General features: G+C 42.3%; 39 protein-coding genes (1 of these 39 running past the window's edge). 25 read left to right on the forward strand and 14 right to left on the reverse strand.

Going from position 1 to position 57671, the window contains the following annotated elements; translation table 11 throughout:
• Positions 1-365 precede the first annotated feature (365 nt).
• Complete coding sequence (locus tag ACHUGF_RS10180) at positions 366-1505, forward strand: DcaP family trimeric outer membrane transporter (protein WP_394130912.1); 1140 nt, start codon at positions 366-368, stop codon at positions 1503-1505.
• An 86-nt stretch (positions 1506-1591) separates the two neighbouring features.
• On the opposite strand, the gene ACHUGF_RS10185 is transcribed toward ACHUGF_RS10180, so the two are convergent.
• From ACHUGF_RS10185 to acs, 3 genes are all read right to left on the reverse strand, one after another.
• Positions 1592-1852, reverse strand: a complete 261-nt coding sequence (locus tag ACHUGF_RS10185) for a GrxA family glutaredoxin (RefSeq protein ID WP_394130914.1) — start codon at positions 1850-1852, stop codon at positions 1592-1594.
• Between the two features lie 114 nt (positions 1853-1966).
• Complete coding sequence (locus ACHUGF_RS10190) at positions 1967-3769, reverse strand: DEAD/DEAH box helicase family protein (RefSeq protein ID WP_394130915.1); 1803 nt, start codon at positions 3767-3769, stop codon at positions 1967-1969.
• 174 nt (positions 3770-3943) lie between these two features.
• Positions 3944-5896 (reverse strand): acetate--CoA ligase, encoded by a 1953-nt coding sequence (acs, locus tag ACHUGF_RS10195; protein ID WP_394130916.1) that lies wholly within the window; start codon positions 5894-5896, stop codon positions 3944-3946.
• A gap of 258 nt (positions 5897-6154) precedes the next feature.
• Between acs and ACHUGF_RS10200 the strand changes: the two genes are divergently transcribed.
• Together ACHUGF_RS10200 and ACHUGF_RS10205 are read left to right on the forward strand one after the other, a co-directional pair.
• Positions 6155-9577, forward strand: a complete 3423-nt coding sequence (locus ACHUGF_RS10200; RefSeq protein WP_394130917.1) for a hybrid sensor histidine kinase/response regulator — start codon at positions 6155-6157, stop codon at positions 9575-9577.
• Between the two features lie 73 nt (positions 9578-9650).
• Positions 9651-9797 (forward strand): hypothetical protein, encoded by a 147-nt coding sequence (locus ACHUGF_RS10205; protein WP_394130919.1) that lies wholly within the window; start codon positions 9651-9653, stop codon positions 9795-9797.
• Positions 9798-9819: 22 nt separating this feature from the next.
• On the opposite strand, the gene ACHUGF_RS10210 is transcribed toward ACHUGF_RS10205, so the two are convergent.
• The 3 genes from ACHUGF_RS10210 to bioA form a co-directional block, all read right to left on the reverse strand.
• Entirely contained in the window at positions 9820-10698 is an 879-nt protein-coding gene (locus ACHUGF_RS10210; RefSeq protein ID WP_394130920.1) for an NAD(P)-dependent oxidoreductase, read from the reverse strand.
• Between the two features lie 289 nt (positions 10699-10987).
• Positions 10988-13942 (reverse strand): TonB-dependent receptor, encoded by a 2955-nt coding sequence (locus ACHUGF_RS10215; RefSeq protein ID WP_394130922.1) that lies wholly within the window; start codon positions 13940-13942, stop codon positions 10988-10990.
• 709 nt (positions 13943-14651) lie between these two features.
• Complete coding sequence (gene bioA / locus ACHUGF_RS10220; RefSeq protein ID WP_394130923.1) at positions 14652-15986, reverse strand: adenosylmethionine--8-amino-7-oxononanoate transaminase; 1335 nt, start codon at positions 15984-15986, stop codon at positions 14652-14654.
• 98 nt (positions 15987-16084) lie between these two features.
• On the opposite strand from bioA, the gene bioB reads away from it, so the two are divergent.
• From bioB to ACHUGF_RS10245, 5 genes are read left to right on the forward strand one after another with little or no spacing between them, the layout of a single operon-like run.
• Positions 16085-17149, forward strand: coding sequence for a biotin synthase BioB (gene bioB / locus ACHUGF_RS10225; protein WP_394130924.1), 1065 nt, complete (start codon positions 16085-16087; stop codon positions 17147-17149).
• A gap of 20 nt (positions 17150-17169) precedes the next feature.
• A complete protein-coding gene (locus tag ACHUGF_RS10230) occupies positions 17170-18309 on the forward strand; it encodes an aminotransferase class I/II-fold pyridoxal phosphate-dependent enzyme (protein ID WP_394130926.1) in 1140 nt (379 codons plus the stop codon).
• A gap of 31 nt (positions 18310-18340) precedes the next feature.
• Entirely contained in the window at positions 18341-19150 is an 810-nt protein-coding gene (locus ACHUGF_RS10235; RefSeq protein WP_394130928.1) for a methyltransferase domain-containing protein, read from the forward strand.
• Between the two features lie 53 nt (positions 19151-19203).
• Positions 19204-19896 (forward strand): dethiobiotin synthase, encoded by a 693-nt coding sequence (gene bioD, locus ACHUGF_RS10240; protein WP_394130929.1) that lies wholly within the window; start codon positions 19204-19206, stop codon positions 19894-19896.
• The gene (locus ACHUGF_RS10245) at positions 19893-20477 is read left to right on the forward strand and encodes a uracil-DNA glycosylase family protein (RefSeq protein ID WP_394130931.1); all 585 of its coding nucleotides are present in this window, start codon (positions 19893-19895) and stop codon (positions 20475-20477) included. Before bioD ends, ACHUGF_RS10245 begins: the two co-directional genes overlap by 4 nt.
• A gap of 496 nt (positions 20478-20973) precedes the next feature.
• Here ACHUGF_RS10245 and ACHUGF_RS10250 read toward each other — a convergent pair whose 3' ends face one another.
• On the reverse strand, positions 20974-23664 hold the full coding sequence (locus ACHUGF_RS10250) for a TonB-dependent receptor (RefSeq protein ID WP_394130933.1): 2691 nt from the start codon (positions 23662-23664) through the stop codon (positions 20974-20976).
• 1137 nt (positions 23665-24801) lie between these two features.
• Entirely contained in the window at positions 24802-25767 is a 966-nt protein-coding gene (gene cysK / locus ACHUGF_RS10255; RefSeq protein ID WP_394130934.1) for a cysteine synthase A, read from the reverse strand.
• 303 nt (positions 25768-26070) lie between these two features.
• Between cysK and ACHUGF_RS10260 the strand changes: the two genes are divergently transcribed.
• Both ACHUGF_RS10260 and ACHUGF_RS10265 read left to right on the forward strand, forming a co-directional pair.
• On the forward strand, positions 26071-27192 hold the full coding sequence (locus ACHUGF_RS10260; RefSeq protein WP_394131116.1) for a beta-ketoacyl-ACP synthase III: 1122 nt from the start codon (positions 26071-26073) through the stop codon (positions 27190-27192).
• A gap of 123 nt (positions 27193-27315) precedes the next feature.
• Entirely contained in the window at positions 27316-28551 is a 1236-nt protein-coding gene (locus tag ACHUGF_RS10265) for a response regulator (protein ID WP_394130935.1), read from the forward strand.
• Between the two features lie 141 nt (positions 28552-28692).
• On the opposite strand, the gene ACHUGF_RS10270 is transcribed toward ACHUGF_RS10265, so the two are convergent.
• Positions 28693-31026 (reverse strand): carbohydrate binding family 9 domain-containing protein, encoded by a 2334-nt coding sequence (locus ACHUGF_RS10270; protein WP_394130936.1) that lies wholly within the window; start codon positions 31024-31026, stop codon positions 28693-28695.
• Between the two features lie 252 nt (positions 31027-31278).
• Positions 31279-32052 (reverse strand): sulfate transporter CysZ, encoded by a 774-nt coding sequence (gene cysZ, locus ACHUGF_RS10275; protein WP_394130937.1) that lies wholly within the window; start codon positions 32050-32052, stop codon positions 31279-31281.
• A gap of 169 nt (positions 32053-32221) precedes the next feature.
• Between cysZ and ACHUGF_RS10280 the strand changes: the two genes are divergently transcribed.
• From ACHUGF_RS10280 to ACHUGF_RS10340, 13 genes are all read left to right on the forward strand, one after another.
• Positions 32222-35641, forward strand: a complete 3420-nt coding sequence (locus ACHUGF_RS10280) for an AAA family ATPase (protein ID WP_394130939.1) — start codon at positions 32222-32224, stop codon at positions 35639-35641.
• 21 nt (positions 35642-35662) lie between these two features.
• Positions 35663-36715, forward strand: coding sequence for a cell division protein ZipA (gene zipA, locus ACHUGF_RS10285; protein WP_394130940.1), 1053 nt, complete (start codon positions 35663-35665; stop codon positions 36713-36715).
• A gap of 80 nt (positions 36716-36795) precedes the next feature.
• Complete coding sequence (gene ligA, locus ACHUGF_RS10290) at positions 36796-38802, forward strand: NAD-dependent DNA ligase LigA (protein ID WP_394131118.1); 2007 nt, start codon at positions 36796-36798, stop codon at positions 38800-38802.
• Between the two features lie 68 nt (positions 38803-38870).
• The gene (locus ACHUGF_RS10295; RefSeq protein ID WP_394130941.1) at positions 38871-39350 is read left to right on the forward strand and encodes a DUF2919 domain-containing protein; all 480 of its coding nucleotides are present in this window, start codon (positions 38871-38873) and stop codon (positions 39348-39350) included.
• 157 nt (positions 39351-39507) lie between these two features.
• A complete protein-coding gene (locus ACHUGF_RS10300; RefSeq protein ID WP_394130942.1) occupies positions 39508-40707 on the forward strand; it encodes an HD-GYP domain-containing protein in 1200 nt (399 codons plus the stop codon).
• A gap of 46 nt (positions 40708-40753) precedes the next feature.
• A complete protein-coding gene (locus ACHUGF_RS10305; RefSeq protein WP_394130943.1) occupies positions 40754-41569 on the forward strand; it encodes an SDR family oxidoreductase in 816 nt (271 codons plus the stop codon).
• 57 nt (positions 41570-41626) lie between these two features.
• Positions 41627-41848 carry an RNA-binding S4 domain-containing protein gene (locus ACHUGF_RS10310; protein WP_394130945.1) on the forward strand — a complete coding sequence of 74 codons (222 nt, stop codon included), beginning with the start codon at positions 41627-41629 and terminating at the stop codon, positions 41846-41848.
• A gap of 9 nt (positions 41849-41857) precedes the next feature.
• Positions 41858-42244, forward strand: coding sequence for a ribonuclease E inhibitor RraB (locus ACHUGF_RS10315; RefSeq protein ID WP_394130946.1), 387 nt, complete (start codon positions 41858-41860; stop codon positions 42242-42244).
• A gap of 151 nt (positions 42245-42395) precedes the next feature.
• On the forward strand, positions 42396-44381 hold the full coding sequence (locus ACHUGF_RS10320; protein WP_394130947.1) for an NERD domain-containing protein kinase family protein: 1986 nt from the start codon (positions 42396-42398) through the stop codon (positions 44379-44381).
• 667 nt (positions 44382-45048) lie between these two features.
• Complete coding sequence (locus ACHUGF_RS10325) at positions 45049-46377, forward strand: SLC13 family permease (protein WP_394131119.1); 1329 nt, start codon at positions 45049-45051, stop codon at positions 46375-46377.
• Positions 46378-46559: 182 nt separating this feature from the next.
• Positions 46560-47321 carry a TSUP family transporter gene (locus tag ACHUGF_RS10330; RefSeq protein WP_394130949.1) on the forward strand — a complete coding sequence of 254 codons (762 nt, stop codon included), beginning with the start codon at positions 46560-46562 and terminating at the stop codon, positions 47319-47321.
• A 50-nt stretch (positions 47322-47371) separates the two neighbouring features.
• Positions 47372-48715, forward strand: a complete 1344-nt coding sequence (sbcD, locus tag ACHUGF_RS10335) for an exonuclease subunit SbcD (RefSeq protein ID WP_394130950.1) — start codon at positions 47372-47374, stop codon at positions 48713-48715.
• Positions 48712-52431 carry an AAA family ATPase gene (locus ACHUGF_RS10340; RefSeq protein ID WP_394130951.1) on the forward strand — a complete coding sequence of 1240 codons (3720 nt, stop codon included), beginning with the start codon at positions 48712-48714 and terminating at the stop codon, positions 52429-52431. Before sbcD ends, ACHUGF_RS10340 begins: the two co-directional genes overlap by 4 nt.
• Before the next feature lie 169 nt (positions 52432-52600).
• On the opposite strand, the gene ACHUGF_RS10345 is transcribed toward ACHUGF_RS10340, so the two are convergent.
• The gene (locus tag ACHUGF_RS10345) at positions 52601-52795 is read right to left on the reverse strand and encodes a hypothetical protein (RefSeq protein WP_394131133.1); all 195 of its coding nucleotides are present in this window, start codon (positions 52793-52795) and stop codon (positions 52601-52603) included.
• Between ACHUGF_RS10345 and ACHUGF_RS10350 the strand changes: the two genes are divergently transcribed.
• On the forward strand, positions 52773-54002 hold the full coding sequence (locus ACHUGF_RS10350) for a peptidoglycan DD-metalloendopeptidase family protein (RefSeq protein ID WP_394131120.1): 1230 nt from the start codon (positions 52773-52775) through the stop codon (positions 54000-54002). The genes ACHUGF_RS10345 and ACHUGF_RS10350 overlap by 23 nt on opposite strands.
• 134 nt (positions 54003-54136) lie before the next feature.
• On the opposite strand, the gene ACHUGF_RS10355 is transcribed toward ACHUGF_RS10350, so the two are convergent.
• The 3 genes from ACHUGF_RS10355 to ACHUGF_RS10365 form a co-directional block, all read right to left on the reverse strand.
• Positions 54137-54754 (reverse strand): M48 metallopeptidase family protein, encoded by a 618-nt coding sequence (locus tag ACHUGF_RS10355; RefSeq protein ID WP_394131121.1) that lies wholly within the window; start codon positions 54752-54754, stop codon positions 54137-54139.
• Positions 54755-54867: 113 nt separating this feature from the next.
• On the reverse strand, positions 54868-55305 hold the full coding sequence (locus ACHUGF_RS10360) for a DUF3010 family protein (protein WP_394130953.1): 438 nt from the start codon (positions 55303-55305) through the stop codon (positions 54868-54870).
• A gap of 129 nt (positions 55306-55434) precedes the next feature.
• The gene (locus ACHUGF_RS10365) at positions 55435-56784 is read right to left on the reverse strand and encodes a DEAD/DEAH box helicase (protein ID WP_394130954.1); all 1350 of its coding nucleotides are present in this window, start codon (positions 56782-56784) and stop codon (positions 55435-55437) included.
• Positions 56785-57008: 224 nt separating this feature from the next.
• Between ACHUGF_RS10365 and rssA the strand changes: the two genes are divergently transcribed.
• Positions 57009-57671, forward strand: the 5' portion of a protein-coding gene (gene rssA / locus ACHUGF_RS10370) for a patatin-like phospholipase RssA (protein ID WP_394130956.1). The gene runs 315 nt beyond the window's last position; only the first 663 of its 978 coding nucleotides appear in the window; it begins with the start codon at positions 57009-57011; the stop codon falls past the right edge of the window.

Genomic DNA, 57671 nt, shown 5'->3' on the forward strand with positions numbered 1-57671 from the left:
GGTCGTTAGCTCAGTTGGTAGAGCAGTTGGCTTTTAACCAATTGGTCGAAGGTTCGAATCCTTCACGACCCACCACTCTTCTGCAAATATACCCTAAGCTTGTCCATTTTCTAGTTGACCAACTAAATCAATTCAGTGTTGACTAAATTTAGTGACGCTCAATCATTTTTGGTTAATTTACTTATTAGGCTAGCTTCAAATCTAGTGCCAATCAGAATCTACACATCATTGTTTTTCTATCAACCGAACTTTTAACAGTAGCTTAGTTTTAACTTTTGTCTAATAGACCTTTTGCTAATGTTACAAACTTGTTGTATGCCCCATATTGTATCAGTTTGATAAATAATAAATCTGGGGAGACAAGGATGAAATATTCAACGCTTAGTGCATTGGTAGCTGCTTCACTTTTTTCTGTGAGTGCAGTGAGCCATGCAGATACCGAAATGACTTTTGGTGGTTATGTAAAAGCTGATGTGATGTTTAGTAGTTATGGCAATGGTGCACCTGATTCCGGTCAATTATCAAGACAGTTTTATGTGCCTGGTACAATTTATGGCGTGTCTGGCAATGGCAAGGAAGTTGTAGACTTCCAGGCTCGCGAATCACGATTCAACTTTAAAACCGTGACAGATCTCGATGGTCATACGTTAACAGGTTTTATTGAGTTAGACTTTATGACGCACACAGATGGCAATGAGCGTGTTTCAAATAGTTATTCTCCAAGGATCCGTCATGCATTCGTCACTTATGATAACTGGACCTTGGGTCAAACTTGGAGTACGTTCCAAAATCCTGGAGCATTACCTGAGAACTTAGATTTTGTTGGTGCAGCGGACGGTGCAGTATTCGTTCGTCAAAGCATGGTGCGCTACACTAATGGTAACTGGCAATTTGCCATCGAGAACCCTGAAACTACAGTTACGCCAAATGGCGGTGGTGGGCGGATCACCAGTGGTAGTGGCATGATGCCAGATTTTGTTGCACGCTATAACCTTAAAACAGATGGTGGCACTAAAATCTCATTTTCAGCACTTGGTCGACAGTTGAATGTTGAGCAAGACAATATTGACTCAACTGAAATGGGTTATGGTATTAGTGCTGCAGGTGTTATCCCTCTAGGTGATGATGATATTAAATTCTCTGCAACTTACGGTAGCGGTTTAGGGCGCTATCTGGCATTGAATTATGCTAACGGTGGTGTGATTAATGCTTCTGGTGATATTGAGGCCATTGATTCATTTGGTGGGTATGTGGCTTATCGTCATTGGTGGAATGACAAGTGGCGCTCAAGCTTTACCTTTGCGGGATTCCAAGCTGACAATGATGTCGCATTAACAGGCGGTTCAGTAAACAAAACATCATATTCAGGTTATGTAAACTTACTGTACTCACCTGCTAAGCAATTAACATTTGGTGTTGAATATATGCATGCATTAAACGAACGCGAAGATGGCTCTGATGGTGATTTAAATCGTGTTATTTTCTCAGCTAAGTATGTGCTGTAATTATTCAAAGATGCCATTTGGCATGTTAAGCCTTTGAAAATAAAAAGCCCGCTAATAACGGGCTTTTTATTTAGCTTTTGTAAATATTAGCTAAGTAAGTTGTTTGAACGAACATATTGTTCAAATTCAGTGCAGCCACCAATAGGTTGCTCATCGATGAAAATTTGCGGCACAGTTTCTACTGGCTTACCAACACTTTTCGAAAGATCTGCTTTACTGATCCCTTCGGCATGAATGTCGACATATTTAAATTTAAAATCATCACGCTGTTCAGTCAACTTCTCTGAAAGTTCAACGGCACGAACGCAATATGGACAACCTGGGCGACCAAAAATAACAACAAACATAATGACTCCTACGTAATTAGTTGAGCTTTTATATCACATGTTTTCCTTAATAGGTAACCAATATGGAGATAAATAGGTTGCCTTTGCTGTTGATAAACATGTGAAAGTAATTGCTTAGTTAAAGTTCACCTTATGACGACCTTGGTAGTCAAAAAATGATTCCACGAGATCCCACCTTTGTTTATTTTTTTTTAATAGCAGTAGATCAGGTTTTCGAAAACGTGAAGCATCAGTAAGAACGTCATCAATCTTATTGTATTGAGGGTGTAACAGCCCAGGTGTTTTGGTGTGTTCAAGCACGAAAGTTGCGAAAAAAGCTTTTCTTTGAGCACCTGTTTCAAAGCGGTAATAGCGGTTAAATTCGTTTGACTCTATATCTAAATATTGAATGCAAAGCTTATCTTGTTGATTGAAAAAGTTCATCTGCTGACATTTAAATAGATGGTGATGCTGAGACTGCAGTACTTGCTTTAGGCGTTTATCTGGGTCTATCAATGTAGATTGGCAGCTTTGACAGACTCTTGCTGCAATGTCGTTTTCTGCGCCGCAATCAGGGCAAGCTTTGGAGCGGAACCTAAAGTCACATTGTATTACTTCATGTGTTTTACCGGCGTTTCGTTTATGTTTGTAAGGCTGCTTGGTTGAAACTACGGGGCTGTGTGATTCATCAATTGTGCCCTGACATCGTCTGCCAAAGTGTTCGACGATGTCACCATCATTATCTACAATTCCCCAAAATGTATTAGCAAACTGACATACAGGACAATGAACTTGTACTGGCACTGATTTACTGTTGGGCTTGACGTGTCCAACTTCTGGGAAAAACAGATCGTAACCATTTGCGGCGTAGTCAATGACTAAGCAGTCTTGTTTATTTTCGAATAATCGCAAACCACGCCCAACCATCTGCTGGAATAGGCTAACAGAAGCCGTAGGACGTAATATGGCGATGAAATCAACATGAGGAGCGTCAAACCCTGTGGTTAATACCGACACATTGACAATGTATTTCAGGCTCTGTGCTTTAAAATCATTGATGATGTTGTCTCTTTCGAGGTGTGGCGTATTTGCAGTAATTAAAGCCGCACCATCACTGAGGTGTTGCATGATCTCTTTTGCATGCCTCACTGTTGCAGCGAAAATGATAACGCCGCAACGCGTCTGCGATAGCTGTTTAATCTGTTGTGTGATCGCCGTGGTTGCTCGGCCTTGGTGATTGAGCAATGAGTCTACTTGTTGCTCCGAAAACTCGCCGGTTTCAGAAGGCGTTAATTGTGAAAAATCATACTGGGCACTTAAACCGTCAAATAATTTGGGTGGTGTTAGGTGGCCTTGTTTAATCAATGGACGCATGGGCAACTCAAAAATGCACTTATCAAAGATAGGTTTGTCACTATTGCCTATTTTTCCATGGTAGTGATGGCGATATATCCAGCCAATGCCTAATCGATAGGGGGTGGCGGTTAAGCCTAATAGTTTCAGTTTAGGGTTGTTTTTAGCGAGTCCATTAAGCAACTGCTGATATTGGCTGTCTTTGTCAGTGGAAACACGGTGGCACTCATCAATAATGACCAAGGTGAAGGGTTGATCAAAAGCTGCAATTGCCCGTGCGGCAGATTGAATGCTGGCCACTACCGTTTTACCTTTTGCTTTCTTTTGTTTTAAGCCTGCTGAATAAATACTGGCTTTGTCAGTTAACAGGCCGACTTTTTCAGCATTTTGTTCCACCAATTCTTTAACATGGGTCAGCACAAGTACATTACCATTGGCTATTCGAGCTAGCTCTGCAATGACAATACTTTTGCCTGCGCCAGTGGGTAATACAATCACTGCAGATTCTTGTGATTGCTTGAAATGCTTGATTGCAGCATCAACAGAATGTTGTTGGTAATCTCGAAGGGTTATTGCGCCAGCCACTGTGAGGATTGTTCTACATTAATTTACGCTTAGGCTCATGGTAACACAGCAAGTTAGTACAGTGGCTAGATAAAAAAGGCCCCTCATGGAAGAGGGGCGAAAGAGAAAGTGGTTAATTTTCTCAGGGTAGGTTGGTCATCGGGTAATGACTTTTTACAATTGCTCGTTACAGGCTTACTCTGTTCTGTTGAGTCTGCTCTCAATTAACGTGTCAATGACTGCTGGATCTGCCAGCGTTGAAGAATCGCCCAGATTGGTGATTTCATTGGCAGCAATCTTACGTAAGAATCGACGCATAATTTTACCTGAGCGCGTTTTCGGTAAACCATCGGCAAACTGAATCATATCTGGTGTCGCCAAGGCGCCAATTTCTTTACGCACCCATTGACGTAGCTCAAGGCGCAACTCTTCAGTGGCTTCAATGCCTCGTGAAAGCGTGACATAGGCATAAATACCTTGGCCTTTAATGTCATGGGGGTAACCCACAACGGCAGCTTCAGCAACCAGTTCGTGTGCTACTAAAGCACTTTCCACTTCAGCAGTACCGAGACGGTGACCTGATACGTTAATCACATCATCCACTCGGCCAGTGATCCAGTAATAACCATCTTCATCTCGCCTTGCACCATCACCTGTGAAGTACATACCTCGGAAGGTTTTGAAATAAGTTAACGCAAAGCGGTCATGGTCGCCAAATACGGTACGCATTTGACCTGGCCAAGAATCAAGAATAACCAAATTACCTTCAGTTGCACCTTCAATAATATTACCCATATTGTCCACAAGGGCTGGCTGTACGCCGAAGAAAGGCCGTGTTGCAGAACCTGGCTTCGTATCTGTTGCACCTGGTAGTGGGCTAATCAAAATACCGCCAGTTTCTGTTTGCCACCATGTATCAACAATGGGGCATTGTTCATGACCAATGACTTCGTGATACCAACGCCATGCTTCTGGGTTAATCGGCTCACCCACAGAGCCCATGATCCGCAGAGATTCACCATTGTAACCATCAAATTGCTCTTTGCCTTCAGCCATTAATGCACGGATTAAGGTAGGCGCAGTGTAAAGAATATTAACTTGGTGACGGTCTATCATTTCACCTAAACGCGCTGGTGAAGGGTGGTTAGGTACACCTTCATGGATCAAGATAGTTGCCCCATTAGCAAGCGGACCGTATACCATATATGAATGGCCAGTAATCCAACCTACATCAGCTGTACACCAGTAAACTTCATCTTGTTTGTAGTCAAATACATATTCGTGTGTCATTGAGGCATAGACCATGTAACCGCCAGTGGTGTGTAGCACGCCTTTGGGGTTACCTGTCGAACCTGAGGTATAGAGTAGAAATAGTGGGTCTTCAGCACCCATTTCTTCATAGTCGCAATACTCTGACGCCACTTCCATCAGAGAATCCCACCACACGTCACGGCCTTCAACCCAGTTGATATCACCGCCAGTACGCTTTAATACAATCACTTTCTCAACACAATCGACGTCTGGATTAGCTAGAGCTTCATCAATACTGTGTTTTAAAGGAATCTTTCTACCACCGCGAACACCTTCATCGGCAGTAATTAATACCTTCGATTTACCATCAATAACGCGTGATGCGATTGAATCTGGAGAGAAACCACCAAATACCACCGAGTGAATTGCACCAATGCGAGCACAAGCAAGCATCGCTACGGCGGCTTCAGGTACCATTGGCATATAAATAGTAACTACATCGCCACGGGCAACCCCTTGGCTACGAAGTGCATTAGCAAATTTACATACATCTGCGTGGAGCTCTTGATAGGTTATTTTACGCTGTTCGTTTGCGTCATCGCCTTCCCAAATGATGGCAACTTTATCGCCATTATTTTCTAAATGACGATCTAAACAGTTAGCCGATGCGTTGAGCGTGCCATCATAAAACCATTCTATTGATAAATTATGGTCATCAAATGAGGTTTGTTTGATTTTAGTATATGGTTTAATCCAATCAATGCGCTTACCGTGCTCACGCCAAAAACCTTCTGGGTTCACAATAGATTCTTGGTACATTTTCTTATATTGATCGTTGTTGACCAGTGCATTATCAGCGATATCGCTAGGAACTTGGTATAGAGACTGCGAACTCATAGGTTTTCCCTTTCTAAAATTGCTTAGGGAAAGTATCGACTGCAAAGGGCATTTAACACTATTAGACCTTGGTCTAGTTTTAAAAACTCCTTATTATTTAAATGTTTGCATGTGGTACCATTCCCGCGGTGAACGAATTTTCGCCTACTTTTGAGGTGGTATAAAATCTACATCATTTTTATGGCTGCTTTATGTGTTCAATTTAGCCTTCAATCTGTAAAGTAAATTAATAACAATAAAAGAGATAATGGACATCTTATGAACTTGACCCTCATTGTCGGCGTGATTGCAATTTGCTATGTCACCTTGCTATTTATTCTTGCTTGGGGGGCCGAGCGCTGGTTTAGTAAAATCGCCAAAAAAGTACAAGTTTGGATTTATGGCCTGAGTCTGGCTGTGTACTGTTCATCTTGGACCTTTCTTGGAACTGTAGGGCAGTCCGCCAATGATCTCTGGTCGTTTTTGCCAATTTTCGTTGGACCGATTCTTATCTTTACGCTTGGCTTTGGCATGCTACGAAAAATGGTGGTGGTGTCAAAAGCGCAAAACATTACGTCTGTAGCCGACTTCATTGCCGCCCGATATGGTAAGTCTCAAACGTTAGCCGCGTTAGTCACCCTGATAGCTTTGTTTGGCATCATGCCTTATATCGCCCTGCAGCTAAAAGCCATGATGCTGAGCTTGAATCTATTCCAAGGTGACAATGAGCCGCTAAGTCCTTTTGTTGTGCCACTTTTAATTACCATTATTCTGGCAATATTTGCCATATTATTTGGTACACGCAAACTTGATGCGACAGAGCATAACCCCGGTATGATGGTGGCAATTGCTTTTGAATCGCTAGTGAAAGTGACCGCATTCTTATTAGTGGGTGTGGTCATCACCTTTGGCTATTTTGATGGGTTCGATGATATTTGGCGCCAAGCCTCGGCAGATGATTTGATTGAGTTTGGCGAGCTACGTATTGGGACATTATTGCCAGAGTTAATTGTCGGTATGGCTGCATTCTTATGTATGCCAAGACAGTTTCACGTCATGGTTGTTGAGTGTGCCGGTGAAAGAGTACTGCACAAGGCAAGATGGATTTTTCCTATTTATATTGCCTTGTTTGCCATATTTGTTGCCCCGTTAGCCCTAGCTGGAAAATTGTTGTTAGGTGGTGATGTTGCAGGTGATACCTACGTGATTAATTTACCCTTAGCACTGGATCAACCACTAATTGCCATTATTGCATTGTTAGGGGCGTTATCAGCTGCTACTGGCATGGTGATAGTGGCAGTGGTGACTATTAGTATTATGGTGAGTAACGAATGGTTTGTACCTGTAATGCTGAAAACAGGGCAAATTAAAGAAAAGAACTTTAACCAGTTTGCTCAGTACCTACTTAACACTCGTCGAATAACCATAGTGGTGATTCTTGCTTGTGGCTTTTTCAGTTATCTCACGTTGGGTGAAAGCGATACGTTATCCAATTTGGGCATGTTGTCTTTTGGTGCTTTTGCCCAGTTAGCGCCCGCTTTAGTTGGTGGTTTGTACTGGAAGAATGGTAATCGCTCAGGTGTCTATCTTGGTTTAGCTGTAGGTTTTGGCTTGTGGTGTATGATTTTGCTCCATGGCGTTGGAGATGCAAGGGTTATTGGCTCTGACTCTGGCTTATTAAGCATCATCAACCCTAATGTGAGCGATACCCTACTGGCGCTCATGGCTAATATTACATGTTATGTATTGGGCTCTTTGTGGTTTAGAGCGGGTGTGGCAGAGCGTATTCAAGCCAGCCATTTCGTCAAACCCTGGAATTTAAAACAAGAAAACAATAAACGTTCAGGGCCCATTTCGCAGCAAGATTTGTTGATATTAGCCAGCCGGTTTGTCAGCCCAACACGTGCTTATGAGAGCTTTAGTCACTTTTCACCTGAAGCCGTAAAAGGGGATGCTTGGCATAAGGCTGCTTCTGACGAATTAATTGCCCATACTGAACATATGATCTCAGGTGTACTTGGTGCCTCTAGTGCCTCGTTAGTGATGGATTCGGTGCTACGTGGGCGAGATCTTGCCCTTGATGAAGTATTTAGTTTGGTGGATGAAGCGTCATCTAAGATCATTTTAAGTCAAGATATGCTGCGCGGCGCAATCGAACATGCTTATGAAGGTATGAGTGTTGTCGACAAAGATCTCAATCTAGTTGCGTGGAATTATAAATATGCTGAGCTATATCAATACCCAGAAGGCTTTTTGCAGCAAGGCATGCCTATCAGTGAAGTAATCCGTTTTAATGCTGATCGAGGCTTTTGTGGTAAAGGTGATATTGAAGAACAAGTGGATGTGCGGGTGCAACACATGCGAGCAGGAAGCGCCCATACGTCAGAGCGTGAGCGGCAAGACGGTAAAGTGATAAAAATTCAGGGTAACCCTATGCCCGATGGTGGCTTTGTGATGACCTTTACTGACATCACTCAATACCGCTTACAAGAAAAAGCCTTAAAAGAAGCGAACGAAACGCTTGAAGAAAGAGTAAAAGAGCGTACTTATGAACTAGCGCTTCTCAACAGTGAATTGCTTGAATCAAAAGCGCAAGAAGAGCATGCAAATGCCTCCAAAACACGTTTTTTGGCCGCGGTAGGCCATGATTTAATGCAGCCATTAAATGCGGCAAGATTATTTACGGCATCTTTATCACAACACCCAAATCTAGATCGAGAAGTGCAAGCGACGCTATCCCATGTGAACAGTTCATTGAAAATCGCGGGTGAGTTGTTAACTGACTTATTAGATATTTCCAAACTGGATTCAGATAAGGTTGATGTCAATCGAAAGGATTTTGCTATCTCTGAAATCATTGATGGTCTGGCTGTCGAATTTGAGGCGATGGCCGAAGATAGTCAAATTCATTTTCACGCACAAAGCTGCCAAGCAACAGTTAACTCAGATCCCGCATTATTAAGACGAATTCTGCAAAACTTTCTTACCAATGCCTACCGCTACGCCCGTGGTGGAAAAGTACTGTTAGGTTGCCGTCGCCGCAAACAATATCTTGAAATACAGGTGTTAGATACAGGCTGTGGTATTGAGAAAAACAAAATTAAAGAAATATTCCAAGAGTTTAAACGGCTAAATCACCCAAGTAGTCGCAATGTTAGCGGCTTAGGCTTAGGACTTGCCATTGCTGAGCGTATTGCGCGCGTACTAGAGCATGATATTCATGTTACCTCTGAGTTAGGTAATGGTTCTGTGTTTTCCGTAATGGTGCCTTTAGGTGAGACAGTTAGCTTGAGTAAGCCTAAACCTTCAGCCAACTTAGCTCAGCCTTTAGCAGGAGTAAAAGTGTTGTGCATCGACAATGAAGAAGCCATTCTTGCCGGTTTAGCTTCACTGCTTAGCCGCTGGCAATGCGAGGTCGTGTGTGCCTCAGACTTAGCTGACGCTCGGATTAAACTCGGGCTTAAAGGTGTTGCTCCCGATATTGTGTTAGCTGATTATCATTTAGATGACGATCAAAATGGCGTAGACGCAATGGATGGCATTCGAGCACGTTATGGCGAGCTTCTACCAGGGGTGTTGATTACGGCAAATACCAATAAAGCGCTGGTGGAGCAAGTTGAGCAAAAAGGCTATCACTATATGGCGAAAATGGTGAAACCTGCAGCACTTAGAGCACTGATATCGACATTAGTTAAAAAGTAGCTAGCTATAGTGGTAGATTGTTAGTGACGCTGTTCATTCACTTGATTAAAGGTGCCGTTCGATAGGGAATAACATGGAGCAACATACTGGGTTTGTAGGCAGTTATCAGGTAATTAGTGGACTGTTATCAACTTATAAGCTCAATAGTGTTAATGGCATAAAAATGGCGGTGAAGTCACCGCCATCTTACATGGACAGGGAACTTGACATCTGGGGATAGATATCAAGTTCCAACTCTTCGATTACTTTTTCAAATCTTTAAAGTAATCGAAGATCACTGGTACATCATTGTTACCTAAGCCTGCTTCAACAGCAGCTTGTAGGCTCTTAGAAGTACCTTCAGCGATTAGAGATTCAGTACCTAGCTCTTTAACTAGCTCTAGGAAATAGCCTAAATCTTTGTTTGCATTATTGATTGAGAATCCTAGCTTTTCATCACCGTCTACAGCGTAGAACTTACAGAACTGCATAAATGGTGAATTAGATGGACCTGCAGACATGATGTCGAACAGTTGTTGACCATCAACGCCTGCTTGTTTAGCAACAGCAAATGCTTGTGACATAGTGGCAACAGTCGTCATACCCATAAAGTTATTCACTAACTTAGTGACATGGCCAGCGCCTAGTGCACCAAGGTGGAATACGTTTTCACCTTGCTCGTCTAATACAGGTTTTACTTTATTGAAAGTTTCAATGTCACCTGCAGCCATGATGTTCAGTAAACCATCTTTAGCGTGAGCTGGAGTACGGCCTAGTGGTGCGTCAATCATGCCAGCACCTTTAGCCGCTAAGTCAGCACCAATCTTTTTAGTCGAAGCTGGGATAGAAGTACCAAAGTCAACTAAAACAGCACCTTCTTTAATGCCGGCTAGAATACCATCTTCTGCATAAACAATCTTTTCTACAACGGCTGACGTTGTTAAACATAACATGACGATGTCGGAGTTTTCAGCCAGTTCTTTTGCTGTAGCTGATGCATTTGCGCCTCGCTCAACACACTTCGCCACTGCATCGGCATTGAGGTCCATAACATTCAGCTGGTAACCACGGTTTTGTAAATTCTCGACCATGTTGCCGCCCATTAAGCCTAGGCCGATAAAACCGATAACTGGTTTTGTCATAACTCACTCCTTAAATAAATGTGTACAAATCTGATTCAGATTACTGCTTTACAATGAGTCAATTGTAATACAAATAAACCTGACGGTGTTAACCATTTTGCTGACCAATTTCATGTTTTTTGATAAAAAATAGGATTATTTGGCCAAAAATACTGCAAGCAAGTTGGATGTTAGCTTTGCTCGGGAATTTACTTAATAATTTTGTCGTACAAAATGTTAACAATTCTGGTAGATTACTGATGATTAAAGCAAGGCTAGGTGATTGCCTAACCTTGCTTATTAACGCAGATTAGAACTTAGCGCGTAGACCTAAGCTAAAGCGGCGATCAGCTTCACTGTAGTTCCAAGTTGAACCAAGCTCGGTGGTTTCTTCAATTGGCTCACCAGTTAAGTTAACGGCATTAGCATAAACGGTAAAGCTATCGCTAATATCCCAACTAGCTGAGAAATCGAGTTGACCACGTGCCTCACGGTAACTGTTACCTACGGTAGGATCGGCTTCAGTATCAGCAGTGTTTAACCCTAGCGCACCTACAGTTTGAACACGTTTTACCACTTGCTCATCTAAGTAACGATCACGCCAGTTATATGCTAAACGGAATTGCAGGAACTCATTTTCCCAGTAGAATTGCGCGTTAGCACTGTGCTTAGAAATTTTCAGTAATGGGTTGCCATCTGGCTGCTCACTGTCTGCGTAGGTGTAGTTAGCATTCACACCAAATCCAGACCAGAAATCAGGCAGGAAGGTAAATTGCTGCATGTATGCAAGCTCAAGACCTTTCACCGAACCACTACCACCATTGACTTCCGTTTCTAATACAATACCGGTACGACCAGCATCTCTTTCAGCTGTAACATAGGCTTCACCCTGTGATTCTGACGCGAAGTTAACATCGCCTTGGCTTTGACCTGCTGTATCTAGCAAACAGATGTTACCCCACTCAGTGATGTTTTGATCTGAGATTGTGCTGGAATCAGCTAGACAACTGGTATCAGTTTGAGTGAATGAGTTTACATCTTTATAGAAAATAGCCGCCGATACGACACCATCTTCAAAATAATGCTCAGCAGATAAGTCATATTGAGTAACACGGTATGGTTCTAATTGGTATGAACCTTGAGTACCCGTAACTAATTGGTTATCAATTGATAGTGATGGGCTCAACTGATCGAAGTCAGCACGACGCATCACTTTAGCGGCTGCGAAGCGTAATAAAGTATCTTGCGCTAAATTATAGGTAACGTTTAAGCTAGGTAAGAAATCTGTATAATCATTTTCACCTGTCATCAGTGTTTTGTTGCCGTTAGCATCAACAGTATCTACGATGCTAGATTCAAGGTCAGTTTTAATATAGCGGCCACCAAGCACTGCACGTAAGTCTTCAAAGTCAAAGTGAACTTGGGCATAGAGTGCCTGAGTCGTTTCATTGATTTCTTTATATGCGCCGTTATCTTCTAGCATATTATCAGCTAGTGAACCGTTCATTGCATATGAGGTGTCTTTAAGTAAGTCTTGTACTAATAAATATGTGGCATTGGCATCTTTAAGACGATCGGCATCATATACATGGTACGTCATTAAATCGTTTTGGCCGTTAACACCAGTTTGATCAAATGAATTATTCATGTTGATGGTTTTGAATGTTTCAGCTAAGCGTGGGTCATCAATCCAAATAGGCGCATAAAGACCGTCAGCGTTAGTTGCCTTTTTGTATGAGTCTTTTAGGGTTGTACCGTTAGGCTTAAGGTCAAAACGGTTCGCTTTATATTCTCTATCAGTAAAGCGCATACCCGTCTTAACAGCTGAAATCCAGTCTACACCTACATCGGTGAAGTTAAAGTCAAAGCGAAGTGCTTGTTCTTCGTTGTCTGAATCTTCTGTTTTATGGAAAAACTCACGGAACACTAAGTTATCAGGGTTAGTCAGCATGCCTGTATCAGCATAGGTGTAGCCTGGGATGCCACTGCCTGAAGTGTAACTACCAGTACTAGTGTGAGTGACTAAATCTAAAGTTGGGTCAGTACGCTCAATAGGGCGTAAGTTAAATTCTGAAGCGGTACGACGTTCTTCAGACTTCGATATTGAGTACTCTGCCGCAAATTCAATTGTGTCAGTTAAATTCCACTCAGTACCGATTGCATGAGAGGTACTCTTAGAGGTAGTGAAATCACTCCAAGTTTTAGGAATAACCAATACACCATCTAAATCATAGTTATGCAGTAATCCATTGCCGTCATAGTAAGAGTCATCTCTTGCTACAACACTACCCCCTACGTCAAGAATTGAGTACGCGGCTTGGCCACCATCAAGTTCAGCAGAGTTCATATCTATATAGATGTTACCTGCTTCGCTTTGAGGGGCCCATTGTAGAGAAATACCATAAGCCGTGCGCTCACGTTGCTCGGTTTTTTGCTCTACAGTAGACTGTGTTTTACGCTGGTATTTACCATTTGGTCCACCAGAATCATCGACTACACCATCACCATTGATATCAATGTTGTCTACCATATCAATTTTGTTGAAGTATTCGTCACGGCGGATTTCACGATCCATGTAAGAAAGGTTGACCGAGGCACCAAAAGTACCCGCATCGCCGAGATCCCAGTTATTACCCACACCTGCAGAAAACTTAGGTGCAGTATTTTCAGTTTTATCGGCATATTCACCTTCAAGAGTCACAGCCACTAAAGGCTCTGATAACTCAAGAGGACGAATAGTTTGCATGTTCACCGTACCACCTAACGCACCTTCAATCATGTCAGCGGTAGGCGATTTAATTACTTCAACTGTTTTAAGGAAGCTTGAAGGGAAATCATCTAAAGCGATACCACCTCGTCCAGGTCCTGCTGTAGAGCGACCGTTAAGTAATATCAAGTTTTCAGTTACACCACGAATGGTAACATCTTGACCAACACCAAAATCTGATTCAATCGATACACCAGGAATACGTTGCAGTGCTTCTGCAATGTTATTATCAGGTAGTTTACCAATGTCCTCTGCAACAATCGCATCTACGATACGATCATCAGTTCGTTTTAGTAAGTTAGCTTGTTTTAAACTACCGAAAATACCGCGAACTGAAATCACTTCAATATTGCTAGTGTCCACTTCTTCCGTATTTTCAGGCTCTGCAGCATAAGCTGGCATCGCTAGTAGTGCAGTTAAAGTAGCGCCAAACAAGGTTATATTATTGGCATTATATTTGGTGCTACTAAACAGTTGACTAATCTTATTAAGTTTCATCATTCCCCCCAAAGAACTTCATTCCTTCGATATGGTCATTTTTGGTATGACCAACTGGTATTGTTGTTAACAATACCAACATTTATATAACACGCTGCATACGTTTGCAACGTGTTATGACCATTTTTGTGGCATGCTGTCTTACCAAGGGGCGGTTTATTTATGTATCTTTGGTTTACCCATGCTTTATTTTACGCTTACTGATTACTGTATAAGCTCTTTAAATCAATGCATTATCTTCTGCTTGAGGTGTGAAGGATGTTTTAAGGTAGTGGCAAGAAAGTTCGCCTTATAGCTTTTAGGTATCTGGTCAGCTTAGTTGGTTATAAGAGGGATATTTTTCAATACTCACAATTGGTAAGGTAGGTTTGTGTTGGTTATCACATTTGGCCTTACCAAATGTAGTCATTAAGATCGTGAGGCTGATTTAGTTGACCATAATGTAATATTTGTCAGTCAGTTAGCCCGCTAATTGGTCAAGCAATCGTTGGGGGAATAGACAATACATCGTTGTGCACAACACAATAGGATGAATAGGTACTTATCGATATCACATAATGCAGCCTATTGTTTAATAGTGAGTTTTAGCAGTTTGTGTGATGCTCAAGAAGCAGAATAAATATAAGCACTAGTCAGAATTAAATGAAATTAACTGATTAGTGAAACCACAGCTTGCTGTGAAAGCAAACTGTGACTGTTTAAGACAATTTTAGCCATTGCTTGGTGTCTGCGCTTGTGTTTGCTGACTATTGATGTGTTTGGCAATGGTTTTCATTGCTTGAGTTAATTGAGTTAACTGTTCTGATGAAATGACATAAGGTGGCGTAATGTAGATGACATTACCAAATGGTCTTACCCACACACCTTGATCAATAAAGTCTTGCTGTAGTTGACTGATATTGATCGGCTTATCCATTTCGATAACGCCCACAGCACCTAATATGCGTACATCTTTTACATGTGGGTAATCAATGGCTTCAGCAAGTTGTTGTTGCATCTGATTAGCGATTGCAGCAACGTTTGACTGCCAATCTTGGGTTTGTAGCAGTGATAAGCTCGCTTCCGCGGCGGCACAAGCCAATGGGTTCCCCATAAAGGTTGGCCCATGCATAAATACGCTGGCAGGGGAGTGACTGATCCCTTGAGCGACATCGTCACTACACACAGTTGCTGCTAGGCTGATATATCCGCCTGTTAAGGCTTTACCCAGACATAGAATATCAGCTTCAATGTTGGCATATTCATAGGCAAATAACTTACCTATACGGCCAAAGCCCGTGGCAATCTCATCTAAGATAAGTAGCACTTGGTATTTATCACATAATCGGCGAACGTGTTGTAAATATTGCGGGCTATAAAAATGCATACCGCCAGCAGCTTGCATAACAGGCTCAATAATAAATGCTGCGATATCCTGATGGTGCTCGGCAAATACCGCTTCTAACGCGGCAATATCCTGCTGATTAACGGGCTCATTGAATGCAGAGGTGGGAGCAGGCGCAAATATTTGTTCGCTTAATGCTTCATTGAACATTGTGTGCATGCCATTATCTGGGTCGCATACACTCATCGCGGCGAATGTATCGCCATGATAGCCTCGTTTAACGGTCATCATGCGCTGCTTTTGCATGTGTCCTTTGCCTTGCCAATACTGCATTGCCATTTTCATCGCGACTTCTACCGCAATAGAACCCGAATCGGCCAAAAATACTTTGGTTAGGCTGGGGCTGGTTATTTCAACAAGGCGCTTGCACAAATTAATTGCTGGAGCGTGAGTGAGGCCACCAAACATAACATGGCTTAAGGTGCTCAACTGATGCTGCATTGCGTTAATAATATGAGGATGGCCGTAACCGTGGATGCTAGCCCACCATGAACTAGTGCCATCGATGACTATACTGCCGTCGGCCAAGGTGAGTTCACAGCCTTGAGCGCTTTTTACTCCAGTGACACTCACAGGATCTGTCATCGAAGTGTAGGGATGCCAAATATGTTGTTTATCAAATGCTAAATCGATTTCAGTTGCTGAAAAAATGCTGTTCATTTTTTAACCGTTAGTAAAGTTGTTGCGACTGGTCAGATTGACAGTTTACGGTCTCAAAGTATCCTAGCCAACAGAAATCATAAAAAGGATGAGTTGTTATGTCGTTAGCTAGTGTTCGCCATGATTGGACTAAAGCTGAAATTGAAGCCCTGTTTGCATTACCCATGAACGATTTATTGTTCAAAGCACACAGTATCCATCGTGAGAACTTTGATCCTAACGAAGTGCAGATCAGTCGGTTATTGTCGATAAAAACGGGTGCTTGCCCTGAAGATTGTAAGTACTGCCCGCAAAGTGCTCGCTATGATACTGGCTTAGAAAAAGAGCGCCTTTTAGAAATTGAAAAGGTGCTTACAGAAGCTAAAAGTGCTAAGGCCGCAGGTGCTTCACGTTTTTGCATGGGAGCAGCTTGGCGTAATCCGCGTGAGCGAGATATGCCGTACTTAACTCAGATGGTGAAAGACGTAAAAGCGTTAGGTATGGAAACATGCATGACCTTGGGTATGCTATCGAAAGACCAATCAGACCAATTAGCCGATGCGGGTCTAGATTATTATAACCATAACCTAGATACCTCTCCTGAATACTATGGCGATGTCATCACCACACGTACATACCAAAATCGTATCGATACACTTTCAAATGTGCGCGCCTCAGGTATGAAAGTGTGTTCTGGTGGTATTGTCGGCATGGGTGAAAAAGCAACTGACAGAGCGGGGTTGTTGCAACAGTTAGCTAATTTAGAGCAACACCCTGACTCTGTGCCAATTAATATGCTAGTTAAAGTGGCAGGCACGCCGTTTGAGAAGCTAGATGACCTTGACCCATTAGAGTTTGTACGCACTATTGCGGTTGCACGGATTATTATGCCTTTGTCGCGGGTACGTTTGTCAGCTGGGCGTGAAAACATGACTGATGAACTGCAATCTATGTGTTTCTTCGCTGGTGCCAACTCTATCTTCTATGGCTGTAAATTATTGACCACGCCAAATCCAGAAGAAAATGACGACCTAACCTTATTTAAGCGTTTGGGTCTGCACCCTGAACAAGGGCCTTCAGCGGTAACTGAGGCTGACTTAGCGCAAGACTCTGCCATTTTAGCGAAAGCTAACGCGCAAAAAGACCGTCAAGAAAAGCAGTTTTATGATGCTGCGGCATTGTAATATTGCTTGGAAAAATTGAAATGACGCATCCGATATATCAGAAGATTGCCCAGCAAACGGCGCAATTGTCACAGCGTGGTTTATTGCGTCAGCGTCGTTTACATAAGACTCCACAATCCAACGCTTGGGTTGATTTCAGTCACAATGATTATTTAGGGTTAGCTACGGAGCCTGTATTGGCTCAAGCATTAGCAGATGGCGCCATGCGTTATGGCGTGGGTAGTAAAGCTTCACCATTGGTGTCGGGGTATCATGATATTCATCATACTCTAGAGCAAAAGCTTTGTGCGGTGACAGGTCATCAAGCTTGCATGTTATTTTGCTCAGGTTTTAGCGCCAATAGTGCATTAATGAGCAGTTTATTCGAGCCTGATGATACTGTGGTTGCGGATAAATTAATCCATGCATCCATTATTGATGGTATTCAGCATAGTGGTGCTAAGTTATGCCGATATTTGCACAACGACCTAGCCAGTGCCGAAAAATTGCTACAACGTCAGCCGTCATCGATGCTTGTTACTGAAAGTGTGTTTAGTATGGATGGTGACCGAGCCCCTTTAGCTGAGCTATCTCAATTGTGCCGAGATAACAATGCATTGATGATAGTCGATGATGCCCATGGCTTTGGTTTAAAGCAAGGCTGCTTAACTGAAACCACCGTATCTCAAGCTGATATCCAAGTGGTGACCTTTGGGAAAGCATTGGGGTGTCAGGGCGCTGCAATATTGGCTGAACAATCTATCATTGATTACCTGGTCGCGACTTCGCGTCACTACGTGTATTCCACGGCTTTGAGTCCTGCAAGTGCGGCTGTGGCCTTAGCGGCAATTAATTTATTACAGGCCGAACCACAGCGACAGCACCAACTTGAAGCTAATATTCAATATTTTATCACCCAAGCTAAACTACATCGTTTGCCGCTTACCGAACAGCCTATTGGCAGCCAAAGTGCGATTCAGCCGGTGATAATTGGCAGCAATGATAAAACCTTAGCGATTGCAGATGCTTTAATGCAGCAAGGTTTCAAGGTTGGCGCGATTCGTTCGCCCACTGTACCTAAAGGCAGTGAGCGGCTGCGCATCACATTAAGCAGCCAACATACACATCAGCATATTCTGGCATTAGTTCAGGCTTTGGCTGGTTTACTTGATGAAAGTTAACTCTTTCTTTGCTATCTATTTGAGATAACTCATGACGTTAGATAATTCGCTCGCAGATAAGTTTTCCCATGCTGCCACTATTTATCGCCAACATGATGTTTTGCAGCGTTTAACAGCAAAGCATTTACAACTTCGTATGCAAACAGCGTCTGAAGTAAAAGGAAGGTTAGTCGATATTGGCAGTGGGCCTGGTACTGATTTTTCTGATTTTGCGTTTCTGTCGAGTATTTGTGCTGTGGATATTGCTCAAGGAATGCTTGCGCAAGTGCAAACTGATTTCCCACACTATCAAACATTATGCAGTGATGTGCAGACACTCGCGATGCAAGATCATCAAGCAGATATTTTGTACTCTAATCTTGCCCTGCAATGGTGTGAGCAGTTATCCAGTGCGGCAACGCATTTATATCGGGTGTTGAAGCCCCAAGGGCAAAGCTTCATGAGTTTAGTTGCTGATGGCAGCCTAACTGAGCTTAGTCAGCTGGGCTTTAACGTTAATCGCTTTCTCACTGTTGAACAAATTAAACAAGCCTTTACCGCTTGTGAAACTGAGTCAATATCGAGATGGCAAGATTTTGAATGTGAGTTGGTTGCTGTCACCGTGTATTTCGATGATTTAAAGCAGTTACTTTATTCAATAAAAGGAGTCGGTGCATCATTGGTAACGGATGAACTTTGTCTGGAGTTACAAGATGAACCGATGCAAAGTAATTATCCTGCAAACACGAAGTTTATGACTAAATCTCAGTGGCGAGAGCGCTGCCAATTAGCAGAGAAACTTCGTGAGAAACAAGGGATACCGCTTACTTATCAAGTTGCCTTTATCTATGCCCGTAAATGATCCCAATCTTTGTTAATCCAACATAGTCAATAATTGAGGAAGCAATATTCACCATGCTCTACTTTGTTACCGGTACCGATACCGACAGTGGTAAAACTTTAATATCTTCAGCTTTGTTGCATAAGGCCTCAGGCAAAAAATGCGGTTTTAAACCAATTGCATCTGGTTGCGATATGACAGAGTTTGGACTGAGAAATACCGATGCGATGGCGTTAATTTCGCAATCTAATATTGAGCTTAGTTATCAGCAAGTGAACCCCATTGCATTTGAGCCGGCTATTGCACCGCATATTGCGGCGTCTAACGAACAGGTGGATTTATCACTAGAGCGTGTTGTGAATCTCTTAGTTGAAAGCGCCAATATCGATGCTGACTTTACTCTCATTGAAGGTGCTGGCGGTTGGCGGTTACCTTTGGGCCAAAGGCATTATCTTTCAGATGCAATAAAGCAGTTAAATAATCAACTACAAAATAAGCACGACGGCCCTAAACCTTTAGGTGTAGTACTTGTAGTGGGGATGAAGCTTGGTTGCTTGAATCATGCTTTATTAACCCAAGATGCGATTTTGAACGATGGTTTACCCATTGTGGGTTGGGTGGCGAATCAAGTAGACCCTCAAATGAGTGAAATAGATGCTAATCTTGCTTCTTTGAGGCAAATGATGTCATCACCTTTTCTAGGATATGTACCATATCTAGAATGTCCAACCCCAGAGGATGCTGCACAACATTTAACGACTTTATGACGAAACCTGACACTTTACTGGCCAATATTCATCAATGCCATCACTGCGAACCGCACTTGGCATTGGGGGCTAAGCCAATCATTCAATTTCACCCGAATGCGAAAATATTGATTGCAGGTCAGGCACCCGGTAAGCAGGCGCATATGTCTGGTATACCGTTTGATGATGCAAGTGGTGACCGATTGCGCCAGTGGATGGGTATTGATAAAGACAGTTTTTACGACCCTAAAACAGTTGCGATTTTACCTATGGGGTTCTGTTACCCTGGTACAGGAAAGTCCGGCGATTTAGCCCCTCTTAAGGAATGCCAACTTTTATGGCGGACTCAGTTGCTCGAACAGTTAACATCGGTTCAATTGACATTAGTCATAGGTAAATATGCTATAGATTATCACTTACCCGATGAAGGCCTTACTTTGACACAAACAGTCGGCCAATGGCGCCAATATGCACCTAATATTTTTGTTTTGCCTCATCCAAGCCCTAGGAATAATATCTGGTTAGCTAAAAATCCTTGGTTTAATGAGCAAGTGTTACCAGAGCTGCAAAAGCGTGTAAAACAACTCTTGCAGGATGAATAAACTTTCTTAGCCGACATCCTCCAATTGCTATTTTTTCAGGCCCCGTCCCAAACAACCTTCTTACCTTTTTGCTAACTCAAGATAAATTCACCAGTAGCTTTTAATAAAGTTGCTACTTTATATGTAGCACAGTAAGACACCATTTCAGTGTTAAAGGTTGAGCGCCGGAGGCAAGGTATGAAAGCCATGACATGTCATCAGCTAGGCGGTGCCTGTGAGCAAGTTTTCTATGGTGACACCTTTGAACAAATCGCTGAGCAAAGTAAGTGACATGGTATGCAGATGTTATCTGAAAGTGAGCCGCAACAATGACAGGCAATGGAAAAGATGAAATTGTTGTCTCAAGACCCGCAAACCTTGAAAAACTGGTTTTCTCAGAAACAGCGGTTTTTTGAAATGTTGCCGGATTATGGTTAATCGGGCATCATCAAATAAAAAAACGCCAAGTCATATGACTTGGCGTTTCGCTTCAAATCTTCTGACAATGTCAGCTAAATTAGAATTTCACTTCAGCTTCAGCAAACCATTCGCGACCACGAGCGTTATAAACGCTACGTTGGTAGTGTGGCCAAGATGTTGCCGTTGGATCAAAGTTAGGACCTGCATCAAATAGGTTAACCACACCTGCAGTTAATTTGATATCGTCCGTTACATGGTATGCTGTTGTTAGATTCCACGTTGTTTGTGATGCAACTTCGTGTGCACTTTCATCGAATTCTTCACCAGCATTTTCTGCCGCATCTTTAAATGACTTGTACTGTGAACCATGCATACGAGCTGTGTGGTATGCACCTAAGGTCGTTTCAAAATCATCAATAAACCAACCTAATACAGCGTTTGCACGGTACTGAGGTAGGCCGCCGTTATCGATATCATCTTCTACCGGATCCGTTGGTGATAATTGACCTTCAGATAATAGAATATAAGTACCATTGAAGTTCAGACGAAGCTCACCTAAGTTGTCTAGGTCGAAGTTGTAACCGGCAGTCAAGTCGATACCACGTACTTTTTGGAATGCGAGGTTTTGTGCCACGGCGTCAATGTGTGTAATGGTACCTTCATCATCACGTGTGATCATGTGCTCGTATTGCTCATATTCACGAGCTGCTTTACTAGCACTGATGTCACTGACCATGTCATCTAGCTTCCATTCCCACAAATCGAATGATGCATTAAGTGAATCTCCACCCCATACCGCACCAATATTGACAGTATAGCCAGTCTCAGCTTCTAGGTTTTCGTTAGCACCCGTTGTTGTGTCGATATGTAGCTCATTACAGACTTCGTTGATCTTTGGATCTGGATTGGTCTCACCAGGTGAGCCGCCAAGTGCCTGACATTGTTTAAAGTCAATGACTTGGTTGAATCCATTAGTCGCATCACCATATACACGGTGCATATCAGGAGCACGGAACACACTTGTTGCAGATGCACGGACTAACAACTCATCCATTGGACGGTATTGCACAGTGATTTGTGGTGAAAGGTTGCCACCAAAGTCATCGTATCTATCGTAGCGAATAGCTGCATCTACAGTCAGCACGTCTAACACAGGCATACTTAATTCAGCATAAGTAGCCCAGTATGAACGCTCACCAGCGCCTGAAGAACCACCTGTAGTTAAGATATTACCTTTAGTAGATTCTGAATCAGATTCTGTTTGGTAATCTTGTTCAGTATACTCGGCACCTGCAGCAAACATGGCATCACCTGCTGGCATTTCGAACGCCATACCCGTGATATTAGCTTGAATATTTTTTTGAGTAGACTGCGCTTTTTCAAATGGTGTGTAAGATGCATTAGCTACATCCTCTTCACTCATTTTTTCAAGTAAAGAGTTACCGTTTTCACCTGCTGTAATGTAGTTAAACATGCCTGCTGCAGTGGCATAGCCACCACGGAATACGTCAACATTCGTACGACCGTAGTTAACAGATGCATCCCAGTCATATTCATCAGCAATCACGCCTTGAAGGCCTGCTGTGAAGAAGTAGTTACGGGTCTTTGTTTCACCCATGCGGTTTTCAAACTCGTGTAAACGACGCACGTAGTAGTAATCACCGTTAGTGGCGTTTGCGAAGTCTCCGCCTAACGCAGTTGATTTATCAGTAAAGGTTTTACTTAAATCACCTACAGATACAGTAACATTGTTGCCATCAACATTGATGTCATAGTCATTGATTGCCATTGGTTCAATGAGTGTGGTTGATTTTGCTTCTGCAAAGTCTAAACGGCCCACAAAAGTTATATCTTCAGCTAATTCGTAATTGAAGTTTGTAGAGCTAATGAAACGTGTACTTTCAGGTTGAAGGTCACGCCACTCAGAACGGTCGAAACCACATAAGCTACGGGCTGCATCCCAGAACCAACCGCCAGCAGTGCATTCCTCGGCTGTTAATGTACGAGCGCCGGTGCCTGTCCCAGCAATACGTGCTCCGTAAGAGCTGTATTGAGAATATTCACTATGAGGTACTTTATCGGTATGAAGACCAAAGTTTTCACGGTCTGTCGCTTTGAGTTGCTCAGTATCTGTAAACTCTATGAAGCTAGATACGTTACCACGGTCAGATGAAGCACCTAAAGATAATGCAATGCGGTCACTGGCGCCACCACCGTTTGTGGTATCACCATGACGGTATTTTAGTGCAACACCTTCGAAATCTTGTTTTAGGATAATGTTAATTACACCACCTACAGCATCTGCCCCATACACTGCTGAACCACCTGATTGTAATACTTCAATGCGTGCTACAGCTTCCATTGGTAAGTTAGCTGTATCAACAAAGTTGTCTGTGCCGCCAGCTGGTTTCGGGTATTGATTTAAACGCTTTCCATTGATGAGCGTTAATGTACGGCTAGCGCCGGCACCACGAAGGCTAATTGAAGATGCAGCAGGTGTGAAACCATGTACAGATTGTGTGGTCATTGCACTGGTCGTAGAGGTAAGGCTTTCAAGTGCATCTTGAATAGTTGTAAAACCTTGCTTGGCCATGTCATCTGCGTTTAGTACCGTTACTGGTACCGCATTTTCCATGTCGGTACGTTTAATACGTGAACCAGTCACTTCTATTCTTTCTACATTGTCTTCATCAACAGCAAGTACTACAGGCGAGCTTAGTGCTGCGGTTGCGGCACCTGTTACAAGTGCAAATTTAATTGCTTTCGCCAATCTTGAATTAGGCTGCATTTTCATCTCCCTTAGATTTTATTTATATCCGCGCTTAATTTAGTTATCTCAAATGTTAATAAAGTTAAATAAAATAAGCGGGTGCAGGATGAAATCATAAATCTGTAACATTGGCAACGATGTTTTAACTGCTGAAATTGAATTGTGATTAAACAAGTGGTTAATATAAAATCAACTTAATATATACATATGGATGTATTTGGAGTTTAAATAATCATCAATAAATGTATGTGTCACATATAGCGATACATAGCTCTCTGGTTTGTTGTTACTTTGTTATTAATGTTGTTCTAGTTAAGCGTACGGCCTAGTCTATTTTTGTTATCGATTTGTTTGATATCTGGGTGTGAAAAAATTAAAAATTTAACGGCATGCTTATTTATTGTTCAGCGGCTATTAAGGGATTTGTTTAATACCTAGTAGGGCAAATGATATTTATTGGTGGCGTTCTTATCAGGGTGTTATTAAAAACGATAGTTTTCGCAATAATCCATAAGTCGATTTAATGATGACTTAGCTTTTTTATTAGTCATTTTATAGGTGTTTTTGAAGATAGATCTACTGGAAAAGAATGGTGAGTAGCCTCATTAGCAAAGAATCTGATTAAAAAGAGTGCTGTGATTTACAAGGCTAACACTAATAAACTGATCTATGGTGATTAACCGATTCTTTGCTTTTGGTTTAATTTGAGTTTCAAGAATATGTTGAGGTGAGTGGATGGGTTGTTGTGTCAATGAATCGCAGGAATATTTAGTGTGATATTTTAAAGTTTTTAATTCAGTAGTAATGAGTGGTGTTAGTTAATAAGACTACTGATTAATAAGAGTATGGTTTTGCTATGTCATTGATTATCAAATTCCCACTTACTGATTATATGTTTTTGTTAATATTCAAGCCGTTAAATCAACTATTAGCTGAAGGTTGAGGGGCAGAAATACATTCCAGCTGGAGATGAAGTCGAGCACTTAATAGCTTTGTAGAGTGTATATATTCTCTACCTTTAAATGCGAGTTAAATATGTTTGCTTTAATGCAGCATAAAATGCTCTCAATATAATGACATTGAATGGTCCAAGACGTTATATAGGTACAAAAAAACCAGCCGAAGCTGGTTTTAAAGGGGTGAGCTAAACAGTGATTACTGAATGTTTTCACTGTCGCCAAATTCACCAGCAAACAAAGCTGAAGAAAGGTAGCGTTCAGCTGCTGATGGCAGCACAACTACAATTGTTTTGTCTGCAAATTCAGGCAATGCAGCAATGCGATTAGCCGCGACAACTGCTGCACCAGATGAAATACCCACAAGAATACCTTCTTCCTGCATTAGACGGCGTGCCATATCAATTGCATCTTCATTGCTTACCGCTTCAACGCGGTCAACTAATTCAAGATCTAGGTTATCAGGGATGAAGCCTGCGCCGATACCCTGAATTTTATGTGGTCCAGGTTGTAGTGGTTCACCCGCTTTAGCTTGGGCAATCACAGGTGAGTCAACTGGCTCAACAGCAACAGATGTAATTTGCTTACCCTGTGCTTTTAAGAAGCGGCTAACACCCGTGATGGTACCGCCGGTACCTACGCCTGCAACGAATACATCCACTTCGCCATCAGTATCATTCCATACTTCTGGACCTGTTGTTTGTTCGTGAATTTCTGGGTTAGCAGGGTTGCTAAATTGACCTAATACAAGGTACTTGTCTGGGGCAGATTGGCGAATTTCTTCAGCTTTATCAATGGCACCTTTCATGCCTTTAGCACCTTCAGTAAGTACGAGATTTGCACCTAATGCTTTAAGCAGTTTACGGCGCTCAAGGCTCATTGTGTTTGGCATCGTTAGGGTTAGTTTATAGCCACGTGCTGCAGCGACATATGCTAATGCAATACCTGTATTACCAGAGGTAGGTTCAATAAGCTCAACCTCTTTAGTTAATAGGCCCTTTTTCTCTGCATCCCAAATCATGTTAGCGCCAATACGACACTTAACACTGAAGCTTGGGTTGCGAGCTTCAACTTTTGCTAGAACATTACCGTTACTGACACGGTTTAAGCGAACGAGTGGGGTATTACCTAAAGTGAATGAATTATCTTCAAAAATTTTGCTCATGAGTCATATGCTCCTCTATTTATATACCCACAATAATAGTCGTCTTAGACACTTTTAGAAGTGAAGAAAAGTTCTTCTTTATTCCATTTAGTTATACAAGTAAAACCTATTATTCTAACTAGCTGTATAAGAAGGCGACTCATTGTAGAACTAACTGATGGTCTGACCATGATCATTTAGTGCTTTTGGGGCTATGCAATGGTAGATAAAGTACTAGAATAAGTGAAAATTTATGATTATTTCGATTGGCGTAACATACGCTTCGATTTCACTTCTTCCCAAGATTTACTCGGTAAAAATAAAATGAAAAAAGTTGTCATCTCGGGTTCAGGCCTATTTGTGCCACCTCACGCAATCTCTAACGATGAGCTAGTTGATAGTTATAATGCTTATGTGGATCTGTTTAATCAGCAACATGAATCAGATATCGGTGAAGGCAAAGTAACAGCTTTGCCTTATTCTAGTAGCGAGTTTATCAATAAGGCGTCTGGTATTAACAGTCGTTATGTCATGGTAAAAGAAGGCATATTAGATCCTAATATCATGATGCCATTAATAGCAGATCAAGATTCCAGTGAGTTATCCATGCAAGCTTCAATGGGAATTGAAGCTGCGAAGCAAGCGTTAGAACAGGCAAAACTGCAAGCTGAGGATATTGATTTAGTGATAGTTGCTTGTGCTTATACCCAAAGAGCTTACCCAGCAATTGCCATCGAAATACAACAAGCGCTAGGTACCAAAGGTTTTGCCTACGACATGCTAGTTGCCTGTTCATCAGCCACATTTGCAATTGCCAATGCTGTCAATTCCATCAGGGGTGGCATGGCAAATAGAGTGCTGGTGATTAATCCTGAGTTGACCTCACCACAGAGTAATTTTAAAGACAGAGATAGCCATTTTATTTTTGGTGATGTAGCCACTGCTGTGGTGGTTGAAAAGCAAGAATTAGCTCATGCGGAAAATGCGTTTAATGTATTGTCGATGAATTGCATGACAGAGTTTTCCAGTAATATTCGCAGTAACTTTGGTTTTGTTAATCGATGTGATCCTGACAAGGCTGACACGCCTGATAAGTTATTCCATCAGCAAGGCCGTAAAGTGTTTAAAGAGTTACTGCCAAGAATTTACCAACATTTAGACAAGCAATTCGAGGCTGAACAAATAAAACCTGAAGAATTTAAGCGTTTATGGTTGCATCAAGCTAATATTAATATGAATATGTTTGTAGTCAAAAAGCTCTTAGGTGACAATGTCGAGGCTACAACTGCGCCTATCGTGCTTGATAAGTTCGCAAATACTGCTTCTGCTGGCTCAATTATTGCGTTTCATGAAAATAAAGCCGATTTTGTGACGGGAGATTTAGGTTTGTTATGCTCATTCGGAGCAGGGTACTCGATCGGAAGTATTGTGTTAGAAAAGTGCTAGCTTAACCTGACCTATACTATGTGGAAATTTAAGCTGCTAGTTGATGAATTACTTCATTGATATCAAGCTTTAATAGCCTTGCCATAGTATTACCAGTTTAGCAGCAATATGAAGGATACCAGATTGCGAATACTGATCGTTGAAGATACTGAAGCGGTATCGAAGATTCTAAAACACCTTATCATCCAAGAGTTGGAATGTGAGGTGGATGTTGCGCCTGACTTCGCAAGCGCTGTGAGTTTATTAAAGCAGCATCAGTATTTCTTGGTGGTGGCAGACTTAAACTTGCCCGATGCACCCAATGGCGAGATCGTACGAACTGTCCTCACGGAATTTACCACACCTTGTGTCGTATTAAGCGGTAATCTTGATGCTCATCAGCGTAAAAATCTGCTTAAGCAAGGCATTGTTGATTATATTCTCAAAGAAAACCGCTTTAGTTATCAATATGTTGTAAAGCTCATTTCCCGGTTGAGGCGCAACCAAGATGTTAAGGTATTAGTTGCTGATGACTCTGTGGTCAGTCGCAAATTCGTAAAAGCATTATTAGAGTTACATTTATTTCAGGTGCTTGAAGCCAATGATGGTGCAGAGGCCATTGAGGTGTTAGACCGAGAACCAGGCATTCAATTATTGATCACTGATTATAATATGCCGCGGGTTGATGGTTTTGAGCTTATTCTTAATGTACGGGAAAAGTTCAGCCGTGAAGATTTAGCCATTATTGGCTTATCTAATGATAATGATGAGTCACTTTCGGCAAGGTTTATTAAAAATGGTGCCAATGACTTTTTACAAAAGCCGTTTGTGCACGAAGAATTTCACTGCCGAGTGCTGAATACTTTAGATGCACTCGATATGATCAGGAGTCTATGGGAAAAAGCCAACCGCGATCATTTGACTAAAGCATTCACAAGGCGCTACTTTTTTAGCCAACATAAAGATGAACATAATGATCAGGGGATGTTTACTGTTGCGTTATTAGACATCGACTTTTTCAAGAAAGTGAACGATACCTATGGTCACGATGTTGGTGACCAAGTGTTGGTTGAGTTTGCTAATCGCTTAGATCAAGCTTTTGGTTCACACTTTACCGTAGCACGGTTTGGTGGTGAAGAATTTGTAGTGGCATTTAAAGGCTTAGGCGCTGAAAAAGCCGGCACATTAATTGATAAATTCCGTCAACAAAGTTTTGATATGCCTATTGTAACGGCAGCAGGCGAGCTTCAAGTGAGTTTTAGCTGTGGTGTAGCAACGATTGCTGATGAAACCATTGATGGCGCGTTAAAACGTGCCGATGAATTGCTGTACCGAGCAAAACAAGCTGGAAGGAACTGTGTTTTGACTGAAGAGTCCTAGTTCTAGTCAAAGACTAAATAGTCTAGATAAAATGTTGAAATCATAGTTGCTCAATAACATATAAATGACAAAGCCAGTGTTGATATCACTGGCTTTTTTACGTCTTACGATGAGAACTACTGTTAATAAGCTTGAATTTTGTTACAACAACCAAGCATAACTCAGTTTCATAAAGTAGGTCTTCTCATCTTGATTAAGAGAGTCGATGTCATCATTTGCAAGATATGCATCTGAATACCCTAAATAGAATACACTCTGTGGGTTGAGTTTATAGCCATAAAGAATTTCATTGCCCAAGTTTTGATACTTAGCATCACGTTGTTGGTAAAGATATAAACTTGGGTCGCGCTCAATGTGGGTATACACACTGGTCAGACGAATAAAACTTTGTAGGCTTAATTGCCAGTTCAACCTAATATCACTTAGGTTAGCAGTAAACAGGCGACCGTCGTCGACATCTAAGGTTTGATAACGGTGAGAAATATCTAACACAATTGACTCGGTAATTTTCCACTCCACCTCTGGGTTGAACATGGTTTTAGTCCCCAGTTGGTTATTGGCAAAATCAATTTCATCACCGTAGTTTATATCGAGCTCTAATTTCAGTTTATCAATAGGGGTGAAGTTAGTGTAAAACCAGCCAATGGTTTCAGTAAACATTGTGGTGTTACCCTCGATGGCCAAATTAGAAGCATCAATGCGGCGCCCAACACGATCTCGATGAGTTAATCCACCCGCTATAAAGCTTTGGTAGCCACCTTCAAACTCAACAAACATCTCAGCTTCTTTTTCTATTTGCTCACCAGCTTGGTTATGGGTGATATCCCAATCACCGCCGGTCACAATCGTATTGAAGAAGCTGTCGGTTGGGTACCAACGATAACCACCGCCAGCCACAAATTTTGCAACATCGACCCTGTCAATAAAGCCTAAGTCGCCACGGAAGTCTTCTCCGGTTGAGTGATATTGTGCTTTTGCCCACCAGTTACGACGATCATGTCGGTATGTTAGCTTGTAAAGAGAGTCGCTAAACTCACTGTCCTTGAGGGTTCTCAGTACTCGTTCGTTGTAGTCACAGTTACCAAAATCACAATCACTTGGTGGTGTTGAGCAGTCACCCCCACCACAGAAGTCTTGGAATAAATCTTCCGGGTACTGAGTTTGTGAGTGAGCGTACTGAGCTGTGAAGGTATCTTGTTCTGTTGGCTGATACTTTAAATCGGCTGTGGCGACATAGTTGTGGTAATCATCTGCTTTTTTTAGAGTGACTAAGCCACCAATTGAAATTTCGCGAGTTGGGTCGTAACGGTATCGACTGGCAACGTTATAACTTTCTTGATCCAGTTGCGCCACACTAGAACTGAGATTCCCCGGCACCAGAAACTGTGTTGTGACATCGTTCGTTGCCAATAATGCCATTGTATGGGCATCTGTTTGGCTAGTGAGTTTCACGCCATAGTCTGGAGCAGTGATATTGCGCGTATGCAACAAGTCCAATTGGGTATCAAAGTAATCTTTATTGTCTAAAAAGAAGGCCCGCTTTTCAGAAAAGAACAGTGCGAAATTGTTATTCACATTTAACTGGCCAGCATCGGCCTCAACTTGAGAAAAGTCTGGGTTAATTGTGGCGTTCAGTAAGGTAGTAGGTGTGATGCCCCAGCGAAAATCTAAGCCAACTTCTATCTCATCTTCATCTTGCCATTCGCCTTTAGGCGAAAGATCGCGCTGACTGTTGCGGTTAGCCACCAATGAGGGTGTGAGCTGGACATCATTGCCTTGCTCGGCACCTTCTAGTCCAGTAACTGTGCCTAATTGGCATAGTTTACAACTGTTATTGCGGTCAATTTTGCCAGAAGAGAGTCGGTGAGTTTCATTTCTAGGGTAAAAGCGGACAAACTCAACCCCCCAAGTTTGAATATCTTGCTTGCCAAAATTAAACAATCTAAGCGGTAACTCTATTTCAACCTGATAACCCTGTTCGGTGACTTTACCTTTGCTATACCAAATGCCATCCCATGCATCACTTTCACGACCCGTTAATTCGTTCTCAATAGAGTCACTTTGTGCACCTAGAGGATTGATAAAAAACTGATAGGCCAACTTAGCATTATTGTATGTATCTAACTTAATGCCGACTTGGTCATCACCCCATGATTTATCTCGGTCGCGTAAATTCGCTCTGATCTGTTGCGGATTAGGGTCATAAGCAGTAAAGCGAACGAAAATACTTGATTGAGTGGCGAAAATACGTGCCTCAGTTTTGACTGGGGCAGCAATGTTTTCTCCAGGCGAGGTTTCATATTTTAGTTCAATGACTGCCGCTTGTTGCCATTGCGGCTCATCAAAATTGCCATCTATAGTAGCAGGTGCGCTAAGGGTGGGGATCTGAGTGTTGAAGTTTTTCGCATCGCCGGCGACGGCAGAAAAACTAAACGCAAGTGAAGCGACAATTAGCGACAGTTTCTTGATAATCACAGAGGGCTCTTTTAATTATTTTTGTCTTGTAGGCAAATATTGTGACAAAAATAACAGTTCAAGTCGTTGCTTTGCTGTGATTATTTTGTGCCGAAATTGTTACAGTGTTTGTCAGGTAATAGATAAAGCTGAAATGTTATCAGTGGCCACGCTAAAAGCAAATAGCGCAATAAACCCTGCGCTATTCGTTTATGAGTACAATTTGCCAGTGAATGGCATTTGCCTGAAAACTAAATGGCATTAAAAACTAGATTAGTCATTCGCGATAGTTGGGTGCTTATACACTTCGCGGTAGCGCTCAACCCACATGGCCGTGGCACCGCAAATGGCCACAGGCATCACGACTAAATTTACGAGTGGGATCATTGAAAACAAGGTTACCGTGGCGCCAAAACTATAGCTGGTACCCTTGGTATTAGATAACGCGGTTTTCATATCCTGAAACGGGACTTTGTGGTTATCGAACGGAAAATCACAATACTGAATCGCCATCATCCAAGCGGTGAAAAGAAACCATAAAATTGGCGCCACAGTCTGGCCGACAAATGGCAACCAAAACAGAATTAAGAAACCAATCGCTCGCGGCAAATAGTATTTTAATTTGGTCCACTCTCGTCCCATTATTCGAGGTAAATCTTTAATTAAATCTACAGTGCCTCCGGAGTTGAGTGGTTTCCCTGTAAGGTGCATTTCAACTTTTTCAGCTAATAAACCATTAAAGGGCGCAGCAATCCAATTCATGACTGAGCTGAAGATAAATGACATAAAAACTAACAGAGTCGCCACTGCCAATGGCCACAGAAAAAATTCCAACCAAGAAAGGTACTCAGGAAGCTGGGCGCTCATCCAAGTAAATAATCGTTCTAATTGACCAAATGCCACATACATGGCAGTGGCAAACAACACAAAATTAATTGATAAAGGGATGATGACAAATGTTCTCAACCCAGGCTGTTTTATCAAGGTAAAACCTTGCATAAAATAGTTCACGCCACTTTTCTTTATTGTGGGAATTTTTGCGGTCATATTGTGACTTCCTTTTACATACTTGTTTGCAGTGTGACCATACAAGTCTCAGAAAACAAGTATAAAACTGTGTCAAATTCATAAAAATCGTTACAAAATGCGGCGCACTTGCTACAGTAGACTGCTGTATATCTTGCAGCGACTTCTTTTTCTTATTTACACTGGCAGCATGCGATTAAAACAAATAAAACTTGCTGGGTTTAAGTCTTTTGTTGACCTAACTAAAATCCCTTTCGAACATGCGCTTTCAGCGGTTGTTGGCCCTAATGGTTGCGGCAAATCCAATGTGATCGATGCCGTGAGATGGGTATTGGGTGAAAGTTCAGCAAAGCACCTTCGCGGTGATGCGATGACAGACGTCATATTTAATGGCTCTAGTGCTCGTAGACCCATTTCAGTTGCCAGTGTTGAGTTAACCTTTGATAACACAGAGGGGCGCTTAACTGGCCAGTATGCTGGCTATCAAACGATTGCCGTTAAACGGCAAGTCAACCGTGATGCCGAGTCCAGCTACTTTCTTAACGGTAAAAAATGCCGCCGCAAAGATATCACTGACTTATTTATGGGCACCGGCCTTGGTCCTCGTAGTTATGCCATCATTGAACAAGGGACTATTTCACGCTTAATCGAATCTAAGCCCCAAGAGTTAAGAGTATTTATTGAGGAGGCTGCGGGGATCTCTCGCTACAAAGAGCGTCGCAGGGAAACTGAAAACCGCATCAGGCACACCCGTGAAAACTTAGAACGCCTCAATGATATTCGCGTCGAATTGGCTGGGCAGATTGACAAGCTACAACAACAGGCACAAGATGCCCGCCAGTATCGTCAGTTGAAAGATCAACAAAGAACCTGCCAAAGTCAGTTACATGTTTTGCGTTTGCAAGATCTACAATCCCAAGCTGACAAGCTAAGCACACAGGTTAATGCCCAGCAACAGCTATTAGAAAGCGTCAGCGATCAGCATAGACAAGGCGATAATGTTGTTACTCAAGTTAAGCTGCAACTCACTGAACTGACTCAATCCGAGCACACCTTGGTTGAGCAGTATTATGCATGCGGCAGCGAATGCTCCCGTATTGAACAACAGCTTGCTCATCAACAGCAACAAGACTCTGCACTGGCACACAAACTAACCAGTATTACTCAAAAAATACAGGTGGTTGAAGAAAGTCAGCAGCAATTAACTGTGCAGCTCGATGAGATGATAAGCCAACTTGCACAGATTGAACCTCAGTTAAATCAAATCAATGATGAAATTGAAATAGCTGATCAGCAGGTACATTTACTGGATGAGCAATCTGAGTCGCTATTACAAGAGGTCACCCAAAGTCAACAGAAAATGGCTGATGGGCAAACAGCATTAGCGGTGAGTCAATCATCACTGGCGTATCAGCAGCGTACCCATGATGAAGCGCACCAGAAAAGTCGACAATTAATAGAGGCGAAACAGGCGCTAATTGCTAAAGACTATGCTCAACCGCTCGCTCAGGCGCAACTTGCACATGATGAATTAGCCGCCCAATCAATGCAAAATCAACATCAAATCGCACAGTTGCAACAGCAAACTCAATTGCAGCAAGCAACCTTGACTGAGCAGCAACAACAATATCAAGCTAGCCAGCAACAACAGGCTTCAAAGCAGGCAAGATTTGACTTAATAACTGAGCTGTTATCGAAACACCAGAGTAATGATAGTGAACAAGCGCTGTGGCAAGTGATTGATGTTAAGCCTGGTTGGCAACAGGCTGCAGATAGTCTGTTAATGCATTTGTTAGATGTTGCAGTTGTCGATGATGAGAACCATGCTCAAGGTTTTAGATTGACCCCTGAAGCTGCTTATCAATGTGACACACTCACTGCGCCAGTGAATTTAGCACCTTGGCTTAGCAATGTGCATTGGGTCGAAGATAAACTTGCGGCAGAGAACTTATTGACTCATTTAGATAAACAAGCCATTTGCGTCACCAAAGCCGGAGAGCTTATCGCCCATGGGCTGTCTGTTTTGCCTTCTAAAGGTGCGGAGTCGTTATTAGCCTTGAGTCATGAGCAACAAAAACTTAAACAATTGCTTGAGCAACTTTCGGCACAAAATTTTGAGCGGCAAGCTTGTGTGTCTCGCAGCACGCAAGCACTGGCCAAACTACAAGTCAACTTATCCGAACAACAGCAGTTGGCGCGTGAACTGCAACAACAAATAAGCCTGCATGCCACGCAAATTGCCAAATTAACTCAACAGCAACAAGATCAGCAACATCGCATTGATGATTACAGTCAACAGCAAGTAATGGCTGAAGAGGTTATTAATAAGAGCACGGCATTAATTGAGCAGCTTACATTACAAATTGAGCAGCAAGAGTTGCAGCAACAACAATTTAGTATGGGGCATGAACAAAGTTTACAAGCTAAACAAGACAACCTGTTGCAACACAGAGCGCTCAAACAGGCCAAGCAATCATACTTGCAAAAAAAGCAGACAATTGTTGACCAAAAGCAGACGTTAACGACCAATAAACTGCTTGCTGAGCAAAATAGCCAGCAGCAGCGACAAAAAAAGCAACAGTTAGTTACTGAGAAACAGCAAACATCTCAAGCCTTACATAGTCGGCAAGATACCCAAGATAGAGTGCAATCTGAGCAATTACAGCAAGCGTTGCAATCTAGTTTGCAGCAGCAACAACTGTTACAACAACAATTGGCTGACAATCGACAGCAACAAAGTGAATTGCAACAGCAGTTAGATAGTTCACTAATAATGCAAAAACAACAGCTTGAACAGCATCAGGGCTTGACTCAGTCGTTAAGCGCGTTAAAGTTACGACGTGAGGGAATAAAAGGGCAAATTGATGCTCAAGTGCAACTTTTAGCAGAGCAACAAGTCAAAATCACGCAGGTGGCAGAAAGCTTGCCTGACAATGCTAAAATTACGACTTGGTCTAAATCACTCGCCCAATTAAAACAAGCGATTGATGATCTCGGCGCAATTAACTTAGCCGCGATTGAAGAATATGAAACGCAATATCAACGCAAAGCTTATTTGGACGAGCAAGACGCTGATTTAAATCAAGCATTAGTTGCTTTAGAGTCGGCTATAAAGAAAATTGACCGTGAAACACGAGTGCGATTTAAAACGACCTTTGATGCAGTGAATGAAGATTTACAGGCTTTATTTCCTAAAGTATTCGGTGGTGGCAGAGCCTATTTGGCCCTCACTGATGATGATTTGCTCGATACCGGTGTCACCATTATGGCGCAGCCACCGGGTAAAAAGAACAGTACCATTCACTTACTTAGTGGTGGAGAAAAAGCACTAACCGCTTTATCATTAGTGTTTGCAATATTTAGACTGAATCCAGCACCTTTTTGTATGCTAGATGAAGTTGATGCACCTTTAGATGATGCCAATGTCGGCCGTTTTTGCCGCCTATTAGAAGAAATGTCTCAAAGTGTGCAGTTTATCTATATTAGCCACAATAAAATCACCATGGAAATGGCAGAACAATTGATTGGCGTAACTATGCATGAGCCAGGGGTTTCACGCGTTGTCGCAGTAGATATTGATGCGGCAGTTGCGATGGCCGATGTAGTTTAGGATTGGAAAACAGGGTTTAGAATGGAAGATTTTCAAATCGTTTTGTTAGTACTGGGCGCAATAGCCATTGCTGCTGTGTTGCTCCATGGTTTTTGGTCCATTAGGAAACAGCAGCCTAAATCAATGAAAGAAAGTCCTATGGTGGACTTCTATAAAGAACAATCGAATAAGCGCGATGCTCAAGGCTTTGATGCCGATGGCATTGGTGAAGTTAGAGTGAAAAGAGCTTCTGAGCTAAGCCAAAAAGCTGACTCTGAATCAATCGAAACAGCTCATTCCACGCTAACTGACGAGCTACCTGACGACCTGCCAGAAGGCATAAAAACGCCCGATATGGTGTTACCTTTAGAAGCTGAAATCGGTACTGACTCTGTGGCGCAGACATCCGTTGATGCAAATATACAAGCAGATACGTCGGAGATTCGCCAAAAACCAGAATCACATCAGCCTGAGCAGCAAACGCTTTTTGCCGAATCAGATGATGATTTTGCCAACATCGATATCAATATTGCGGATGATGAGCATACTGATTCAAGATTTAATAACGTAGTTGACTCAGATATCGATCCACAAGCGGATGCAAGGGCTAATTTCTCGTCTGAACAAGATGATGTCGCCCCTCAAACTTCTGAAACGACCCCTGATGCAAATCAAGCCCTTCAAGAACCAAAAGATGTATTGGTGTTGCATGTGGTCGCGAAATCAGGCTACCAGCTACAAGGTGCTGAAATTTTACCTTGTTTACTTGGTCTGAACTTTAAATTTGGTGATATGGAGATTTTCCATCGGCATATTGATAATGCCGGTACCGGTGAAGTGTTATTCTCATTGGCGAATATGATGAAGCCAGGGGTATTTGACCCAGATAATATGGAGCAATTTGTTACCGAAGGTTTGGTGTTATTCATGACACTACCTTGCTACGGTGACCCAACCATGAATTTCACTATTATGCTTAATTCTGCATTACAAATTGCTGAGGATTTGGGGGCGGAACTATTAGATGGTCAGCGCCAACCTTGGGCTGATGAAACCAAACATGCCTATGTACAACGTATAAAAGCTGCGATGTAAACTTACTATTAGGCAAAGACTTCGGGCCGCATTAGCGGCCCTCTTTATATAGATTATTTATGACTGAAACGGTTACTAACATGCATGACATTAAAGCTGAAATGGCGCAACTGACTGAGACGATTAACCAACATAATATTCGCTATTATGTGGATGATGCGCCATCGATTCCTGATGCGGAATACGATCGCTTAATGCAGCAATTGCAACAGCTTGAACAGGCTCACCCAGAGCTGAGTATGCCGGATTCACCTAGTCAACGAGTTGGCGGTGCCGCACTGGCTAAGTTTGATCAAATTACTCACCTTAAACCCATGCTCAGTCTAGATAACGCATTTGAACAAGCTGATTTTGAAGCATTTAATAAACGCATCACCGATAAAGTCGATAGCGTTGCTTATGTTTGTGAGCCAAAACTTGATGGTTTAGCAGTTAGTATCACTTACCGAAACGGCATACTTGAGCGTGCTGCAACCCGTGGTGATGGCACTGTCGGTGAAGATATTACAGAAAATGTGCGTACCATTAAGTCAATTCCACTTAAGCTGCGCGGTGAAGATTACCCTGAATTAGTTGAGGTGCGTGGTGAAGTGTTTATGCCAAAATCGGCATTTGCAGCGTTAAATCAGCGTCAACAAGCTAAGAATGAAAAGACCTTCGTGAATCCGAGAAATGCCGCAGCGGGAAGTTTGCGACAGCTTGACAGCAAAATCACTGCTGAACGTGCTTTGGGTTTTTATGCGTACGCACTTGGTGTGGTAGAGGGCAATCAGCAACCAATGAATGACACTCATCATGGCCAGCTTATGCAACTCAAGCAATGGGGACACCCGGTCTCTGCTGAGGTGAAAGTGTGTGAAAGTCTTGAAGCTGTCTATGCCTATTACCAAGATATTCTCAATCGTCGCAGTGAGCTTGAATATGAAATCGACGGTGTGGTCATTAAAGTCAATGATATTAATAAGCAAACTAGTTTGGGCTTTGTAGCTAAAGCGCCGCGTTGGGCTATCGCATACAAGTTCCCAGCTGAAGAAGAGTTAACCGTTTTAGACGCTGTTGATTTTCAGGTTGGTCGCACCGGCGCTGTTACCCCTGTAGCGAGGCTAAAACCTGTGTTTGTTGGTGGTGTGACTGTGTCCAATGCAACACTTCACAATCATGATGAAATCGCGCGTTTAGGTGTCAAAGTGGGTGATAGTGTCATCATTCGCCGAGCGGGAGATGTCATCCCACAAATTGTACAGGTTGTGCTAGATAAACGCCCTGAAAATGCAACGGATATCGTTTTCCCAAGTCAATGCCCTGTTTGTGACAGTGATGTTGAACGGGTTGAAGGCGAGGCCGTTGCACGCTGCTCTGGTGGATTGTTCTGCGAGGCGCAGCGCAAAGAAGCCATTAAACATTTTGCTTCACGCAAAGCGCTTAACATTGATGGCATGGGCGATAAAATTGTTGAACAGATGATTGATAAAGAGCTTATCAAAAGTCCTGCCGATTTATTTAAACTGACCGCATCGATGCTAACCATGTTAGAGCGCATGGGAATGAAATCAGCCACAAAGTTGATTGCTGCGATTGACACAGCGAAACAAACTACACTCGCCCGCTTTTTATATAGCCTAGGCATTCGTGAAGTCGGTGAAGCCACTGCCGCAAACTTAGCCAGTCATTTTAAGCAGATTGACGCGATACGCCAAGCGAGTCTAGATGAATTAATTGAGGTCGAAGATGTGGGCGTGATTGTGGCTAAACATATTCATCATTTCTTCAATCAAGCTCACAATGTCGAAGTATTGCAGGCATTAATCGAGGCAGGAGTTAATTGGCCTGCCATTGAAGAAGTGAGTGAAGACGCTTTGAGCTTGAAAGGGCAAACTTGGGTAATTACTGGTACGCTAACCCAGTTAAACCGAAATGATGCTAAAGCCAAATTACAGGCTTTAGGAGCTAAAGTCGCTGGCAGTGTTTCTAAGAATACCGATTGCTTAGTGGCTGGTGAAGCTGCGGGGTCTAAATTGACTAAAGCTCAAGACTTAGGTGTGAAGGTTATTGACGAGCAAGCATTGTTGGCCATTCTCAATGGTTAAGCCATATAGTTTGAATCGATTACAAACTACTGTGCAACTAGCAAAGCGTCACATAAAGGAATATTTGTATGACGCTTAGGTTTAGCAATATCACTTGGTTGGACGATAAAGGCCACATCAAACCGCCAATATTTTTGTATTTGATGATAGTGTTTTTATCGCGAGCTTGGTGTATTTTTGCAGCTTCATTGACTCAGTTTGATGATAGGGCTGGTCTTGTTAGATTATTTTACCCAGAGAAGAGTGACTTCTTATGGGCTTTAGCGACAGGTATTGGTGCAGTACTATTATTTGGACTGATCATTGCCGAGCGAAAACGTAAATCAACGTGGTTGCAGCCTATATTTAAACAAGGTCGCTGGATAATTGCATTATTATTGTTAGTTGATGCGATAGTGCTGTCACAACGTGTTATCCACGATCACTTTGTATTTAAGGCAAGTTACGCCCTCGATTTGTTGTTCGTTTTTTGGTCGGTGATGTATTTGCTCCAATCCAAACGCCTACGTTATTACTTTAATGACTGGCAAATCGAAAAATCAGACTAGCAAATTCCTTAAAAATCTCTATATTTGTTAGTAATATAACTATTCAATATTTGCATTCTTCGTATTTGGTTTAGCTGCACAAGCTACAAAGGCATAGTGATAACGGCAAGTGCTTACTTGTCGTATTCTTCGTCTTTATATAACTAAGGACAGACTCTTGGCAAAACAAGAAGCGGTACAAATTCAGGTTTCACAGATTGTCGTAGGCATGACAGTCAAGCTACCGCTATCTTGGACTAACCACCCGTTTTTTTTGAATAAAGTTAAAGTTGAACAAAGGGCTCAAATTGAGCTGATTAAAGGGCTTGATGTCCCTTATGTTCATTTGATTGCCGGTCACGATTTACTAGTGGAACTGCCGCCTGAGCCCGAACCAGAAGAGCAGGTCGAAACCGTTGTTTCACCAGACTTTAAAGGGCAGGCGCGTAAAGCAATGCGCTTGTCTCAGCAGCGGTTTATTAAGTGTGTGAATGAAAGTCGCAGCATCTTTGGACAGGTTATTGGTAATCCAGAAGGGGCCTATCGAGAAGCGGCCACTCTTGTTGAAAACTTAATGGAACATTTGCATGAAACCGAATCACCGGCGCTTACGCTGGTGGCCAGTATGGATGAAGATGCCAGTATTACTCAACATGGGATCTCCGTTGCCGTATTATCAATGATGATTGCACACTTAGCTCAATTGAGTAAAAGTGAACTGCGTGATATTGCCATAGGCAGCATATTCCATGACATAGGTAAATTGCGCGTCCCAGAGAATATTCGCCGTAAACGTGGTGAGCTTACCCCCCAAGAAGCCAATTTTTTAAAAATGCATCCTAATTTTGGCCATGACATGATGAGTAAAAGTGGTTTGTTCCCAGCACCTATGCTGCACATTATTAAGCACCATCATGAGCACATTGATGGCAGTGGTTTCCCTGATCAACTTAAAGGCAAGGATATCCCTGTTGGTACTCAAATAGTCAGTCTGGTTAATGATTATGAGAGTTTATTAGCCCGTTATCGCTCGCCTCAAATCGCTTTAGGGGTAATGTTTAAAAGTCATAAGCATCAACATGATGAGAGTTTAATTTCTTTATTAGTGAAAGTGTTAGGTATTTACCCACCGGGCACGATTGTTAGTCTATCTGATGGCAGCATTGCTAAAGTACTGATGACCACTAAAGAAGTGAAAGATCCCCATGTTTGGTCTTGTACTGATAAAGGTGAGGAGCCTGCATTGCGATTCTTAATGGAAGAGCCTGATGTCTGTGTCACAGGAACAGTAAAGCTTGAAACTTTGGCTGAAAAAGTGCCTAAAACCCTTAAAACCGATAGTTCAATTAGCTTTTATTTCAGTGGCTTTGACCACTAACCTCAGTAATTCTCCCATTTCCTACTTGATATAAGTGATAAATACAGTGAATAAACAAAAAAGCATCACCTTAATCGGCTGTGGTTGGTTTGGCTTTCCCTTTGCTAAAGCAATGGTCGCCGCTGGCTATCAAGTTCATGCGAATAAGCGTGATAGTGTTGAAGCCGATAATCTACAGCAATGGGGGATTCATGGCTTTCAGTTAGATTTAGCGGATGTTTATACTGACGCTTCATTAGAGACACACTTAGACACGGATATACTTGTCATTAATATTCCGCCAGGCCTGCGACGTGGCGAAAACCAGTACTTATATAACCTTAATGCATTGAAAGCACTGATTGGACACAGACAATATCAAAAAGTAGTGTTTGTCAGTACCACAGGCGTTTACCCCTCTCTCAACCAAATAATGACTGAACAAGATGCTGCCGTTTATAACGACAGTAGTGACATTTTATTGCAAGCTGAAGCTATGTTCAGTGGATTTGAAAGTAGCTGTATCGTCCGTTTTGCAGGTCTAGTTGGTCCTAAGCGCCATCCCGGACGCTTTTTTGCGGGACGTGAAGATGTTAGCGGCGGCAATGTGGCGGTGAATCTAGTTCACCTTGATGACTGTATTGCTGCTATCAAGTGCATCGTAGAGTCTGAGAGCTGTAGTGATACTTATAACCTTTGCGCGAGCCTACACCCGAGACGAGATGATTTTTACTCCAAAGCATGTCAACACCTCAACATGCCATTGCCGCAGTTTAATGGCGATGAGCAAGATTCAAAAGCTATCGATGGCCAATTAATCTGCCGTGAGTTGGGTTATCAATATCGATATGATGATCCAATTAAAATGCTTGATGCTTGCTGATCAGTCATCAGTTATACTGTGCCCCATATTTATATTTGTAATTTTTGAGAGCCATCCATGCATGATTTCGCATTACTCAGCGGTGATGAATACGTTGAGTTATATAAAGTGTTAAAAGTACAGGGCCTTGTTAACGGTGGCGGTGATGCTAAACACGTCATCTCTGAAGGTTTAGTTACAGTCAATGGTGAAGTGGATACCCGCAAGCGCAAAAAGTGCGTCGTTGGTGACGTGATTGAGTTTAATGGTGTATCGATAAAAATCGTTCCAGCTGAGTAAGGATTTAATATGCAATTCCCAGATGATGATAATGGCAAAATGCTTGCAGCAATGGCAGATGCAGGCATTGACTTAACCAAAGCACTAAATGTTGATTTCTTTCTAGTATTTGAAGATCAGCGAGATGCCGAATCTGCACTTGAAGCATTGGTTCAGCAAGAGGCTGAAGGCGAAGTGGAACTGCACTTTGATGAAGATACAGAAACTTGGGAAGTCATAGTGTGTCTTAACATGGTGCCAGATTACGATGCATTAGTGGCAAAAGAAACTGAACTGAATGCATTTGCCAATGAATTTGATGGCGGCTCTGATGGCTGGGGCGTTATGCAGCATCAAGAAGGCGATGGCGATTTTGCTGATGAAGAACATCAGTGTGACGACAACTGCCATCACTAATCTGACGCTTACGACAATTGGTTGAACAGATATTGTTCACTTGTTGTGCAAATGCAATGAAAAGCCACCAATATGGTGGTTTTTTTGTGTCTGAGTAATTAGCATGAAAATGCAATGCACCCACTCTTCAATAGCAGTCTCAAGGATTAGTATGGCTAGGCACATTAGTTTTGGTACACCAGTAAATGACGCAGAACGTTGGGCATTTTCATTACTCAGCGATGAACTACCCGAAGACTATCTTTTACTGACCAATGTCGAAATACCCACCAAAACGGGACAGGCCATGGAAGTCGATGCACTAGTCGTGGGTGAGTGGGGGGTTTATGTGGTTGATGTCAAAGGCTACATTGGTCGATTAAATGCAGGGCTACATGCTTGGTCATTAGATGGCAGAGACGTAGACAATAGCTTATCCAAGGCCAATTATGTTGCTAGAGTCTTAGCTGGCCGTTTAAAGCATAAAATTCCCGTTGGGGTTTATGCACCATGGTGTCAAGGCATGGTGTTCGTGACAGGGCGCAAGGGGGAAGAGATTTTACTCGAGAAAGACCATGGCAAATTGAGTATTTATACTCCAGCTCAAATTATTGCTGCACTGACAAAAGAGTGGGGGTTAACCGCACCTAAAAAGCATCAAGTGACCAATGCGCAAAAAGAAATGGTGTTGGATACCATTGGTCAGGTGGCATTAGTTGAACAGCGCAATCAAAAGATCCAAGACTTTATAAAACTGAAATGCCTATTTTTACAAAAAGGGCTAGAGGTGTGGCAGTCAGAGTATAACCCTGGTGGTTGGACAGCCCCTTGGCTGTTAAAAATATTAGTGGCTGGTCAGTTTGAATCTTCCCATGAAGCTGAACAACACGAGATCCAGCTACGTGATGAGTTCAAACGTATCCAATCATTGTCTGGTTGTACGGGTGTGCCATTTTGTGCGCCGCTTATTCAAGATGGTGAGCAACTTGTGCTGCCAATTCGTATGCCGCGCGGGGTGCCTCTGGATATATTTGAAATTGGCCAACAAACTACTTATCAATTACTGGAAATATTACGACGCAGTATTACTGGCTTACAGCAGATCCATCGCCGTGGGTTTACCATTGGTGGCTGGGCGGCTAATTGTGTGTTCATTTCTGATCAAGCTGATGTAGAGTTTATTGATATCAAAGATAATCTATCGATTTCACAAGATATTGCTGAATATGCTAAGGCTTTTCAAAACCTCGCTGAGCAAACTTTGCAGCCTCGAATTTATCAATGGTATCGTGAGGCCGCAAAAGGTGCGACAACGGATCTAGATGCCATCCGCTGTGATTTATCAGCGCTCATTGATTTGGGCGTGTGTGACACTTTGCCACAGAAAATCGATATTGGCCGTGGTGCTGTGATAGATCATCATTTCAAATTGGATAACTTTATTTCATCGACGGATAACAGCCAGCTTTGGCAAGCGCGACACCTTCAAGGTAATTACCCGTGTTGTGTGAGTATATATCAGCATGTGGAATCAAAGTGGTTGTCATTAAGCAGCATGTACCGCAGCTTATCTAAGGTTTATCATCCCCATGTTGAAAAAGTTCTGAGCTTTGGTCAGTTACCGCAATCAAATGATTTGTTTATTGCTAGAGCATGGGCACAAGGTGTGAGTTTAGATGAGGTCAGTGAGGTTCAATTAGGTCAACCACATACTTGGTTTGTTCAACTCTTAAGCGCACTGCAATATTTACATAGCTTGGATATCTTCCATGGGGCTATTTGCCCTAAAAATATTATTTGTAATCATAATACGGCCACATTAGTTAACTTTGGTATTGGTTCCGATATTGCTCAAATCCATTATGCGGCTCAATATGCCGATCCAACGCTTTGGTCAGTAGAAGGTGATGCTGAAAAAGATTTGTATGGTTTAGTTGCTAGCTTTATTGATTCACTCACCCCAAGGAGTAAACAAGATGCAATTGGTGTCAATAATATCGTTGAAGAGCTGCATATGTTTGATAAACAGTGGTTAGGTGAAGCCTTCTTTGATGCCTGCTTAAAAATATTAACCTTTGAATTTAGAATTGAACCTGGTCGCAGTTATGCAGAGCAACTAGGATTAGATGAGCAAGATATGATTGCAGCGGGGATGTAGTCGCTGGGTAAACATGTAAATAGAAGCACTTAGTGGTCTAAATTAAGGCAAATGCAGTGTAAAGCAGTATTTGCCTTTTTTATTGTACCAATAAGGGAGGATTCCCTAGGAGGATGACCATCTTATTTAAATCACTTTGGTTCATTGTTAACTTTTATCGTTTATTCAGCATCTAAATATTGATGCAATGGATTATACATTTAATGTTTTTGCTTAAGTGGCTGATAAATCTTAAAGGGGAGTGTGTGGTGGGGACTTTGTTCTCAAAACCACTTAATTAACTGTTTGCTAATAAAAGACTATTTTTGATATTAAACTTGATCTACGTAGAATTACCAAATGGTGCTATGTGAGATTTGTCACAGAAATGCTTTTAATAATAATTCACTTAATTTGAATGTAATCCTGCTTTTGGCGGATTTGACGTGATTAAACTACGGTTTTTAGTAAATATGAATGATGCAGGTCTTGGTTTTGATGGTAATGAGACCAAAATCATATTTTATCATCTTTTTGGGATAATTTTATTACACTTTTATTGTCTTTATTTGTGTTTGAGGTGTGATCTACATTAAGCGCCTTGGAAATGACAATAAAGGTGAAGTACATGAAGGATTCGCTTCAAGATAATCAAGAACATGTTGAGCAAGATAACTCACGCAGTTTTATGATTCTCGGCGCTAATATCGTATTATTTGCGCTGCTCTACAATTTTTTACCATTTGAACCTGGCATTAATACAGGGCTATCAATTTTAGTCTTTGCAGCTATCTTATGGCTAACTGAAGCAATTCATATTTCTGTTACAGCAATCCTCATCCCTATCTTGGCTGTTTTCTTTGGTGTGTTCGATACGGGCACTGCAATGGGGAATTTTGCTAACCCTATTATCTATTTATTCTTTGGTGGATTTGTATTAGCTGCGGCCTTAAACCATCAGGGGATTGACCGTAGAATTGCTGAGAAAGTATTGCAGCTATCAAAAGGGAAGCTCAGCATAGCGTGTTTGATGTTATTTGGTGTGACGGCCTTACTGTCGATGTGGATCAGTAATACCGCGACAGCAGCGATGATGTTACCGCTGGCTTTAGGTATTTTGAGCCAGCTAGACCTTAAAACTCACCGAAGCACGTATTTGTTTGTGTTACTCGGTATTGCTTACTCAGCGAATATTGGCGGGATCGGTACGTTAGTCGGTAGTCCTCCAAATGCGATTGCTGCTGCGCAAGTGGGCCTGACCTTTAGTGAGTGGTTAGAATTTGGTTTGGTGACCGTGGCATTAATGTTACCTACCATGTTGATAGCGCTTTACTTCTTCTTAAAGCCTGACTTATCGGCCGTGTGTAAAATTGAATCATCTGATAAGAAAATGACTGGTAGTGCGAAGTTAACCTTAGTTATATTTCTTGCGACCGTTTGCTGCTGGATTTTCAGTAAGCCTTTATCACAGGCTTTGGGTGGCATTAGTCGTTTTGATACCATAGTGGCACTGGGTTGTGTGGTGGTTTTAGCTGGCTTAAAACTGGTTGATTGGAAGAAGATTGAAAAAACCACAGACTGGGGCGTGTTGATATTATTCGGTGGTGGTTTAACGCTAAGCGCAATTTTAAAAGCCACTGGTACCAGTGTATTTTTAGCCCACACAGTGACAGGTATTTTTGGTGATACCCACACTGCACTATTTGTATTGGCTGTGATTTTCTTCGTGGTGATGCTAACAGAGTTTGCCAGTAACACAGCCAGTGCTGCATTACTTGTACCTGTGTTTGCAGCCATTGCAGAGCCATTAGGTTTATCACCTGTCATGATTTCTGTCGTGATTGGTATTGCAGCGTCTTGTGCATTTATGTTGCCTGTTGCCACACCGCCAAATGCCATTGTGTTTGGATCAGGCTTCATTAAGCAGACGGAGATGATGCGCGCAGGTGCCATTATCAACTTCACTAGCATTTTATTACTGTTCGTGATCACCAATGTATTCTGGGGAATAGGCTAATTGAATATGATTGATGATGACGTCTTTTGACAATAAAGTTGAACGGCATCATTTATACAAAGTCAGTCAGTATTTTTGCAAAAGGTAACCTTAGGGTTACCTTTTTGTTTTTAAGGCTAACAAGCTTTGTATTTTACAGCTAAAGAGGGTTTAATACGCTTTTCCTCTTGATAACGACTCACATGTTTGAACTCTCATTACAAATTGTCCTAGTGCTATTTTTTGTGGCCATTTTAGCCGGCTTTATTGATGCAATTGCGGGCGGCGGTGGTCTACTTACTATTCCTGCATTAATGTGGGCAGGGCTTCCTCCTGCAGCGGCATTGGGTACCAATAAATTACAAGCTTGTGGCGGTAGTTTTTTTGCGAGTTTGTACTTTGTGCGAAAGGGCATGGTCAAGATAAGTAGTATTAAGTTGTCGATTGCTTGTGCATTTATTGGCTCGGTGATTGGCACTATCTTGGTGCAAATGATTGATGCGTCAATATTAAGCCTTTTACTACCATTTTTAATTTTAGCTATTGGTTGCTACTTCTTGTTTTCTAAGAAGATAGCTGAAGACGATAAACATCAAATGGTGACACCAACGCTTTTCGCTTTCACAGCGGCATTGAGTGTTGGCTTTTATGACGGTTTTTTTGGCCCAGGTACAGGTAGTTTCTTTGCCTTAGCATTTGTCACATTAGCGGGTTTTGGCCTAGCCAAGGCGACGGCGCACGCTAAAGTATTAAACTTTGTTACCAATATTGCTTCACTCATTTTCTTTATGATTGGTGGCCAAGTTGCAGTCGCTCTCGGGCTTGTTATGCTGGTGGGCCAAGCCATTGGTGCCACATTAGGCTCACGATTAGTGGTGACAAAGGGCACTAAAATTATCAAGCCATTGGTGGTTGTGATGTCATTTGCCATGAGCTTCAAATTATTATGGTCACAATATATGTGATCAACTTTTATCGTCACCTAAATACAACTCATTTAAATTAAAAGGTATTTATGCGCGTACTGCACACTTCTGATTGGCATTTGGGACAGTATTTTTACGGCAAAAGCCGTGCTGATGAACATCAGCATTTTATGAATTGGCTGCTCAATACGATTAAAGCCAATCAAGTGCAATTATTGATTGTGGCTGGTGATATTTTTGATACTGGTACACCGCCAAGCTATGCCCGCGCTTTGTATAATCAATTTATCGTCGATATGCAACAAACGGGTTGTGAGTTACTCATATTAGGTGGTAACCATGATTCAGTATCGACTCTGGCGGAGTCTCAAGCCTTACTGTCTTATTTAAATACCCATGTTGTACCAGGCGGGTTCTCAGAGCCCGAACAACATGTGCTAACCATGGGAATGGAATCACAGCCGCAAGCACTGGTGTGTGCACTGCCATTTTTACGTGCAAGAGACTTAATCAGTAGTGAAGCTGGGGAGTCAGGTGTTGATAAACAACACAAGCTTTCTTTGGCTATCGCGCATTATTATCAGCATTGTTTTGACCATGCTCTTAAACTGAAACAGCAAATCTTAGCTGAGCAAGGGGTCAGTGTGCCCATTATTGCTACTGGCCATTTAACCACGGTCGGAGCCAGTAGCTCAGAGTCGGTGCGAGATATTTATATTGGCAGTCTTGATGCCTTTAACGCAGCGCACTTTCCTGCTGCCGATTACATTGCTTTAGGGCATATTCACCGCATGCAAATTGTGGCTAAATCAGAGCACATCCGCTATTGCGGCTCGCCTATTCCATTAAGCTTTGATGAATTACCTGCTGATCAGCTGCAAAGTGGTAAACACGTGTTATTAGTCGAATTTGAACAAGACAAGCTTAAGCAAGTTCAACCTATTGCCATTCCATTATTTCAACCAATGCGTGCCATCAAAGGTAACTTGCAGGAGATTGAGCAATTGGTCGAGGAGTTGGTCAAGCAGTTAATAGGGCAATTGGCAATGCAATCAGATGCTAATGAAACGAATCAACAACCCTTGAATACTTGGTTGAGTGTTGAAGTTGTTGAGCAAGATTATTTAACTGATTTACAAGGTCGCATAGCTAAAATCGTGGCAGACAAGCCTGTAGAGGTATTGCAGCTCACCCGAGCGAGGAAACAACGCCATAGTGCTAACCCAAGTCACAATGAAACCTTAGCCGAAATAAACGTGGCAGATGTGTTTGAAAGGCGCCTTGCACTTGAAAGCTTTGAGACTGAACAAGAACAAGCTCGCCGTGAACGCGTTAGTCTGCAATTTAAACGAATTGCCCAACAGGTTGAGTCTCAGCTTAATCATGAACAACACCCAGATCTCACTGAGCTGCAAGAAAGGGTGAAGTCATGAAGATTTTGAGTTTACGCTTTAAAAACATTAATTCGCTAAAGGGTGAGTGGAAGATAGATTTTAGCCAGCCACCGTTTAGTGATAATGGTTTATTTGCAATTACAGGCTCTACCGGAGCGGGCAAAACGACTATCTTAGATGCGATATGTTTAGCGCTTTACCATCGCACACCACGAATAGACACAGTTTCAAAATCCACTAATGAGTTAATGACTCGTGGCACCAGTGAGTGTCTAGCTGAGGTTGAGTTTGAAGTTAAAGGTCAGGGGTATCGTGCTTTTTGGAGTCAACGTCGTTCTCGGGGAAAAGTTGATGGTAATTTACAAGATGCTCAAGTTGAGCTTGCTAAGTTAAATGATGGTGAAATTCTAGCAAGCCAGATTAAACGTAAATCAGAGCTGCTAGAGGCAGTAACAGGTCTTGATTTTGCAAGGTTTACCAAATCAATGATGCTGTCACAGGGGCAGTTTGCCGCGTTTTTAAACGCGAAAGAAAACGAGCGTGCTGAACTTTTAGAAGAGCTCACAGGCACTGAAATCTACGGCCTGATTTCTGAGCGTGTTCACTTAGAATATACTGAACAAAAACAACAGTTAGCGTTACTTGAAGCACAAGCCTCCCATGTATCTGTGATGTCAGATGATGAACTGGCCAGTCAGCAGCAACTTAACGCCCAGCTAACTGAGCAACAGTTGCAGCTAAAACAGCAACAAACACAATTACAACAATACCTTGATTGGGCTAATCAAACGTCAGTAAATGAGAAACAGCTTGAAACTGCACAGCAACATTTGATTGATATTGAGCAGCAATATGACGGTGCTAAACCACAGTTTGATCAACTGGCACAGAATCAACCCGCGTTATCCATTACCCCTGAATATCAACGATTAGTCGATACTAAGCAAAAGCACATTAAGCTGCAGCCACAATTAATATCACTCCAGCAGGATAGGCTGAAGTTGGATGAGCAAGTGGCGCAATCGACAATGGAGTTGGATCAAAATAAGCTGCAACTTGAGGAGACACACACTCAGCATCAGGTGCTCGTTGAGCTGATTGAGCAAAAAGTGTTGCCGTTAGATAACGAGATAGCCAGTGAGCAGAAATTACTTGATGCTAAAGCTAATCAACTGCAAGAGATGAAGCAGCAGTATCAAGGCGTTTTACATCAGCTAACCGATGCACAGCAGCAACAAACGGCCTGCAATAGTGAACAAGCAGAACTTAACAGTGTGCTTGATGATTTGAGTCATGCTGAAACCATTGTACAGCACATTAGTGGTTGGCAGCATCAGTCACAGCAGCTTGGATCTTTACTTCAGCAAACCGAGCAAGTGACGCAGCAATTAGCTGACACTGAGCAATCATTACAACAACATGCTGAGCAGCAACGACAAAATGAGCCAGCACTATTACAGGCGCAGCAGCAAGCTGATGCATTACAAGAGAAGTTAACTCAGTCGCAGCAACAGCTTTCGCAATTTACCGAGCAACAAAGTGCAGATGAGCTGGATGCTGAATATCAGCAACTTGTTGAGCAACAGCCCCATCGATTGCAATTAACCAGTACATTTGAACAATTTCAGCAACTGGCACAGGAACAACTGCAATTAACGCAACAACTCACAGATGGACAAAACGCTAAACGACAATTGGATGAACAATTACAGTTAGCTAAGGTGCAGTGGAAAGACAAAAAACAGCAACTACACGATGTTCAAACCTTGTTAAAGCAAGAACAACGTATTGCCGATTTATCCCAAGCACGTTTGCAATTGCAGCCAGGTCACCCTTGTGAACTATGCGGTTCGACTGAACACCCATTAGTCGATAATTATCAGCAGTTAGACGTGTCACATACCCAGCAGCGTGAGCAAGTATTAACTGACGAGTTAGCCATAATCACCCAACACGGGGAGTCCATTAAACAGCAGTTAGCAGCACAAGTGGCCACGTTGACTCAAACAGAGTTGCAACAACAAAAAGTGATGGCTCAATTAGACGCGTTACGTTCATCCTGGCTGCAATTGTTGACGAGTCTGGGCCTTAGCTCCATTAATGGTAAGCAATTCGCTATTGATGATAATCAAGCGGGTAATGAGATTGCGCGTTATGTTCAGCAGCAAACAGAGTTGCAGGAGAATCTTAAACAGCAACTTTCTCAAATTCATGCAATGCAAAAACAGCAACATCAAGTTCAGCAGGACTATCAACAAGCCCAGCAAGCATATGCCGAGTTGCAGCAACAGCAACAACTACAGCTGCAGCAGTATCAAACACTATTAGAAAAGCAGCAACAATATCAATCGCAGCAAAGTGATGTTAAGCAGCAATATCAAAATCAATGGTTACAACTGACTGAGCAACTTGAGCAATGTCAGTTAACCGCCCCACATGCTAATGAGCTATCTGAGTGGTTAGTTGAGCTACAGGCTCACTTGTCGCAATGGCAAAATGCTAAGCAACGTCAACAGTTTCTTGTACAGCAGCTTCAAGTGATTGAGACGCAAATTAACCAATATGCAGGTTTGGCGAAAGAGTCAGAAAAACAATTAACAGCGCATCAGCAATCAACCGCTAATATGCAGGCTTCACTGCAGCAGTTAACACAGCAGCGTTTTGAACTGTTTGCTGATAACCAACCGAGTGAGCAAAAGCAGATAAGCCAAACCAAGTTGACTCAATGTCAGCAATCTTATGATCTGCATTTGCAAACACTACAAACAATGCAAACCAAGCTAAGTAATGCACAGGTGCAGCAAGATAGCTTAAACGCGCAACTAGCAGATTTACATGGTTTAATCGAACAGCAACAGCAAGTATGGCAACAAGTACTACAAGATAGCCCGTTTGCTAATGAAGCTGCTTATCTCGCTGCGAGATTATCCCCAGATGAAGTGCAGGCATTAACTGAACTAACTCAAGATATCAGTCAACGGCTTGTCAAAGCTAAGCATAGTTTTGAGCAGGTTACGACTCAAAGCGAAGCGTTAGTTGAGCAAGGTAACATTTGTCAATTTGACAAGAGTCAGCAAGTGCAGCAACAAGCACAGTTTGATGAGGTTGTGCAGTTGATGAATGATGTGCAGCAACAGTTATGGCAGACGCAGCATACCATTGAGCAAGATAAACAGAACCGCGAAAGTCAGCTGAAGTTAATTGAACAACTCGGTGTTGCTCAACAAGATTATGAAGATATAGCTTTGCTGCACTCGTTAATCGGCTCACAAAAGGGCGATAAGTTTAGGCGTTTTGCACAAGGGTTAACATTGGCGCATTTGGTCACTTTGGCTAATAGGCAATTACAGCGCTTGCATGGTCGCTATAGCTTAGCGAGTAAAACCGATTCTGCATTAGAGTTACAGGTGCTCGATACCTGGCAAGGTGATGCCATTCGAGATACACGCACGTTATCGGGAGGCGAAAGTTTTTTGGTGAGTTTGGCTTTAGCCTTGGCCTTATCAGATTTAGTCAGCCATAAAACCCAAATAGAATCGTTATTTTTAGATGAAGGTTTTGGTACGTTAGACAGCCACACATTAGATATTGCATTGGATGCACTGGATAACCTGAATGCTAATGGCAAGATGATAGGGGTGATTAGTCATATTGAGGCGATGAAAGAGCGTATTGATGTGCAAATAAAAGTCAATAAAGTCAATGGTCTTGGTTACAGTAAGTTACAAAGTCAGTATTCAGTAAACGAGTCATGATGTTTGTTAATGGATGATTTAGCTTTCGTTAAAGTGACGCAAACCTAGGCTAGATATAGCATTGAGCTCATAAATCCCAGTAAATTAATTTGTAATATGACGATTATTTGATATAAATAATCGTCACATTTTTTTATTAGCCCAAAAGTCTAATATGTTTGCGCCATTTTTAAGTGGAAAGTTTACCTTCCTGCGCGTCCAATGACACAAAGCCGTCATGAAAATAGTCGACATACAACATCAATAATAAATCATCATTAAAGAACACATTTTTAGGGTCAAGTAACGTGCGTAATACCAAAATAGCGAAGTTAACATCGCTGCCTAACAACCTGAGCTTGATGCACAAACGGCTATTACTCACAGGTGTCTTTTTTATTGCTGCAGTGTTAATGCTGCCAAGTAAGCAAGAATTTGAAGCTAAACGCATCCCTGTCGCACTGGATATCGAAGCGCTTATTCCTCACTTAAATAGCTTTGATGACTTACCCGAAATCATTGAAGCACCAGCCCCGAGTTACTCTCGCATAATTGAAACCGGTGACACGCTGAGTAAATTATTCGAGTATGCCAAGTTTGATCAGCAAACCATGTACCGAGTATTAGAGGCTGATTTGCAAGTACTTGCGCTGGATACCCTTATGCCTGGTAACCGAATCCAGTTTTGGGATAACGAGCAAGGTGAACTTCAACAACTGGAGTTATATTTTAACCCAGCACATCAGGTGGTATTTACACGCTTAGATGATGGCTCGTTTAATGTTGAAGACATCATCATTGATGGGATTTGGCAAAATCGGATTGTCGGTGGTGAAATTAATGGCTCATTCTACATTTCCGCTCAAAGAGCAGGTTTGTCAGCGGCAGAAATTCAGAAAGTTGAGTCGTTATTAAAAAGCAAAATTAATTTTTCAAGAGAACTACGTGCAGGCGACCGCTTCTCTGTTTTGATGAACGATCAGTATATTGAAGGTGTATCAACGGGCAACACGCAGGTTGAGGGCGTCAGCATTATCACCACCCGCCGTGAAGTGAATGCATTCCAGCATTCAGATGGTAATTTCTACGATGAAAATGCCCAAAGCTTAGCCCCTGCATTTCAGCGTATTCCGCTTAAACGCTCATACCGTTTAAGCTCTCACTTTAACCCTACACGCAAGCATCCTGTGACTGGGCGTATTCGCCCGCATAACGGCACGGACTTTGCGACGCCTATTGGTACACCGGTTGTCGCACCAGGAGATGGTGTGGTGACTATGGTGACCAATCATGCCTTTGCCGGTAAATATATCGTGATAGAACATGACAACAAAGTGCGTACACGATACTTGCACTTGTCTCGATTCCATGTGCGTAAAGGTCAAAGGGTAAAACGTGGGCAAGTGATTGCTTTAACAGGTAATACCGGTCGCTCTACGGGGCCACATTTACATTATGAATTTCACGTTAATGGTCGTCCCACCGACCCGATGAAAGCCAATATTGCTGAGGCCAAAGTGCTACCTAAAAATCAGCGTAATGAGTTTGAAGCGATTGTACGCAGTCGAAAAATGATGATGGCGTTAGGTTGATAACATAATGACATGGAAAAGCCGCATAATGCGGCTTTTTTTGTTTTGAACCATAAACGACCGACTTCTTAAGGTGGATGGTTTAATTTGAGAAAGTGTTAGGTCACTTGGCTATGAACTTAATTTTATAGGCGTTAGCTCGTTTCATAGGGTGAGTCTGCCAATGCCTCGCATACCAGCAATAGTCTTAAATCGAATTCTAATTGGTGATAGTCCTGTGTCATCGCACAGCATAATTGATAAAAGGCCTTGTTATGGTCTTTTTCTTTTAGATGAGCCAATTCATGTACCACAACCATTTTTAATAAAGGCTCAGGTACAGACTTTAACCGCGATGAAATCCGTATTTCATTTTTAGCTTTGACCTTATTACCTTGTCGACGCTGCACGTAAGAATGCAGCCCTAACGCCTGATGGCTTAAGCTAATTTTGTCATCAAAAATAACTTTTGAAAGTGGTGAAGACTGCTTCAAATACTGTTGTTTGAACGCCATTGCGTATTGATATAACGATTTATCGGTTCGGATATCATGATGATCTGGATAGCGTTGTTTTAGGTTTTCAGCCAATTTATTGCTTTTAATAAGTTGATTGACTTGTGCAATAACTGAAGGGGAGTAATGAGCTATAAACCGTAAAGGATCTGCATTAGATTGGCTTTCTGACACATGTTTTGTGGTCAATAACCCTGATAGCGCCCGTTTTTGTTTAACTTGCGCTTTATGTTGGGCGGTTGTTGCACTCACTGGCATGCGAGGTGGTGCTGTTGGGCGTGTCGGCTTAGTCATCGGTTATGGGTTCGAGGTTTGGTTGCTTAAACGAATAGGGAGCTAATTAGCTCCCTATGTTTAACATTTTTACATGCTTAGGCTTTACCAAAAATATGGTGATTGTGGTGAACATATGCCACCTCAAATGCGCTGCGTTGCACACGTTTTAATTCGAGCGAGTCGAATTCAACTAACGGTGGGTTACGCTTAAGCTGCTCTTTTATTGCCAAAGGGGTAATGATAGCGACTGGCTTATCGGTGATTTCAATCGCCGCTTCCATTTTAAAACTGGTGGCGCTGCCAGCTTGTTTACCTTTTTGCTCACGTGCAATGATGGCGATTTCATCAACGTGGTAGTCTTCCATTAGCTTATGGAAAGCAAAGTGGAATTCTTTAATTGTTGTCGTATTAGAATTTGCCGACAAGGTGAACGAGATTTGACGACACGCAGGTACGTTAAAAGTCTCGCCTTCATAATTTAATAGGCTGATGATGGCTTCGCCACCTTTTAGTTCAACACCACAGATTCTCATGTTAACCCTTAATTGTTTGTGGTTGGCGGGAGGTTATCGCCGCCAAGGTGAGCGTAAAAGCTCAATCACGTGTGCACAGTAGCATACGCATTTAAAGTTAATGATGACAAATGATCGAAACCCTAAGGTTTATGATTCGCTGTCATCTTGTTCAATAATCTTGCTCGGCTTAGCTTTACGTCGCATCGGTGCATCACCAATGTCGACACCTGAGATAAAACGCTTATCTCGTTTAGGCGCGGCTTTTGGTTTGGCTTTTGATGGCTTTTTCTGCGTTTTCGCTTTGCTATTTAGCGGCTTGTTAGTCGGCTTTTTAGGCTTGGCTTTCACGCCATTAAACTTACCCTTTAAGCCTTCAAACTCACTTATCGCAAAAGGTTTGCGTAAGAAAGTCTCAATATTTTTAAAGCTGTCCCAATCTTTGGGACCGACGAAAGAAATAGCATCACCTTTTGCTCCCGCTCGTCCAGTACGACCAATGCGGTGGACATATTCTTCTGCCAATTTTGGCATATCAAAGTTGATTACCAATGACACGTTATTTAAATCTAACCCGCGAGAAGCCACATCTGTTGTCACTAATACTTGATGTAAACCACGGCTAAATTGGTCCATTATTTGGTTACGGGCACTTTGTTTCAAGTCGCCGCTTAACGATGCGGTGCTGAAGTCTTGTTCAGCCAGTACTTTAGCAAGTCTGTCAGTGTCAGCTCGGGTGGCAGTAAACACAATCACTTGTTTGTGTTGTTCCGTTTTTAACACGTGGGTCAGCAAGCTTTCTTTATGGGTTAAATTGTCGGCTAACACAATGCGCTGTGTAATGTCTTTGTGTTCGCTATATGATGAACCGATAGCCACATGCGCAGGCGTTTTTAATAGCGTTGCTGCGATTTCATTAATGTTGTCATGATCTAAGGTGGCCGAAAACATTAATGTTTGGCGACGTTTATGATCAGCTGCATCATTGATTTGCTTTAGCTGTGGTGCAAAACCCAAATCCAACATGCGGTCAGCTTCATCAAGGATCAGTAGCTCTAATCCGTTTAAGTACAAATGGCGTTGGGTGAGATGATCGGCAATACGCCCAGGAGTCGCCACAATAAAGTGTGGGTCACGGGATAGGGCTTTTGCTTGGTCGTTAAAGTTCTCACCACCTAAAATGCTGACGGCCTTATATTGGGTGTTGGCAACCAATAAGCGTAACTGACTATAAACCTGCTGGGCTAATTCGCGAGTTGGCAATAAGATGAGTACACGTGGGTCTTTTTTAGAAATCGCCTTAGTTGAGATAATGCGCTGCATTGCAGGCAGTAAAAACGCAAGGGTTTTACCTGAGCCTGTTTTTGATGAAGCCATCAAATCTTTACCTGAAAGCGCCACTGGCATGGCTTGCTGTTGGACTTCAGTTGGCTCATTAATGCCCATGTGTTTTAAACTGTCCAATAGACGCTTGTCTAAGGAAAACTCAGAAAATTGCAAAAGGTCGATCCCCTAAAAAATGATAGCCAAACATTATAACGTGTTAGCGAGAGTATAGCCAAGACAATGGCTTGTGCTTATTGGAAAATTTGTGCTTGGTCATATTACGTTTTTAAGCTTTAATGCAGGGCACAATAGGCTGGTATTTATTTAGTAAGACATCATCGTCAATTCGAACCATATAACAGCCTTAATAGATTAAGTTGAAGCGAGTAGGAGGCTTCATGTTTGAGAAAACATCAATATCGTCAAATGTTACTGAGTCAGCAATACCTTTAACGATAGGGTTAGCGCTAGGCAGCGGCGCGGCTAAAGGCTGGGCACATATCGGTGTGATAAAAGGGTTAGCTGATTTAGGTATTTACCCAGATAAAGTCGCGGGTTGTTCAGCTGGCGCATTGGTCGGCGCGGCCTATGCTAATAACCAACTGCACGAGTTAGAAACTTGGGTGACGGGGTTTTCAAGCTGGGATGTCATTGGCTTAATGGATTTGAGTTGGCGCAAAGGCGGTTTGATTAGCGGTGAAAAGGTATTCGATGTTTTAGGTAATCGTATCGGCAATTTGCAAATTGAATCGTTGAAACGTCCCTTTGCCTGTGTGGCGACAGATCTCTATTCCGGTCAAGAAATCTGGTTTCGTAAAGGAAACTTACGTCATGCAGTGCGAGCATCTTGCTCAATGCCAGGCTTTTTGCCGCCCGTACAGCAAGATGAGCGTTGGTTAGTTGATGGTGCTGTCGTAAACCCTGTGCCTGTTTCATTGGCGCGTGCGATGGGCGTTGATGTTGTGATTGCGGTGGATTTACAGGGGCACAGACGCAGTACCATGCACAGTGTGCCTGAACAACTTCATGCCGAGAACTCACCGAGTCAGCCACAAACTGCT

Source organism: Shewanella maritima, from assembly GCF_043643735.1.
Lineage (GTDB): Bacteria > Pseudomonadota > Gammaproteobacteria > Enterobacterales > Shewanellaceae > Shewanella > Shewanella maritima_A.

What these genes read in the sequence shown, in the direction of transcription:
- ACHUGF_RS10180 (WP_394130912.1), top strand. Translation starts at nt 366, where the DNA reads ATGAAATATTCAACGCTTAGTGCATTGGTAGCTGCTTCACTTTTTTCT.
- ACHUGF_RS10185 (WP_394130914.1), bottom strand. Translation starts at nt 1,852, where the DNA reads ATGTTTGTTGTTATTTTTGGTCGCCCAGGTTGTCCATATTGCGTTCGT.
- acs (WP_394130916.1), bottom strand. Translation starts at nt 5,896, where the DNA reads ATGAGTTCGCAGTCTCTATACCAAGTTCCTAGCGATATCGCTGATAAT.
- ACHUGF_RS10200 (WP_394130917.1), top strand. Translation starts at nt 6,155, where the DNA reads ATGAACTTGACCCTCATTGTCGGCGTGATTGCAATTTGCTATGTCACC.
- ACHUGF_RS10205 (WP_394130919.1), top strand. Translation starts at nt 9,651, where the DNA reads ATGGAGCAACATACTGGGTTTGTAGGCAGTTATCAGGTAATTAGTGGA.
- ACHUGF_RS10210 (WP_394130920.1), bottom strand. Translation starts at nt 10,698, where the DNA reads ATGACAAAACCAGTTATCGGTTTTATCGGCCTAGGCTTAATGGGCGGC.
- ACHUGF_RS10215 (WP_394130922.1), bottom strand. Translation starts at nt 13,942, where the DNA reads ATGAAACTTAATAAGATTAGTCAACTGTTTAGTAGCACCAAATATAAT.
- bioA (WP_394130923.1), bottom strand. Translation starts at nt 15,986, where the DNA reads ATGAACAGCATTTTTTCAGCAACTGAAATCGATTTAGCATTTGATAAA.
- bioB (WP_394130924.1), top strand. Translation starts at nt 16,085, where the DNA reads ATGTCGTTAGCTAGTGTTCGCCATGATTGGACTAAAGCTGAAATTGAA.
- ACHUGF_RS10230 (WP_394130926.1), top strand. Translation starts at nt 17,170, where the DNA reads ATGACGCATCCGATATATCAGAAGATTGCCCAGCAAACGGCGCAATTG.
- ACHUGF_RS10235 (WP_394130928.1), top strand. Translation starts at nt 18,341, where the DNA reads ATGACGTTAGATAATTCGCTCGCAGATAAGTTTTCCCATGCTGCCACT.
- bioD (WP_394130929.1), top strand. Translation starts at nt 19,204, where the DNA reads ATGCTCTACTTTGTTACCGGTACCGATACCGACAGTGGTAAAACTTTA.
- ACHUGF_RS10245 (WP_394130931.1), top strand. Translation starts at nt 19,893, where the DNA reads ATGACGAAACCTGACACTTTACTGGCCAATATTCATCAATGCCATCAC.
- ACHUGF_RS10250 (WP_394130933.1), bottom strand. Translation starts at nt 23,664, where the DNA reads ATGCAGCCTAATTCAAGATTGGCGAAAGCAATTAAATTTGCACTTGTA.
- cysK (WP_394130934.1), bottom strand. Translation starts at nt 25,767, where the DNA reads ATGAGCAAAATTTTTGAAGATAATTCATTCACTTTAGGTAATACCCCA.
- ACHUGF_RS10260 (WP_394131116.1), top strand. Translation starts at nt 26,071, where the DNA reads ATGAAAAAAGTTGTCATCTCGGGTTCAGGCCTATTTGTGCCACCTCAC.
- cysZ (WP_394130937.1), bottom strand. Translation starts at nt 32,052, where the DNA reads ATGACCGCAAAAATTCCCACAATAAAGAAAAGTGGCGTGAACTATTTT.
- ACHUGF_RS10280 (WP_394130939.1), top strand. Translation starts at nt 32,222, where the DNA reads ATGCGATTAAAACAAATAAAACTTGCTGGGTTTAAGTCTTTTGTTGAC.
- zipA (WP_394130940.1), top strand. Translation starts at nt 35,663, where the DNA reads ATGGAAGATTTTCAAATCGTTTTGTTAGTACTGGGCGCAATAGCCATT.
- ligA (WP_394131118.1), top strand. Translation starts at nt 36,796, where the DNA reads ATGCATGACATTAAAGCTGAAATGGCGCAACTGACTGAGACGATTAAC.
- ACHUGF_RS10295 (WP_394130941.1), top strand. Translation starts at nt 38,871, where the DNA reads ATGACGCTTAGGTTTAGCAATATCACTTGGTTGGACGATAAAGGCCAC.
- ACHUGF_RS10310 (WP_394130945.1), top strand. Translation starts at nt 41,627, where the DNA reads ATGCATGATTTCGCATTACTCAGCGGTGATGAATACGTTGAGTTATAT.
- ACHUGF_RS10315 (WP_394130946.1), top strand. Translation starts at nt 41,858, where the DNA reads ATGCAATTCCCAGATGATGATAATGGCAAAATGCTTGCAGCAATGGCA.
- ACHUGF_RS10320 (WP_394130947.1), top strand. Translation starts at nt 42,396, where the DNA reads ATGGCTAGGCACATTAGTTTTGGTACACCAGTAAATGACGCAGAACGT.
- ACHUGF_RS10325 (WP_394131119.1), top strand. Translation starts at nt 45,049, where the DNA reads ATGATTCTCGGCGCTAATATCGTATTATTTGCGCTGCTCTACAATTTT.
- ACHUGF_RS10330 (WP_394130949.1), top strand. Translation starts at nt 46,560, where the DNA reads ATGTTTGAACTCTCATTACAAATTGTCCTAGTGCTATTTTTTGTGGCC.
- sbcD (WP_394130950.1), top strand. Translation starts at nt 47,372, where the DNA reads ATGCGCGTACTGCACACTTCTGATTGGCATTTGGGACAGTATTTTTAC.
- ACHUGF_RS10340 (WP_394130951.1), top strand. Translation starts at nt 48,712, where the DNA reads ATGAAGATTTTGAGTTTACGCTTTAAAAACATTAATTCGCTAAAGGGT.
- ACHUGF_RS10350 (WP_394131120.1), top strand. Translation starts at nt 52,773, where the DNA reads ATGCACAAACGGCTATTACTCACAGGTGTCTTTTTTATTGCTGCAGTG.
- ACHUGF_RS10355 (WP_394131121.1), bottom strand. Translation starts at nt 54,754, where the DNA reads ATGCCAGTGAGTGCAACAACCGCCCAACATAAAGCGCAAGTTAAACAA.
- ACHUGF_RS10360 (WP_394130953.1), bottom strand. Translation starts at nt 55,305, where the DNA reads ATGAGAATCTGTGGTGTTGAACTAAAAGGTGGCGAAGCCATCATCAGC.